Genomic DNA, 51,622 nt, shown 5'->3' with positions numbered 1-51,622 from the left:
ACCCCCCCCCCCCCCCCCCCCCCCCCCCCCCCCGGGTCGGCTTGCGCAGCAAGCCGAAACCCTTCGCGCGCTCGATCCGCGGGCCTTCGCCCGCCGCCTCGCCCTAGCCGCCCAGCCGCCGCTTGCGCATCGCGATCAGCCGCAGCCGCAGCGCGTTCAGCTTGATGAAGCCCTGCGCGTCCTTCTGGTCATAGGCGCCCGCGTCTTCCTCGAAGGTGACATGGCTTTCCGAATACAGCGAATGCTCCGACCAGCGGCCCACAGTCCGCACCGAGCCCTTGTAGAGCTTCAGCCGCACGGTGCCGGTGACATGCTCCTGCGACTTGTCGATCAGCGCCTGCAGCATCTCGCGCTCGGGACTGAACCAGAACCCGTTATAGATCAGTTCGGCATAGCGCGGCATCAGCTCGTCCTTCAGATGCGCCGCGCCGCGGTCCAGCGTGATCTGTTCGATGCCGCGATGGGCCTCAAGCAGGATGGTGCCGCCAGGCGTTTCATAGATGCCGCGCGACTTCATCCCGACGAAACGCCCCTCGACCAGGTCCAGCCGGCCGACGCCATGCCGCCCGCCGATCTCGTTCAGCCGGGTCAGCAGGGCGGCGGGCGACAGCGCCTCGCCGTTGATCGCGACCGCATCGCCGCGCTCGAAGCTCAGCTCGACATATTCCGGCGTATCGGGCGCCTTTTCGGGATCGACGGTGCGCTGATAGACATAGTCGGGCGCCTCGATGGCCGGATCCTCCAGCACCTTGCCCTCGGACGAGGTGTGCAACAGGTTCGCATCGACCGAGAACGGCGCCTCGCCGCGCTTGTCCCTGGCGATCGGGATCTGGTTCTTCTCGGCGAAGTCGATCAGTTTCGTCCGGCTGGTCAGGTCCCATTCGCGCCAGGGCGCGATGACCTTGATCTCGGGGTTCAGCGCATAGGCGCTGAGTTCGAACCGCACCTGGTCGTTGCCCTTGCCGGTCGCGCCATGGGCAACCGCATCCGCCCCGGTCTCCGCCGCGATCTCGATCAGCCGTTTCGAGATCAGCGGCCGCGCGATGGACGTGCCCAGCAGGTAGAGCCCTTCGTAGACCGCGTTCGCCCGGAACATCGGGAAGACGAAGTCGCGCACGAATTCCTCGCGCAGATCCTCGATATAGATGGCGCTGGCGCCCATCATCTCGGCCTTGGCACGGGCCGGTTCCAGTTCCTCGCCCTGGCCCAGGTCGGCGGTAAAGGTCACGACCTCGCAGCCATAGGTCGTCTGCAGCCATTTCAGGATGATCGAGGTGTCGAGGCCGCCGGAATAGGCCAGAACGACTTTCTTGGGCGCGGACATGCGGAGAACTCCGTTGAGGGAAGTTCCGGCGGCGTTTATTGCGTTTCGGTCAAAGGGGCAAGGGCGGCCCGGGGCTTGCATTCGGCCCACCCGTCGCGCCAGAGGAGTGCCATGAGCGATTTCTTCACAAAGGCCCGTGCCGCCGAATCGGCCCTGCGCGAGCTGTTCCCGCCGACGCCCCTGCAAGGCAATGTCCATCTCTCGGAACGCTATGGCGCCGAGATCCTGCTCAAACGCGAGGATCTGACGCCCGTGCGCTCCTACAAGATCCGCGGCGCGTTCAACGCGATGCGCAAGGTCCTGGCCGCCCGGCCCGATCAGCGCGTCTTCGTCTGCGCGAGCGCGGGCAACCATGCCCAGGGCGTCGCCTTTGCCTGCCGCCATTTCGGGGTGCAGGGGGTCGTCTTCATGCCGGTCACCACGCCGCGGCAGAAGATCGACAAGACCCGCACCTTTGGCGGCGAGAATATCGAGATCCGGCTGACCGGCGATTATTTCGACGACACGCTGGCCGCGGCCCAGGCCTGGTGCGCCGAGGCGGGCGGGCATTTCCTTTCGCCCTTCGACGACGAGGACGTGATCGAGGGGCAGGCATCCGTCGCGGTCGAGATCCTCGACGCGCTGGACGGCGCACCCGATCTGGTGATCCTGCCGGTGGGCGGCGGCGGGCTTGCCGCGGGCGTCGTCTCGGCCCTGCGCGAGGTGGCGCCCGGAACGCGCGTGAAATTCGTCGAACCCGCGGGCGGCATGTCGCTGGCGGCGGCGGTGGCCGCCGGGGCGCCGGTGACGCTGCCCCGTGTCGATACCTTCGTCGATGGCGCCGCGGTCGCGCGGATCGGGACAAAGACCTTCGGCGTGCTTGGCGGGATCGACGCGGGCGACGTTCTGGCCGCGCCCGAGGACCGGATCTGCGCCACCATGCTCGAGATGCTGAATGTCGAGGGGATCGTGCTGGAACCCGCCGGTGCGCTGGCCGTCGATGTGCTGCCGGTGCTGGCCGATCAGATCGCGGGCAAGCGGGTGATCTGTGTGACGTCAGGCGGGAATTTCGATTTCGAGCGGCTGCCCGAGGTCAAGGAACGCGCCCAGCGCTACTCGGGCGTGAAGAAGTATTTCATCCTGCGCCTGCCGCAGCGCCCCGGCGCGCTGCGCGATTTTCTCGACCTTCTGGGGCCGGAGGATGACATCGCGCGGTTCGAATATCTCAAGAAATCGGCGCGGAACTTCGGCACGGTGCTGATCGGGATCGAGACATCGCGGGCCGAGAATTTCCCCGCGCTGTTCGCCCGGATGGGCGAGCGGGGCCTCGTGCATCGCGACATCACCGACGATGTGGTGCTGTCGGAATTCCTGATCTAGGCGACCCGCGACCGGGCCTTGCCCGCCGTCATCAGCAGCCCGCGGGATTCGGCATAGCTGTCGAGCAGCGCCGAAAGCTCGACCGCTTCGCCCTGCGCCAGCCGGTGTTCCAGACCCCGGCAGATCGCGCAGAACTCCTTGAGCCCGAGATTCAGCGCCGAGCCGCGCACGAAATGCAGGTCCGAGGGAAGGCAGGCGGGATCCGGCGCGTCGCGCAGCCGGGTCATCACCTCGTCCACCTCTTCAAGGAACAGATCCAGCACTTCGTCAAAGGCATCCTCCCCGACTTCGCTGCGCAGTTCCTCCACCCTGTTCCAGTCGATCATCGCAATCGTCACCTCCGCCACGCCCCCGCCGCGTCTGTCAGACTAGGGGGATGCTGCTTAACGGTGAATGAGCCTCAAGGCGAAAAAAAGGTCGAAAACGATCTTTCACGGCCCGTTAAGCCCCTGTGCCCTACTGCGACCGATGAACAGCACAGAGATGCCCGTGACCATCGCGATCGAACAGCCGCATTTTCCGCAGGAACCGCCCTCGCTGGTGCGGCTGGTCCTGCTGGTCGACGACAGCCGCCTGCAGCGGCGCATCCTGCGCGCCTCGCTGGAACGCTGGGGCTATGCGGTCGAGGAATGCGGCTCGTCCGAAGAGGCGCTGGACATCTGCCGCGAACGGCCGGTCGACCTGATCATCAGCGACTGGATGATGCCCGGCATGAACGGGCCGGAATTCTGCCGTGCCTTTCGCGCCCTGCCGCGCGACAGCTATGGCTATTTCATCCTGCTGACCTCGAAATCCGAGACCGGAGAGATGGTCCATGGCCTCGATGTCGGCGCCGACGAATTCCTCACCAAGCCCGTGAATGCCAACGAGCTTCGGGCGCGAATCGCCTCGGGCGAACGCATCCTGCGCATGGAAAACCAGTTGCGCGAAAGGAACAGATTGCTCAGTGCGACGCTTGGCGAGTTGCGCAGTCTCTATGACGCCGTCGACCGTGACCTGGTCGAGGCGCGCAAGCTGCAACAATCGCTGGTGCGCGACCGCTCGCGCCGCTTCGGCGGATCCGAGGTATCGCTGCTGTTGCGTCCCTGCGGCCATGTCGGCGGCGATCTCGTCGGCTTCTTTCCCGCGGGCGATGGGCAGGTCGGCCTGTTTTCGGTCGATGTCTCGGGCCACGGGATCAGCTCGGCGATGATCACGGCGCGGCTTGCCGGGCTGCTGTCCTCGGCCTCGGCCGAACAGAACATTGCGCTGGAATCCGATGCCGATGGCGCCATCCATGTCCGCCCGCCCGAAGAGGTCGTGGAACATCTGAACCGGCTCTTCCACGAAGAGCTGGAGACAGAGCATTACTTCACCATCCTGTTGGCGGTTGTGTCGCTGGACACCGGGATCATGCGATTCGTTCAGGCCGGCCACCCCTACCCGGCGATCCAGCGGGCCGATGGGCGGGTCGAGTTCATCGGCGCGGGCGGTTTGCCCGTGGGTCTGATCCCGGGCGCGCGCTACGAGGTGGACGAAGCCCGACTTCACCCCGGCGACCGCATCCTCATGGCCTCGGACGGCATCACCGAATGCCCGTCCCCGTCGGGCGATCAACTCGGCGACGAGGGGCTTTGCGCCCTGATGCAGCGCAACGCCGCCATGCGGGGCGAGTCCTTCCTCGAAGTCGTGATGACCGAACTGATCGACTTTGCCGGCAGGCCGGACCTGCCCGACGACATCTCGGCCGTCCTGTTCGAGTTCGGCCAGGCCGAGGCCCCCTAGCGCGCAACCCCCAGAAAGCGCGCCACGAAATGGCGGTCGCCCGCATTGCCCAGCTCCCGCAACGCCGCTTCGGGCGACATCCACAGTGCGCTATGGCCCGGCTCGCGCGGGGCGCCATGGGCGCGGACCGGACGGGCCAGATAGATGGCGCACAGCTTTTCCGCCCAGAGGTCATATTCCGGCATGTAGGTGAACCGCCGGAACGCCCCCAGCCGCCGCGTCACGTCGATCCGCCAGCCGGTTTCCTCGAACACCTCGCGATGCAGCGCCGACAGGGGCGATTCGCCCGGGTCGATGCCGCCGCCGGGCAACTGGTATTCCGGGACCGGCTCCTGCTGATGCGTGACCAGAAGCGAGCCGTCGCGCACCAGCAGGGCATAGGCCCCCGGGCGCAGCCGGTAGCGTTGGTCCGCCTGTATCGCCTCGCCGAATCGACGGATCATGCTCTCCCCCTTTGTGCTTGGGCCGCAGGCTCTATATAACGCCCCCGGGCCATGGCCCAGAACCAGGGAAACGCTCATGTCCATCGGATCGCAGATCGCCTGGGACGATACCGTCCTGCCCTTCCAGCTTGACCGCAGCGATATTCGCGGGCGGGTCGCCCGGCTGGATGGCGTTCTGGATCAGGTTCTGGCGCAACATAACTACCCGCCTGGGATCGAGGCGCTGGTGACCGAGGCCGTCTTGCTGACCGCGATGATCGGCCAGACGATCAAGCTGCGCTGGAAGCTGTCCTTGCAGGTGCGCGGCGACGGCCCGGCCCGGTTGATCGCGACCGATTACTACGCCCCCACCGAGCCCGGCGCCCCGGCCCTGATCCGCGCCTATGCCAGTTTCGACGCCGCGCGGCTGACCCCGGGCGCCGACCCCTTCGGCCTGATCGGGCAGGGCTATTTCGCGATGCTGATCGACCAGGGCCGTGACATGCAGCCCTATCAGGGGATCACGCCGATCGCCGGCGGCTCGCTTGCCTCCTGTGCCGAGACCTATTTTGCCCAGTCCGAACAATTGCCCACCCGGTTCGCGCTGGGCTTCGGCCGGACCCGGCTGCCTGGCCAGCCCGAACGCTGGCGCGCGGGTGGCGTGATGCTGCAACTGATGCCCGCGGCCTCGATCCCCGCCGTGGCCGAAGGTGGCAGCGGCGAGGCGGGGCTGTTGCAGGCGGATGACATCCTCGACGGGGACGAGGCCGAGGCCTGGACCCGGGCCAACCTGCTGCTCGACACGGTCGAGGACATGGAACTGATCGGCCCCGCGGTGCAGCCGACCGAAATGCTGGTGCGGCTGTTCCACGAGGAACGCCCCCGCGTCTTCGACCCGCAGCCGGTGCAGTTCGGCTGCACCTGTTCCGAAGAAAGGGTGCGGCAAAGCCTGTCGATCTATTCGGCCAAGGATATCGGCCACATGACCACCGACGAGGGGATCGTGACCGCCGATTGCCAGTTCTGCGGCGCGCATTACGAACTGGACCCCGCGACCCTGGGGTTCGAGGCGGAACAGGGGCGCGATGCCGGGGAGTGATCCGCTCACGCTGCTGCGGGGGGCGCTGTCCCGGCCGGGCGGTGAAACCTCGGATCACGACCTGAACCCCGATTTCATCATGCCCGAAGGCCGCGTGTTGCGCCCCGCCGCCGTCCTGGTGCCGATCCTGTCCAGCCCGGCGGGGCTGCGGGTGATCCTGACCAAGCGATCTTCCCGGCTGGTGCATCACCCCGGCCAGATCGCCTTTCCCGGCGGCAAGCTCGATGCGGGTGACGATGGCCCCGTCGCCGCCGCGCTGCGGGAATCGCATGAGGAAATCGGCCTGCCCCCCGATCTGGTCGAGGTTCTGGGCATCCTGCCGTCGCATGAAACCGTCACGGGCTTCACCGTGACCCCCGTTCTGGGCCATGTCAGAGACTGTTTCGACCCGATCCCCGAGGCCGGAGAGGTGGACGAGGTGTTCGACGTGCCCTTTGCCGAACTCATGGATCCCGCGCGCTATGTCGTCCAGTCGCGGTTCTGGCGCGGCCAGCGGCGGTATTACTACACAGTGCCCCATGGCCCCTATTACATCTGGGGCGCGACCGCGCGCATCCTGCGGGCGCTGGCCGACCGGGTGGCGCGATGATCCGGGTGCGGGGCGAGTGGTTCTTTGCCGACCATACCCAGTCGGTCTGCCGCATGCTGACCGCCGCGGGCCATCAGGCGCTGTTCGTCGGGGGCTGCGTGCGCAACGCGCTGCTGGGCGTGCCGGTCTCCGATATCGACATCGCCACCGACGCCCGCCCCGACCGGGTGATCGCCCTCGCCGAGGCGGCGGGGCTGAAGCCGGTGCCGACCGGGCTGGATCACGGCACGATCACCGTGGTCGCGGGGCATCTGCCGCATGAGGTCACGACCTTCCGCCGCGACGTGGAAACCTTCGGGCGGCATGCCGTGGTGGCCTTTGCCGATACCGCCGCCGAGGATGCGCATCGCCGCGATTTCACGATGAACGCGCTTTACGCCACGCCCGAGGGCGAGGTGATCGACCCGCTGGGCGGCCTGCCCGACCTGATCGCGCGGCGGGTGCGCTTCATCGACGATGCCGATGCCCGCATCCGCGAGGATTACCTGCGCATCCTGCGCTTCTTCCGGTTCCATGCCTTTTACGGCGATGCCGATGGGGGGCTGGACGCCGACGGGCTCGCAGCCTGTGCCGCGCATGTCGAGGGGCTGTCCCGCCTGTCGCGCGAACGGGTGGGGGCCGAGATCGCCAAGCTGCTCTCTGCGCCCGACCCTTGCCAGAGCGTGGCCGCCATGGCGCAGGCGGGCGTGCTGGCGCAGGTGCTGCCGGGATCCGATCCGGCCTTGCTGCCGGTGCTGGTGCATCACGAGGCGGCGCTGGGCCTGCTGCCCGACCCGATCCGGCGCCTCGTGGCATTGGGCGGCGCGGATCATCCCGAACGGCTGCGCCTGAGCAAGGCCGACGCGCGCAGGCTGGCCCGGCTGCACGAGGCGATGACCGGGACCGACGCTCCCGGCGCGCTGGCCTACCGTCTGGGCGCGGCCGAGGCGCGGGATGCCATGCTGCTGCGCGCCGCCGCGACCGGCACGCCCCCCCCGGCCGACCTGTCCGACCGGATCGCCGAGGGCGCTGCCGCCATTTTCCCCGTCACCGCACGCGATCTGATGCCCGCCTTCACCGGCCCTGCGCTGGGCGCGCAGCTCGACGCGCTGGAAACACGCTGGATCGAGTCGGGGTTCAGCCTGACCCGGGCGGAGCTGCTCGGCCAGCCGAAGGCCGTTTCGGGCCGGAACAGAGACGCATAAGCCACCCAGACCGCGCCATGGTGGCCCTTGGCCCCGCCCCGGTCTATAGTTCAGCGCAAACCCCCGCCAAGGCCATCCCGCCCGTGTTCCGCTTCTTCGAAAACCTGGTCGATCCCTACACGGCCTACCGCCAGACCGACACCCCGCCGCAGCGGCTGGCGCCGTTCCTGTGGGACTACGCCCGGCCCTTCCGCAAGGTCTTTGTCGCCGCCATCGTGCTGGCCATCGTCGTGGCCGCGGTCGAGGTCTGGCTGATCCACGCGATGGGGCAGGTGGTCGATATCCTGTCCTCGGGCACGCCCGAACAGGTCTGGGACGATTACGGTCTGACCCTGATCGTGCTGGCCCTGTTCATCCTGATCCTGCGCCCGGTGCTGCAAGGGCTGGACGTGGCGATCCTCAACAACGCGATCATGCCGAATTTCGGCGCGCTGATCCGCTGGCGGGCGCATGCGCAGGTGCTGCGCCAGTCGGTCGGCTGGTTCGAGAACGATTTCGCCGGCCGCATCGCCAACCGCATCATGCAGACACCCCCAGCGGCGGGCGAGGCGGTGTTCCAGATCTTCGACGCCATCGCCTTTGCCGCGGCCTATACCATCGGCGCGCTGATCCTGCTGGGCCAGGCCGATCCGCGACTGGCGGTGCCGCTGCTGATCTGGCTTGTGTTCTATGCCGCCCTGGTGCGCTGGACGATGAAGCGGGTCGGCCCCGCGTCCAAGGCCGCGTCGGACGCGCGCAGCGCGGTGACGGGTCGCGTGGTCGATGCCTATACCAACATCCATGCGGTCAAGCTGTTCGCCCATCACGACCGCGAGCTTGCCTATGCCAAAGAGGCGATCGACCGCTCGCGCGAGACCTTTGCCGCCGAGATGCGCATCTTCACCAAGATGGACATCGCGCTGACCGCGCTGAACGGCTTTCTCATCGTGGGCGTGGTGGGCTGGGCGATCCTGTTGTGGATGCAAGGCACGGCCAGCGTGGGCGTGGTCGCGGCGGCCACCGCGCTGACCTTGCGGCTGAACGCGATGACCGGCTGGATCATGTGGGCGGTGTCGAGCTTCTTCCGCTCGCTCGGCGTCGTGGCCGAGGGGATGGAGACCATTGCCCAGCCGATCACCCTGACCGATGCGAAGGACGCGACGCCGCTGACCCTGCGCGAGGGACGGATCGAGTTCCAGTCCCTGACCCACCATTACGGGCGCGGCTTCGGGGGGCTGGACCGGGTCGACCTGACGATCCGCCCGGGCGAAAAGGTCGGCCTGATTGGCCGGTCGGGGGCGGGCAAGTCGACGCTGGTGAAGCTTCTGCTGCGGTTCTACGAGGCCGAGGGCGGGCGCATCCTGATCGACGGGCAGGACATCGCGCAGGTCACGCAGGAATCCCTGCGCCGCCAGATCGGTATGGTCAGCCAGGACGCCAGCCTGATGCACCGCTCGGTCCGCGACAACATCCTTTACGGCCGCCCCGAGGCCAGCGAGGCCGAGATGATCGAGGCGGCAGGCCGGGCCGAAGCGCATGAGTTCATCCTTGATCTGCGCGATCCCGAGGGGCGCGCGGGCTATGACGCCCAGGTGGGCGAGCGGGGCGTGAAACTGTCTGGCGGGCAACGCCAGCGCGTGGCGCTCGCCCGCGTGATCCTCAAGGACGCGCCGATCCTCGTGCTGGACGAGGCGACATCGGCCCTTGATTCCGAGGTCGAGGCGGCGATCCAGGACACGCTTTACAACGTGATGGAGGGCAAGACCGTGATCGCCATCGCGCACAGGCTCTCGACCATCGCGCATATGGACCGGATCGTGGTGCTGGATGCGGGCCGCATCGTCGAACAGGGCAGCCATGCCGAATTGCTGGCGCAGAACGGCCTTTACGCACGGTTCTGGGCCCGCCAGTCGGGCGGTTTCATCGGCACCGAGGCGGCGGAATGAGCCTGGTGATCGACCGGCTGTCCCTGCGCGGCGAAGGGGTCACCTCCGATGGCCTGACCGTCGCGCTGGCGCTGCCCGGCGAACTGGTCGAGGGCGACGCCGCCGAGGGCCGCATCGCCCGGCCGCGCATCCTGACGCCGGTGGCCGACCGCGTGCGCCCGCCCTGTCCGCATTTCGCCAATTGCGGCGGCTGCGCGCTGCAACATGCCAGCGACGATTTCGTGGCCGCGTGGAAGACCGGCGTGGTCGAAACCGCTCTGGCAGGGCAGGGGCTGGCCGCGCCGCTGGACCCGATCCATACTTCGCCCCCCGCCAGCCGCCGCCGCGCCGTTCTGGCCGGGCGGCGCACGAAAAAGGGCGTTCTGGTCGGCTTTCACGGGCGAGCCAGCGATCAGATCGTCGCGATCCCCGATTGTCGGCTCCTGCATCCCGACCTGATGGCCGCCCTGCCCGGATGCGAGGCGCTGGTGGCGCTGGGTGCCTCGCGCAGCGGCGAGGTCACGCTGACGCTGACCCGGTCCGAGGATGGGGTGGATCTGGCCGTCACGGGCGTCAAACCGGCTGCCGCCGCCGGGCTGGCCGCGCTTGCCGAACGCCATGACCTGGCCCGGCTGACCTGGAATGGCGAGGTGATCGCCACCCGCCGCCCGCCGCGCCAGCGGATGGGCCGCGCCCATGTCGTGCCGCCGCCCGGGGCCTTTCTTCAGGCGACCGAGGACGGACAGGCGGCGCTGACCCAGGCCGTGCGCGCGGCCCTTGCGGGCGCGCAGCGGGTCGCCGACCTGTTCGCGGGTTGCGGCACCTTTGCCCTGCCGCTGGCCGAGGCGGCCGAGGTTCACGCGGTCGAGGGCGACGCCGCGATGCTGGCCGCGCTCGACCGGGGCTGGCGCGAGGCGCCGGGGCTGAAACGGGTCACGCATGAGGCGCGCGACCTGTTCCGCCGTCCGCTGCGCCCGGACGAACTGGCCCGCTTCGACGGGGCCGTGATCGACCCGCCGCGCGCGGGCGCCGAGGCGCAGGTGGACCAGATCGCCGCCTCAGGTCTTGCGCGGCTTGCCTATGTCTCGTGCAATCCCGTGACCTTTGCCCGCGACGCCAGAAGGCTGGACTCCGAGGGATTCCGCCTTGGCGGCGTGCAGGTGGTCGATCAGTTCCGCTGGTCCTCCCATGTGGAACTTGTCGCGACATTCACGCGGGGCCATATCGCCAGTCAACGCGGCTTTCCGATTCGGGTGGAGCAATGAGGGACAAACTGGCCCGGGCGCTGGAGTTGCCCGTCACACGCAACGCCATCATGGGCGTGATCCTGTTCAACGCCGTGCTGCTGGGGATGGAAACCTCGGACGAGATCATGGCCGAGGCGGGACCGCTGATCCTGATGCTGGACAAGCTGTGCCTTGCGATCTTCGTGGCCGAGATCGCGGCCAAGCTGGTGGCCTATCGGCTGTCCTTCTTCCGCTCGGGCTGGAACATCTTCGATTTCGCCATTGTCGGCATCTCTCTGGTGCCCGGCGCGCAGACGCTCAGCGTGCTGCGGGCGCTGCGCATCCTGCGTCTGCTGCGCGTGATTTCGGTCGCGCCGCGCCTGCGCCGGGTGGTCGAGGGGTTCATCACCGCGCTGCCGGGCATGGGCTCGGTCTTCCTGCTGATGGGGATGATCTTCTATATCGGCGCGGTCATGGCGACCAAGCTGTTCGGGGATGCCTTCCCCGACTGGTTCGGCACGCTGGGCCTTTCGGCCTATTCGCTGTTCCAGGTGATGACGCTGGAAAGCTGGTCGATGGGCATCGTCCGCCCGGTGATGGAGGTCTATCCCTATGCCTGGGCGTTCTTCGTGCCCTTCATCATGGTCACGACCTTCGCGGTGGTGAACCTGCTGGTGGGCCTCATCGTCAACTCGATGCAGGACGCCCACCACGAAGAGGACGTGCAGCGCACCGATGCCTACCGCGACGAGGTACTGTCGCGGCTGGCCGCGATCGAGGCCCGGCTTTCGGGGCCCGAAGCAGGGCCAGAGGCGCGTTTGCAGGATGAATCCGCACGAAAAATCGCGTATGATCGCCCCTAGGCAAGAAACCGGAACGAGCGGACAAGGCGGGAATGATCGGACGACGTGCTTTCATGGCGGCGGGAGCGTGTCTTGCGCTGTCCGCCTGCGGATCGAAATTCAGAACCTATAACGGGCCCGAGGTCACGCGTGTCGTGGTTCTCAAGGACAAGCGGCGGATGTATCTGCTGCACCACGACAAGGTCCTCAAGGGCTACGATGTCGGCCTTGGCTTCCAGCCCAGCGGGCACAAGCTGCACGAGGGCGACGGGCGCACGCCCGAGGGGCGCTACCTGATCGACCGGCGCAACCCGAACAGCAATTTCCATCTGTCGGTGGGCATATCCTACCCGAACGAGCGCGATGTCGACGTGGCGCGCAGCCTCGGCCTCAGCCCGGGCGGCGACATCTTCATTCATGGCCGGGCGGGCAAGCACAAGGGCAAGCGCCGCGACTGGACCGAAGGCTGCATCGCGGTCTCGGATCGCGAGATCGAGGAGGTCTATGCCATGGTGCGCGACGGCACCGTGATCGACATACTGCCCTGAGGCGGCGCGGATCGGGCTGCGCCTAGAAGGCCGAAGCGACCTGATCCGCCCGCGATCCGGTGATCAGCGACCACCAGATCTTGCCGTTCGGCTCCTGGTAATAGGCAAAGCCCATATCGGTCAGCCGCGGCATCAGCAGCGTCTCGCGCTTCTCGGGATCCTCCAGCCAGGCGGCCAGGATTTCCAGCTCGGTCTCGTAGGTCTCGGCGATCAGCTCGGCGCCGACACTGCCCTGGTAGCCCACACGGTTCACCCGGTCCAGCGTCGAGGAACCGTCCGAGCCGAAGGTCCAGGGCCGGTTCTGCACCGCCATGTCGCGGGCATGGGTGGCGGCGGCGGCGTTCAGACGCGAATCGAGTTCCAGCGGCCGCACGCCGCGCGCCTCGCGCACGGCGTTCACGGCGTCCAGCATCCGGTACTGGATGCGGGCCCGGTCCGCCTGCGAGATGCGGTAGACCTGCGGCAGGGGCTTGCCGTCCGGGCCAAGCCGGACGGGTTCGGTGGGGGTGCACGCCGTAACGGCAAGAACGATCGCAAGGGCCGGGACCAGAACTTTCATCGGGACATCCTAACACGCTTCGGGCGATGTCTAGCGGCTCCGCGCCGCCGGTTCAAATCCCCAGAGGTCTGACAGGTGTTTGAATTGCGGCGATGCGCGGTCAAGCGTATATATTCGTGCAAAGTGGAACCCTTCCAAGCCTGGAGTGAAAGTTGAACAGCAAGGTCCCGTCTTTCCCGTGTCGCGTGACGCGCAGGCGATTCGTCGGCGGTTCGGCTGCGCTCCTTGGCGGACTGGCCGCGCCCGCCGTCCTTGGGCAGACCGTCGAGATGGAGCAGTCGATCGCCCAGGGAGCGCGGCGCAACACCGCGATGTTCCGGGCGCTGGACTGGCAGCCCTATTTCTCCGACCTGCGCAACGGGGCCATCCTGGTCGATATCTCGTCGCGCGCCCTGCATTACTGGTCCGAGGACCGCGCGGTCTACAAGGTCTACCCGACCTCGGTGCCGATGTCCGAGGATCTGACCCGCCGCGGGCGCACCTCGGTCATCCGCAAGGTCGAAGGCCCGGACTGGCGACCCACCCCCTCGATGAAGAAGCGCAATCCCGAATGGCCGGACTATGTTCCCCCGGGACCGGACAATCCGCTGGGCACGCATGCGCTGCACCTGAGCTGGACCTATTACCGGATCCACGGCACCCATGACACCCGCAAGATCGGGCGGCGGTCATCGAACGGATGCGTCGGCCTCTATAACGAGCATATCGCCGAACTGTTCGATCTGGCCAAGGTGGGCACGCAGGTGTTGCTTATTTGACGACAATTTACGGGACCGCCGGGCAGGGCGCTCAGCATTGTTGAAAACCGCGCTGGTCGCGGATTAGACAGGAAGCACATGCCTTCGATGCATGCGACAGGCGGAACCATCCGTCTCGAGCTGTTATTTGGGAGTAGAAAGATGAAGAAGATCGCCCTTGCCACGGCCCTTTCGGTCGCCGCGACCGCCGGTTTCGCCGGCAGCTACTCGGAGCCGGTGATGGAACCCGAAATCATTGTCCAGGACACCTCGTCCTCGGCCGGTGGTGTCATCGTTCCGATCCTGGCCCTGATCCTGTTCGCGGCCGTTATCGCCGACTGATCGCGGCAATACCGTGAAAAGAAAGAAGGCGGTGGGTTTCCCACCGCCTTCTTTCGTTTTCCCATTCGCCCAAGGGCGCAGCGTCAGCCCAGCCAGCCGCACAGATGGGCCCGGATCACGTCGCACAACGCCTCGATGTGCTGATCGTCGTCGTTGAGGCAGGGGATATAGGTGAACTCCTCGCCGCCCGCCTCCTCGAAGCTTTCCCGGATCTCCTCGTTGATTTCTTCCAGCGTCTCGATGCAGTCGGCCGAGAAGGCCGGTGCAATCACCGCGATCCGCTTCTTGCCGCGCTCGGCCAGCCGGGCGACCTCTTCGACGGTATAGGGTTGCAGCCATTCCTCGGGGCCGAATCGGGACTGGAACGTGGTGGTGATCCGGTCATCCGCCCAGCCCAGCCGCTCCTTCAACAGGCGCGTCGTCTTGAGGCACTGGCAATGATAGGGGTCGCCCTCGGTCAGATAGCGCGTCGGCACCCCGTGATAGGAACAGACCAGCACGTCCGGCTTGTGTTCCAGCGCAGCATAGCCCCGCTCGACCGAGGCGGCCAGCGCGTCGATATAGGCAGGTCTGTCGAAATAGGCGGGCACGGTGCGCACCTGCGGCTGCCATTTCTCGTCCATCAGCGCACGGAAGAAATGATCGTTCGCGGTGGCCGACGTGGCGCCCGAATATTGCGGGTAAAGCGGGAAGAACAGGATCTTGCGGCAGCCCTTGTCGACCATCTCGCGCACCTTGGATCTGGTCGAGGGGCTGCCATAGCGCATGCAGAAATCCACCACGACCTCGCTGCCGAAACTGGCCTCCAGCGCCTCGCGCACCTTCTGGGTCTGCGATTTGGTGATGGTCATCAGGGGGCTTTCGCCCGCCTCGTGATTCCAGATCGACTTGTAGGCTTCGCCCGACGAGAACGGCCGCTTGGTCAGCACCACGAGTTGCAGGATCGGCTGCCAGATCCAGGGCGAATAGTCGATCACCCGCTTGTCCGACAGGAACTCGTTCAGATAGCGCCGCATCGACCAGTAGTCGTAATTGTCCGGCGTGCCGAGATTGGCCAGCAGGATCCCCACCTTTTCGGCCGGGATCTTCGGGTGGTCGGCGGGGGCGTGGGCTGGGCGCTGGGCTGTCGCAGAGGACAGACCATCCTTGCTCCCACCTTGCTTGGAGTCGAACATCGCGTCTTTTCCGGGATCTCTGTCGGGCGTCAAACTGGAATACCTCAAGCACATAAACGCATTCTGACCGGGGTCAATCCGCCCCCTGGCCGTTTCCATCGCCAAGCATCCGCTCGGTCGTGCCCAACGCCTCGGCCAGCCTTGTGCGGGCCGAACCCGGGCGCAGGGGTTTGGGTTGCGTGTCAGCGGGCGCCCACCCTGCAAGGTAGATCAATTCGGCGGTTGCGGCGATGCGGCCATCCGGCCCGGCATGTGCCTCGGCATAGCGCCGGGCGGCCTCGGCGAACAGCGCGCGCGGCGCTGTCCGGCGGTGCCGCGCGGCCAGCGCATTGGTCTCGCCCATCGCTCGCAACTCGCGCATCAGGTGGAACGGGGACTGGTAACTCACCGTATGCAGGGCAGAATCGGCCACGGGCAGCGCGAATCCCGCGCGTTGCAGCAACCCGCCCAGATCGCGAATCTCGCCCATCGGCAGCACCCGGGGCGACAGCCCGCCGGTCAGTGCCACCTCGGCCTCGGCCAGCGCCGCGCGCAACTCGTGCAGGCTGCGCCCGCCGAACAGCACGGCGAGGAACAGCCCGTCAGGCCGCAGCGCGCGGCGGCATTGCACCAGTTGTCCGACGGGATCGTTCGCCCAGTGCAGGCAGAGCGCATGGATCACAAGATCGTGTGCGCCGGGCGCCAGAGCCAGCGTCTCGTCATCCTCGACAAGCGCCGCGCCGGGAAAGCCGCGTTGCCACGGCTCGGGAAAACCGGTGACGACGGCAGGCGACGTAAAGGTTCTGTTAACCTCGATGAGCCTTTCCTGAATCTCGTCGGCTGCGAGTGCGTGCAGGAAAAGTTCGGGCGCGCGGCGGGCGCGGGCACGGTGGCGCCTCAGCGCCGCACGGTCGGTCAGGTCGGGTGGGCTCCGCATCGGGTCTCCGCCAATCGAAGGGCCTATGTAGGGGCGGGGCCGGATGTTTCAAAGCGCATTGCGACTGATCTATCCCCCGCGCTGCGTTTCCTGCGGCGAGATGGTGGAACGCGATTTCGCCCTCTGCATGACCTGCTGGGGCCAGATGGATTTCATCGCCGGGCTGGTCTGCGATTGCTGCGGCACGCCGCTGCCGGGCGAAGATGGCGGCACGCCCGAATATTGCGACGACTGCCTGGCCCGGCCGCGGCCCTGGTCGCGGGGCCGCGCGGCGTTGCTTTACCGCGACAAGGCGCGCAAGCTGGTGCTGTCCTTCAAGCATGGCGACCGGACGGAACTGGCGCGCCCCGCGGCCGAATGGATGCTGCGTGCGGGCCGGGCGATCCTGACGCCCGGGATGGTGGTCGCGCCGGTGCCGCTGCATCGCTGGCGGCTTTTGCGGCGGCGCTACAACCAGGCCGCGCTGTTGTCGCAAGCATTGGCCGAGGGCGCGAGTCTCGCGCATATTCCCGACCTGCTGATCCGCCGTCGCAAGACCCGGGTGCAGGACGGCATGGGGGCCGAGCAACGCTTCGCCAACCTCGCGGGCGCCATCGCCGTGCATCCCCGCCATCGCGAGCGGCTGCGCGATCGCACCGTGCTGCTGGTCGATGACGTCATGACCTCGGGCGCCACGCTGTCGGTGGCGGCCGAGGCCTGTCTTGCCGCCGGTGCCAAGGAGGTGCGCATCCTGGTTCTGGCCCGCGTTGCGAAAGCGTCATGAACGCCTATAGTACCCGCCAGGCAAGGGAAAACGGACCATGAGATCGGTTGAAATCTACACATCGCCGCTTTGCGGCTATTGCCACGCCGCCAAGCGGCTGTTGCAGCAGAAGGGCGTCAGCTATTCGGAAATCGACGTGGGCGCGCAGCCCGCGCTGCGCCAGCAGATGATGGCCCGCGCCCATGGTCGCCACACGGTGCCGCAGATCTTCATCGGCGAGACCCATGTCGGCGGCTGCGACGAGCTTTACGCGCTGGACCGGGCGGGCAAGCTCGATCCCTTGCTGGCGGGGTGACGGCGATGCGGGTGGCCCTGATCCAGATGACATCGGGCGATGTGCCCGAGGCCAACATCGCCCCGGCCTGCGAGATGGTGCGCCAGGCGGCGGCGGGCGGCGCGCAATTCGTGCTGACGCCCGAGGTGACCAACTGCCTGTCGTCCAGCCGGGCGCAGCAGGAAAGCGTCCTGAGCCATGAAGAGGACGACCCGATGCTGTCGGCCCTGCGGCAAGAGGCGGTCAATGCCCGCATCTGGCTGCTGATCGGCTCGCTGGGTCTGAAGACGCATGACCCCGACGGACGCTTCGCCAACCGCTCCTTCCTGATCGCCCCGGACGGGTCCATCGCCGCGAAATACGACAAGATCCACATGTTCGACGTGCAGATCACCGAAACCGAAAGCTACCGCGAATCGGAAGGCTACCGCCCCGGCGACCGCGCGGTGGTGGCGCCGACTCCCTTCGGCAGGATCGGTCTGTCGATCTGCTACGACCTGCGCTTTCCCCATCTCTACCGCGCGCTGGCCCAGGGTGGGGCCGAGATCCTGACCATTCCGGCCGCCTTCTCGCCGGTGACGGGGGCGGCGCATTGGGAAACGCTGCTGCGCGCCCGCGCGATCGAGACCGGATGTTATGTGCTGGCGCCCGCGCAATGCGGGCTGCACCCCGCGACCGAGGGCCGCCCGCGCCGCACCCATGGCCATTCGCTGGCCGTGGCTCCCTGGGGCGAGGTGCTGGCCGATGGCGGCACGGCGCCCGGCATCACCTATGTCCAGATCGACCGGCAGGAGGTGGCGCGCGCCCGGGCCCGCGTGCCCTCGATCACCCATGACCGGCCCTTCGCCCCGCCCTCGTGACCGAGATCGGCGACAGCCTGGCCGTGACGATCTTCAGCGAGATCTTCATGGCCGACCAGCTGGCGCGCAACCGGATCGCGCGGGCGCTGCCCAAGGGGATGGAACTCAGCCATTTCTCGGTCCTGAACCACCTGGCCCGGATCAACGAGGAACGCAGCCCCGCCCAGCTTGCCGCGACCTTCCATGTCACGCGGGGCGCGATGACCAACACGCTGAACCGGCTGGACTGGGCGGGGCATGTCCATATCCGCCCCGACTGGGACGACGCGCGGCGCAAGATGGTCTCGATCAGCCCCTCGGGCCGGGCCGCGCGCGATGTCGCGATCCAGGCCATGACCCCGGTCCTGGCCGAGGCCGTGGCCGATATCGGCGAGGACCGGCTGCGCGCCGCGCTGCCCGTCCTGCGCATGCTGCGGCAAAAGCTGGAAGGCCCGCGCTAGGCAGGCTTCACCGAGGCCGTGACGTAGTTCACCGACAGATCCCGGCTCGACAGCGACCAGCCCCAGGCGATCGGGTTGAACACGAAGCCGGTGCGGTCCACCGGCCTCAGACCGGCCTGTTCCAGCAAGCGGCACAACTCGTCCGGCGTGATGAACTTGGACCATTCATGCGTGCCCTTGGGCAGCCAGCGCATGACATATTCCGCCCCGACGATCGCCATCGCAAAGCTTTTCGGATTGCGGTTGATCGTCGAACACAGATGCAGCCCGCCCGGTTTCAACAGCTTCCGGCAGGCGGTCAGATAGGCCAGCGGGTCGGACACATGCTCGACCACTTCCATGTTCAGAACCACGTCGAACTGTTCGCCCGCCTCGGCCAGCGCCTCGGCGGTGGTGTGGCGATAGTCGATCTCCAGCCCCGATTGTTCGGCATGGATGCGCGCGACGGGAATGTTGCGCGCCGCCGCATCCGCGCCCACCACGGTTGCCCCCAGCCGCGCCATCGGCTCGGACAACAGCCCGCCGCCGCAGCCGATATCCAGCAGGCGCAGCCCCCTGAACGGCATCTCGGCCGAAAGGTCACGGTCGAATTCCGCCGCGATCTGGCGGGTGATATAGTCCAGCCGACAGGGGTTGAGCATGTGCAGCGGCTTGAACTTGCCATTCGGATCCCACCATTCGGCGGCCATCGCCTCGAATTTCGCGACTTCCGTGGGGTCGACGGTCGTTTCGGCTCCTTGCATCGCGGGCTCCGTTCCTGTCTTCTGTATCAATGCCCTTGGGGCGTGTGGCTTTCGCGTTATATAGGCGGCGCATGGACAAATCGGCAGGCCAAAAGCGCGCATCGCAACTTCTTTACCCGCCGGTCGATCCGTTCGACCAGCGCATGCTGGACGTGGGCGACGGCCACCGTCTTTATGTCGAGCAATGCGGCCATCCCGACGGCATCCCCGTCGTCGTCCTGCATGGCGGCCCCGGCGGCGGGTGCAGCCCCGCGATGCGGCGCTATTTCGATCCCGAGGAATTCCGCATCGTCCTGTTCGATCAGCGCGGCTGCGGCCGCTCGCGGCCCCATGCCAGCGTGTCGGCCAACACCACCTGGCACCTGGTTCGGGACATCGAGGCGATCCGCACCGCGCTGGGCATCGAGCGCTGGGTGCTGTTCGGCGGAAGCTGGGGCGCCACGCTCGCGCTGATCTATGCCCAGACCCATCCCGACCGCGTGGCCTATCTGGCGCTGCGCGGGGTGTTCCTGATGACCCAGGCAGAGCTCGACTGGTTCTATGGCGGCGGCGCGGGGCAGTTCTGGCCAGATCTCTGGGCGCGTTTCGCCGAGATGATCCCCCAGGACGAGCGCGGCGACATGATCGGGGCCTATCACCGGCGACTGTTCTCGGGCGACCTGATGATGGAGACGCGCTTTGCCCGCGCCTGGGCATCCTGGGAAAACGCGCTGGCCTCGATCGACCACGAAGGCCCGCTGGGCGAGGCGCCGGCCGATTACGCCCGCGCCTTTGCCCGGCTCGAGAATCACTATTTCCGCAATCGCGGCTTTCTGGACCGGGACGGGCAGCTTCTGCAGGACATCCCCCTGATCGCGCATATCCCCGCAACCATCGTGCAGGGCCGTTACGACATGGTCTGCCCGCCCGCCGCCGCCTGGCGGCTTGCCGAACGCTGGGGCCGGGCGGATCTGCGGATGGTGCCGCTGGCCGGACATGCCCTGTCCGAACCCGGGATCAGTGCCGAACTGGTGCGCACCATGCGCGGCGTCCAGCGGCAAGCGGCGGCCTTGGGGCTGTGAGCATCAACATCCGCTTCTGGGATCGGCTCGCACGCCGCTACGCGCGCATGCCCCTGCGCGATCCCGAAACCTATGAGCGCAAGCTGGCGATGACCCGCGCCCATCTTGCCCCCGGCGCGCGCGTGTTCGAGATCGGCTGCGGCACCGGCACGACCGCGCTGAAACACGCCCCCCATGCGGGCCATGTCACCGCCATCGACTGTTCCGCCAACATGATCGGGATCGCGCGCGACAAGGCCGCGGCCGAAGGAATCGCCAATGTCACCTTCGAGGTGGCCAGCCTCGAGGACATGCCCGACACGCCCGGCGCCTGGGACATGGTGATGGCGCATAACGTGCTGCACCTCTTGCCCGACCGCCCCGGCGCGCTGGTACGCATCCACCGCATGCTGAAACCCGGCGGCGCGTTCGTCTCCTCCACCGCCTGCGCCGCGCGCGCGCCCTGGGCATTCCGCGCCATCGTCCGGACCGGCCACGCGCTGCGCCTGCTGCCGCTGTTCAACTTCCTGACCGAGGACGGGCTGAAGGCCGAGATCCGCGCCGCCGGGTTCGAGATCGTCGAGGAACTGCTTCCCCCCGGCGGGCGGTCCGCGCTGTTCCTGATCGCGCGCAAGCAGACCTGACCCCTCGGGGACACAATCTCCTTGCACAAACGCCCCGTTCCGCCTATATCGCCCTCAACAACGGCGGTTCGGCCTCCACACCCGATCCTCCACCGGTGAGTTTCGCACGGGCCGTTGGCCCGTTTTTTTGTGTCTGGAACTGCCATGTCCGACCTTATCGCCAAGACGGCCATTGACCGGCGCCTTGCCGGAATCCTGACCCCCGTGATCGAGGGGCTGGGGTTCGAGCTGGTGCGCATCCGGTTGATGGGCGGCAATACCAAGACGCTGCAGATCATGGCCGAACGCCCCGAAGGCGGCATCGAGGTGGACGAATGCGCCCGGATCTCGACCGCGGTCTCGGCCGTTCTGGATGTCGAGGACCCGCTCGAGGACGCCTATACGCTGGAGGTGTCCAGCCCCGGCATCGACCGCCCCTTGACCCGGCTCAAGGATTTCGCGGTCTGGGAAGGCCATGAGGCAAAGATCGAGACGACCGAGATGATCGACGGCCGCCGCCGCTTCAAGGGCGTGCTGGCCGGTGTCGAGAATGACGAGGTGCTGATCGAGATCGACGGGCCGGACGGGCAGCCGGTGACCATCGGGCTGGAGTATGACTGGCTGTCGGACGCCAAGCTTGTGCTGACCGACGAGCTGATCCGCGAGATGCTGCGCGCCCGTAAGGCCGCCGGCATCATCGACGAGGACGATTTTGACGAGATCGAGACGGACGAGGGTTCCGTCCCGCAGGAGGACTGAGACATGGCGATTACCTCTGCCAACCAGCTTGAACTGCTTCAGACCGCCGAGGCGGTGGCGCGGGAAAAGATGATCGACCCCGATCTGGTGGTGCAGGCGATGGAAGAATCCCTCGCCCGGGCCGCCAAGTCGCGCTACGGCTCGGAAATGGACATCCGCGTGTCCATCGACCGCAAGACGGGTCGGGCGAGTTTCACCCGCGTGCGCACCGTGGTCGAGGATGACGCGCTGGAGAACTACCAGGCCGAACTGACCGTCGCGCAGGCCAAACAGTATCTCGACGATCCCAAGGTGGGCGATACCGTCGTGGAAGAGGTGCCGCCCGTCGAGATGGGCCGGATCGCCGCGCAAAGCGCCAAGCAGGTGATCCTGCAGAAGGTCCGCGAGGCCGAGCGCGACCGCCAGTTCGAGGAATTCAAGGACCGCGTCGGCACGATCATCAACGGCCAGGTCAAGCGCGAGGAATACGGCAACGTCATCGTCGATATCGGCCGGGGCGAGGGCATCCTGCGCAGGAATGAAAAGATCGGCCGCGAAAGCTATCGCCCGAACGACCGCATCCGCTGCTTCATCAAGGATGTCCGCCGTGAAACCCGTGGCCCGCAGGTCTTCCTGTCCCGCACCGCGCCCGAGTTCATGGCCGAACTCTTCAAGATGGAAGTGCCGGAAATCTACGACGGCATCATCGAGATCAAGGCCGTGGCCCGCGACCCGGGCAGCCGCGCCAAGATTGCCGTGATTTCCTATGACAACTCGATCGACCCCGTCGGCGCCTGCGTCGGCATGCGCGGCAGCCGCGTTCAGGCCGTCGTGAACGAGCTTCAGGGCGAGAAGATCGACATCATCCCCTGGAACGAGGATCAAGCCACCTTCCTCGTGAACGCGCTGCAACCCGCCGAGGTCAGCAAGGTCGTCATCGACGAGGAGGCCGGCAAGATCGAGGTCGTGGTCCCCGACGAGCAGCTATCGCTGGCCATCGGTCGGCGCGGCCAGAACGTGCGACTGGCCAGCCAGCTGACCGGGCTCGACATCGACATCATGACCGAGGCCGAGGAAAGCCAGCGCCGCCAGGCCGAGTTCGAGGAGCGCACGCGGCTCTTCATGGACACGCTCGATCTGGACGAGTTCTTCGCCCAGCTCCTGGTCTCGGAAGGCTTCACCAATCTCGAAGAGGTGGCCTATGTCGATCTCGACGAGCTTCTGGTGATCGAGGGCGTGGACGAGGACACCGCCGGAGAGCTTCAGGCCCGCGCCCGCGACCATCTCGAAGAGCAGAATCGCAAGGCGTTGGAACATGCCCGTGAACTGGGCGTCGAGGACAGCCTGGTTGAATTCGAGGGCCTGACGCCCCAGATGCTCGAAGCACTGGCCGAGGACGGCATCAAGACGCTTGAGGACTTCGCCACCTGCGCCGACTGGGAACTGGCCGGCGGCTGGACCACGGTCGATGGCCAGCGGGTCAAGGACGAAGGCATCCTCGAGAAGTTCGACATGTCGCTGGAAGAGGCGCAGACCCTGGTGATGACCGCGCGGGTCCTGCTGGGCTGGGTCGATCCGACCGAGCTCGAGGACGACGCCGGGGACGAGACCGACGCCGAAGAGGGCGAAGAGGAGGCCGGAGCCTGATCCGGGGCTCCGGGAGGCCGACATGGGCCGAGCAGGCGCGCGAAAACCTGACGGCGAGCCGGAGCGGCGCTGCATCGCCACCGGCGAGGTGCAGCCGAAGGCGGGGCTGATCCGCTTCGTCGTCGGCCCCGACGACCAGATCGTGCCCGACCTTGCGGCCAAGCTGCCCGGCCGGGGCATCTGGGTCGCGGCGGATCGCGACGCGCTGGAGCTGGCGGTCCGCAAGCGGCTGTTCGCGCGGGCGGCGAAACGCCAGGTCACCCTGCCCGAGGGGCTGGTCGATCTGGTCGAGGCCGGGCTGTTGCGCCGCGTGGTCGAGGGGCTGTCGCTGGCGCGCAAGGCCGGGCAGGCGGTGGTCGGGTATGAAAAGGTCAAGGGCTGGCTCGACAGCGGCCAGGCCGCCGTCCTGGTTCAGGCCAGCGACGGGTCGGAACGGGGCAAGACCAAGCTCAGGCCCCCGCAGCGCGAGGGCGCCTATATCGACTGTCTGACGGCCGGGGAAATCGGTTTGGCTTTCGGCCGCGAACATGTGATACATGGCGCGCTTGCGGCTGGCGGACTCATGGAACGTGTAGTAGAGGATGCCGCCAAGCTTTCGGGCATCCGCAAGAAGATCGGGGGCGAGGCCCCCGGAAAGGGTTGAAGGCCTTATGGACGACACTGACGGCAAGAAGACACTGGGACTGCGCGGCGCCTCGCGGCCCGGCCAGGTGAAGCAGAGCTTCAGCCATGGCCGGACGAAGAATGTGGTCGTCGAGACGAAGCGCAAGCGCGTCGTCGTGCCAAAGCCCGGTGCCACGAAATCCGGGGCCACGACCTCTGGCGTTGCGGGCAGCGACCCGGCAAAGCGCCCGGCCGGGATTTCCGATGCCGAGATGGAACGTCGTCTGAAGGCCCTTCAGGCGGCCAAGGCCCGCGAGGTCGAGGAAGCCGCCCAGCGCGCGGCCGACGAGCGCCAGCGCGAGGAAGAGCGCCAGCGCCGCCGCGACGAGGCCGAGGCCAAGGAACGCGAACAGCGCGAGATCGAGGAAGCCGCCCGCCGCAAGGCCGAGGAAGAGCAGGAGCAGGAGCGCCGCCGCAAGGAGGCGGATCAGAAGCCTGCCGCCGCAGCGCCCGCGGCCAAGCCCGCCGCCCCCGCCGCCCAGCCCGAGTCGGCCAAGACCGCGCCGCCGCGCAAGGTCGACCGCGAACGCGAGCGCAGCGACGATCGGCAGACCCGCACCAAGGCCAAGGATGACAGCCGCCGCGCCGGCAAGCTGACGCTGACCCAGGCGCTGGACGGCGGCGAAGGCGGTCGCCAGCGCTCGCTCGCCGCGATGAAGCGCAAGCAGGAGCGGATGCGCCAGAAGGCGATGGGCCGCGGCGATACGCGCGAAAAGGTCGTGCGCGAAGTCCAGTTGCCCGAACAGATCGTGGTCTCGGAGCTTGCCAACCGCATGGCCGAGCGCGTGGCCGACGTGGTCAAGGCGCTGATGCAGAACGGCATGATGGTCACCCAGAACCAGGTCATCGACGCCGACACCGCGGAACTCATCATCGAGGAATTCGGCCATCGCGTGCAGCGGGTGTCGGATGCCGATGTCGAGGACGTGATCGCCACCGTCGAGGACCAGGCCGAGGATCTCGAGCCGCGCCCGCCGGTCATCACCATCATGGGCCATGTCGACCACGGCAAGACCTCGCTGCTGGACGCGATCCGCGACGCCAAGGTCGTCGCGGGCGAGGCTGGCGGCATCACCCAGCATATCGGCGCCTACCAGGTGAAGACCGATGGCGGCACCACGCTGACCTTCCTCGACACGCCCGGCCACGCGGCCTTCACCTCGATGCGGGCCCGCGGCGCGCAGGTGACGGATATCGTCGTGCTCGTGGTCGCCGCCGACGACGCGGTGATGCCGCAGACCGTCGAGGCGATCAACCACGCCAAGGCCGCCAAGGTGCCGATGATCGTGGCGATCAACAAGATCGACAAGCCCTCGGCCAACCCGATCAAGGTGCGCACCGACCTGTTGCAGCACGAGGTGGTGGTCGAGCAGATGTCGGGCGAGGTCCAGGATGTCGAGGTCTCGGCGATCACCGGCCAGGGGCTTGACGAATTGCTGGAAGCCATCGCGCTCCAGGCCGAGATCCTCGAACTCAAGGCAAACCCGAGCCGCGCTGCCGAAGGCGCCGTGATCGAGGCGCAGCTCGACGTGGGCCGCGGCCCGGTCGCGACCGTGCTGGTCCAGAAGGGCACCCTGCGGAAGGGCGACATCTTCGTCGTGGGCGAGCAATGGGGCAAGGTCCGCGCGCTGATCAACGACAAGGGCGAACGCGTCGAGGAGGCCGGTCCCTCGGTTCCGGTCGAGGTGCTGGGCCTGAACGGCACGCCCGAGGCGGGCGATGTGCTGAACGTGGTCGAGACCGAGGCGCAGGCCCGCGAGATCGCCGAATACCGCGAAGCCAAGTCCAAGGAGAAGCGCGCCGCCGCCGGGGCCGCCACGACGCTGGAACAGCTCATGGCCAAGGCCAAGGAGGACCAGAACGTCGCCGAGCTGCCGATCCTGGTCAAGGCCGACGTGCAGGGCTCGGCCGAGGCCATCGTCCAGGCGATGGAGAAGATCGGCAATGACGAGGTGCGCGTGCGCGTGCTGCATGCCGGTGTCGGCGCCATCACCGAGAGCGATGTGGGCCTTGCCGAGGCGTCCGGCGCCCCGATCATGGGCTTCAACGTGCGTGCCAACGCCCCCGCCCGCAGCGCCGCCAACCAGAAGGGCGTCGAGATCCGCTATTACAGCGTGATCTACGACCTCGTGGACGATGTGAAGGCGGCGGCCTCGGGCCTGCTGTCGGCCGAGATCCGCGAGACCTTCATCGGCTACGCCCAGATCCGCGAGGTCTTCAAGGTCTCGAATGTCGGCAAGGTTGCGGGCTGTCTGGTCACCGAGGGCGTGGCGCGGCGTTCCGCCGGGGTGCGCCTGCTGCGCGACAACGTGGTGGTCCACGAAGGCACGCTGAAGACGCTCAAGCGCTTCAAGGACGAGGTCGCAGAGGTCCAGTCGGGCCAGGAATGCGGCATGGCCTTCGAGAATTACGACGACATCCGCCAGGGCGACATCATCGAGATCTTCGAGCGTCAGGAGATCGAGCGCAAGCTCGCCTGATCCCGCCGCCAGAGCGAACCACCCGGGGGGGCGTCCATCATCGGGCGCCCCTTTTCGTCATCGCTTCCGGTCGGGATGCCGCTGCCTCAGGCGGCCTTGTTGACCGGCTTGCCCGTGAACAGCCGGTCGCCAACCTTCACCACGATCCTGCCATCGGGCCGCCGCGCGACAAAGGCGCCTTGCACCGAAACGCAGGAACCAAGCAGGATCGTCCGGATCATTTCTTATCATCCTCAGGTTGCGACGTTTCGTTTGTAACCGCTGTGTAAAATTTTTCGGAATTTTATTTCGCCGCACCGCGTGCGCATGCGCGGAAAATTGCCGACCCGGACCCGCCCTGTCCCGCGGCGGCCCGCTAAAGCCAATCCCGAAGCACGGGGATCAGCGGCAGATCGGCGGGCGGCATCGGATAGCTGCGCAGATCCTTCGCGCGCACCCAGGCCAGCGCCTGACCCTCCTGCCCATGGGGCTGGCCTTCCCATTTGCGGCAGGCGAACAGCGGCATCAGCAGGTGGAAATCCTCGTAGCTGTGGCTGGCGAAACTCAGCGGCGCAAGGCAGCTGGCCCATGTGTCGATGCCCAGCTCTTCCTTCAGCTCGCGCATCAGCGCCGCCTCGGGAGTCTCGCCCGGCTCGACCTTGCCGCCGGGAAACTCCCACAGGCCCGCCATCGACTTGCCCTCGGGCCGCTGCGCCAGCAGCACTCGGCCGTCCGAATCGACCAGTGCGACGGCCGCGACAAGAACGACCTTCACGACCGGTAATCGGCGTTGATGTCGATATAGCGATGCGTCAGGTCACAGGTCCAGACCGTCGCCGCCCCGCTGCCAAGGCCCAGATCCACCCCGATCGCAAGTTCCGCGTGCCGCATATAGGCCGCGCCCGCCTCCTCGGCATAGCCCTCGGCGACCAGGCCCTTCTCCGCCACCAGGATATCGCCGAACCGGATCGCCAGCAGGTCGCGGTCGGCCTTCGCCCCCGACTTGCCCACCGCCATCACGATCCGGCCCCAGTTCGGATCCTCGCCCGCGATCGCCGTCTTGACCAGCGGCGAATTGGCAATCGCCATCGCCACCTTCCTGGCATCCGCCGTGTTCGCCGCGCCGGTCACCGTGATCTCGACGAACTTGGTCGCCCCTTCGCCATCGCGCACCACCTGTTGCGCCAGATCCAGCATCACGCCGCGCAGCGCCTCCTGAAAGGCGCGGGCGGGCGCGCTGCGCAGATCGGTGATCTCGGGCGCCCTGGACTTGCCCGTGGCCGCCAGCAGCAGCGTGTCGGAGGTCGAGGTATCGCCATCGACCGTGATGCAGTTGAAGGTCTCGTCGGTCAGCCGGGCCAGCATCCGCTGCAGGGGCGCCTGTGCGATCTTCGCATCGGTGAAGATATAGACCAGCATCGTCGCCATGTCGGGCGCGATCATCCCCGATCCCTTGGCGATGCCCGCGATCCTGACCTCCTGCCCGTCGATCTCGACCGTCGCGATGGCCCCCTTGGGGAAGGTGTCGGTCGTCATGATCGCCCGCGCCGCCTGGCCCAGACCCTCGGGCGACAGCCGCGCGGCCAGATCCTCCAGCACGGCGGTGATCCGTTCATGTGGCAGCGGCTCGCCGATCACGCCCGTCGAACTGGTGAAGACCCGCCCCTCGGGCACGCCTGCGGCCTGCGCCACGCCCGCCGCGATCGCCTGCACCGCCTCGACCCCCCGCGCGCCGGTAAAGGCGTTCGAGTTGCCCGAATTCACCAGGATCGCCGCCCCCTGCCGCGGCCCGGGCGTGGCGCCGATCTTGGCCTCGCAATCCAGAACCGGCGCGGACCGCGTCGCCGAGCGGGTGAAGACCCCGGCCACCGTCGTCCCCGGCGCAAGCCGGGCCAGCATCACATCGAGCCGCCCCTTGTAGCGCACCCCCGCCTCGGCGGCGGCGAACTCGGCGCCCGCGATCACCGGCAGGACGGGAAAGCCACCCGCTGGGGCCAGCGGCGAAACGGACGCGGCGCGCGCACCCGGCGCTCCCGCGCCCGCCGCCACCAGTTCCTGCCGCAGCCGCTTCAGTTCGCGCTTCAGCGGCTTGACCTTGGCCTTGGTGATCTTCTTCTCGATCTTCTTCTTCGACTTGGCCATCGCCGTCCCTCGTCTGCGTGCCGGATCAGTTGTCCAGAAGTTCGCGGTTCTTCAGCACCGCGGGGTCGATCTCGATCTCGGCGCGGGTGATCTCGGCCTCGGCGGCATAGCGTTCCAGCGCCGCCTCCATCGCATCGCGCTGGATCTGCTGGACGATGCTCTCGCGCACCTCGTCCAGCGCCGGGGCATCCTTCAGCCGGCTTTCATGCAGCTTGACCAGATGCCAGCCGAATTGCGTCTCGAACGGACCGGCGACCGTTCCGGGTTCCATCGCGACCACCACATCCTCGAAGGATTGCACCATCATGCCCTTGGTGAACCAGCCAAGTTCGCCGCCCATCTGCCCCGAACTGTCGATCGAGGTCTCCTTGGCCAGCTCGGCGAAATCGGCGCCGTCCTGCACCTGGGCCATGGCCGCCTGCGCCTCTTCCTCGGTCTCGACCAGGATATGCGCGGCGCGGTATTCCGGCGTGGGCTCGGCGCCGGCAAAGGCGGCCTCATAGGCGGCCTGAATCGCCTCCTCGGTCGCCGCTTCCTCGGCCGCGCGGCCCAGCGCCTCGCCCGCAAGGAAGGACCGCCGCTCGTTCTCCAGCGCCAGCCGCGCGCCCAGCGACAGCGCGCCGCCGGTCTGCTCGGCCACCGCGGTTTGGCGGATCAACTGGTCCAGGATCGCCTGATACAGCGTGTCGTCGGGCAGCGCCTGGTATTCCGGCGGCAACTGCGCGCGCATGACGATCATGTGCCCAAGCGTGATCTCGGTCGCGCCCACGCGGGCCACGACGGTTCCGGGGCCGATCTCCTCGGCCGCCGCAGGAAGGGCCAGCCCGGCAACGAGGGCAAGCGCAAGCAGCGGTTTCGCAGGTCTGGACATGGGCAACTCCTTTCGTGCCGCGCGCTTGGCGACGTTGACTCCAATCTGGCGGCCCCTTACATCGCGGGTGGTCCTTGGGGCCGCTCCTCAGTCTGAGGCCACTTCTATTGCCGCATCGACAGGCGGGCAAGGCGTCCGTCGAACAACATCCCTTGAGACAGCCGCCGCGGAGAGCACATGCTGGGCATCGGAACAGTCACCCGTAAGGTCTTTGGCACCAGGAACGACCGGATGGTCAAGAAGGTGCGCCCGCTGGTGACCCGCATCAACGAGCTGGAGCCCGAGTTCCAGGCGCTGACCGACGAGGGGATCAAGGACAAGACCCGCGAGTTCATGCGCCGCTGCGCCGAGGGCGAGGAACTCGACGACCTGCTGCCCGAGGCCTTTGCCAATTGCCGCGAGGCCGCGCGCCGCGCGCTGGGCCTGCGCGCCTTCGACGTGCAGCTTGTCGGCGGCATCTTCCTGCATCGCGGCAACATCGCCGAGATGAAGACCGGCGAGGGCAAGACGCTGGTCGCGACCTTCCCCGCCTATCTGAACGCGCTGACCGGCAAGGGCGTGCATATCGTCACCGTCAACGACTACCTCGCCAAGCGCGACGCCGAATGGATGAGCAAGGTCTACGCCCATCTCGGCATGACGACCGGCGTGGTCTATCCTTGGCAGCCCGATGACGAGAAGCGCGCCGCCTACCGCGCCGACATCACCTATGGCACGAACAACGAGCTTGGCTTCGACTACCTGCGCGACAACATGAAGGCCGAGCTCAAGGACATGTCCCAGCGCGGCCACCATTTCGCGATCGTGGACGAGGTCGACTCGATCCTGATCGACGAGGCGCGCACGCCGCTCATCATCTCGGGGCCCAGCCAGGACCGCTCGGAACTTTACGTCGCGATGGACAAGGTCGTGCCCGACCTGACCGAAGAGCATTACAAGATCGACGAGAAGACCCGGATCGTCACCTTCACCGAAGAGGGCAACGAGTTCATGGAGCAGCGCCTGCACCAGGTTGGCCTCCTGCCCGAGGGCCAGTCGCTCTACGATCCCGAAAGCACGACCATCGTCCACCACGCGACCCAGGCGCTCAAGGCGCACAAGCTGTTCCTCAAGGACAAGGATTACATCGTCCGCGACGGCGAGGTGATGCTGATCGACGAGTTCACCGGCCGCATGATGCGCGGCCGCCGCCTGTCCGAGGGGCTGCACCAGGCCATCGAGGCCAAGGAAGGCGCCAAGATCCAGCCCGAGAACGTGACGCTGGCCTCGGTCACCTTCCAGAACTATTTCCGCCTCTATGACAAGCTGGCGGGCATGACCGGCACCGCGGCCACCGAGGCCGAGGAGTTCATGCAGATCTACGGCCTTGGCGTGGTCGAGATCCCGACCAACCGCCCCATCGCCCGCCAGGACGAACATGACGCCGTCTACCGCACCGCGCGCGAGAAGTTCGAGGCCATCGTCGCCTCGATCAAGGAGGCGCATGAAAAGGGCCAGCCGGTTCTGGTCGGCACCACCTCGATCGAGAAATCCGAGAAGCTGTCGGAACTGCTGAAAAAGGACAAGGTCCCCCACAACGTCCTGAACGCCCGCCACCACGAACAGGAGGCCCAGATCGTCGCCGATGCGGGCCGCTTCGGCGCGGTGACCATCGCCACCAACATGGCCGGGCGCGGCACCGACATCCAGCTTGGCGGCAATGTCGAGATGAAGGTGATGGAGGCGCTGAACGCCGATCCCGAGGCGCATCCCGACGAGATCCGCGCCCGGATCGAGGCCGAACATGCCGACGAGAAGAAGAAGGTGCTCGACGCCGGCGGGCTGTTCGTCCTCGGCACCGAACGCCACGAATCGCGCCGCATCGACAACCAGTTGCGCGGCCGGTCGGGCCGTCAGGGCGATCCGGGGCGGTCGGCCTTCTTCCTCTCGCTCGAAGACGACCTGATGCGCATCTTCGGCTCGGACCGTCTGGACAAGGTGCTGTCCACGCTGGGCATGAAGGAAGGCGAGGCCATCGTTCACCCCTGGGTGAACAAGTCGCTGGAAAAGGCCCAGGCCAAGGTCGAGGGCCGCAACTTCGACATCCGCAAGCAATTGCTCAAGTTCGACGACGTGATGAACGAGCAGCGCAAGGTCATCTTCGGCCAGCGGCTGGAAATCATGGAAGCCGCCGACCTGTCCGAGATCGTGCAGGACATGCGCCACCAGGTGATCGACGATCTGGTCGAAACCTTCATGCCGCCGAAATCCTATGCCGATCAGTGGGATATCGACGGTCTGAACGAGGCGCTGGCCGAGCAGTTGAGCCTTGACGCGCCGGTCGCCGCCTGGGCCGACGAAGAGGGCGTGGACGATGCCGAGATCCGCGAGCGGTTGTGCGACGCCGCCGACGAGGCGATGGCGGTCAAGGCCGCGCAGTTCGGCCCCGAGGTCATGCGCAACATCGAAAAGCAGATCCTGCTCCAGACCATCGACACCAAATGGCGCGAACACCTGCTGACGCTGGAACATCTGCGCTCGGTCGTGGGCTTCCGCGGCTATGCCCAGCGCGATCCGCTGAACGAATACAAGACCGAGTCGTTCGCCCTGTTCGAGTCGATGCTGAACGCGCTGCGCGAGGATGTCAGCCGCAAGCTGGGCCAGATCCGGCCGCTGACCGAAGAAGAGCGCGGCGCGATGATGCGCCAGCTTGCCGAGCAGCAGCAGCAACTGGCCCAGGCCGCCGAGGGGGCAAGCGCCGAACATGCCGCCGCCCCCGGCGCGGCCCCGCCGTCCCCCGAGGGCGCGGCCGAGGGCTTCGACGAGGCCCGGCCCGAAACCTGGGGCCGCCCGGGGCGCAACGATGCCTGCCCCTGCGGTTCGGGGCGCAAGTTCAAGCATTGCCATGGCCAGCTTGTCTGAGCGGTTCCCGACAGGCGAGGATCCGGTGTTGAAAAATCGTCCTCCAAACCGGAAACTCGCCGCCAACTGAGGCGGTCAGGGCCTTCTTGCCATGCGCTTGTTCCGATGCGCGGCGCTGGCCGCCGCGCTGCTCTCCCTTCTCGTCGCCCCCGCCCGGGCGCAGGACGTCACGCTCAGTTCGCGTGACGGATCGGTCGAGATCAGCGGCGCGCTGATCGGCTTCGACGGCGAATTCTACCGCGTCGACACGATCTATGGCCCGCTCACCCTCGACGGGCAGGGCGTCATCTGCACCGGCCCCGGCTGCCCCGGGATCGAGGCCCATGTCGCACGCTTCCGCCTGTCCGGCACGCCCGTCCTCGGCGAGGTGCTGATGCCCGCCCTGATCGAGACCTATGCCGACCAGCGTGGCCTGTCCGTCACCCGCGACCGTGACGGCCCGCATATGCGCTTCGTTCTCAGCGACCGCGCCGCCGGTCATCCCGTGGCCGAGATCGACCTGACCCTTGTCAGCACCGAAGAGGGCTTCGCCGACCTGCTGGCAGAGACCGCCGATATCGTCATGGCCGACCGCGAACCGCGCCCCGACGAAATCCGGCGGCTGCGCGAGGCGGGCTTCGGTGACCTTTCCGATCCCGCCCGCCGCCGGGTGGTGGCGCTGGACGCCATCGTGCCCGTGGTCGCCCCCGGCCATCCGGTGCAGGCGCTGTCCATCGACGCGGTGATCGGTCTTGCGACCGGGCAGATCGCCGACTGGTCGGCGCTGGGCGGCCCGGAGGCGCCTGTGACGGTGCACCTGCTCGACCGGCAGGACGGGTTGCAACAGGCGATTGCCCTGCGGCTGCTCGATGGCGCATCACCTACCCCCGCCGCGCGCCGCCACAAGGGCGCCGCCGCGCTGTCGGCCGCGGTCGCCGCCGATCCGCTGGGCGTCGGACTGACCCGCGTCTCGGCGCTGGGCGACGCGCAGCAGGTGCCGCTGACCGGCGGCTGCGGCCTGCGCCTGGTTGCAAACCGCCAATCGGTCAAGACAGAGGATTACCCCCTCGTCGCGCCGCTGTTCCTCTATGCCTCCGCCCGCCGACAACAGCTCTTCGCCCGCGAGTTTCTCGACTGGCTCGACACGGCCCCCGCGCAACTGGTGATCCGGCGCGCGGGCTTCGTCGACCAGTTGCGCGACACCATCCCCTTCGGCCGCCAGGGCGACCGGCTGGGCCAGGCCATCGCCCAGGCCGGGCCCGAGGTGCCGCTGTCCGAATTGCAGCGCCTTGTCGGGACGCTGGCCGGGGCGCAACGGCTGACCACCACCTTCCGCTTCCGCGAGGGCGGCTCGGCGGAGCTGGACGCGCAATCCTTCGGCAATATCGGCGCGCTGGCCCGCGCGCTGGAGGCCGGGCTGTTCGACGGGCGCACCCTGATCTTTGCAGGATTCACCGATGGCGACGGACCGGCCGAGGCCAATCTGGGCATCGCGCGGCTCCGGGCCGAGGCGGTGCATGATGCGGTGCGGGCGGTGGCGACCGCGGCCGACCTGTCGCGCGTGGCGCTCAGGGTCGAGGCGTTCGGCGAAGCCCTGCCCATCGCCTGCGACCACAGCGCCTGGGGCGGGTTCATCAACCGCCGGGTCGAGGTCTGGCTGCGCTGAGGCTAGATATAGCCCTCGGCGCGCAGGCTGATCTCGCGCGCCTTGCCGACGATGATGTGATCGTGCAGCACGATCCCCAGCGCGGTGCAGCCCGCCGCGATCTGCCCGGTCATCGCGATGTCCGACTCCGACGGCGTCGGGTCGCCCGAGGGGTGGTTATGCACCAGGATCAGCGCCGAGGCGTTCAGCTCCAGCGCCCGCTTGACGACTTCGCGGGGATAGACCGGCACATGATCGACCGTGCCGCGCGCCTGTTCCTCGTCGGCGATCAGAATGTTCTTGCGGTCCAGGAACAGCACGCGGAACTGTTCGGTCTGGCGATGCGCCATCGAGGTGCGGCAATAATCCAGCAGGACATCCCAGCTTGAAATCACCTGCCGGTGCATGATCCTGGCGCGCGCCAGCCGATGCGCCGCCGCCTCGACCAGCTTAAGCTCGACCAGCACCGCCTCGCCCACGCCGATCACCTCGCGCAGCCGGGCGGTGGGCGCCGACAGCACGCCGTTGAAATCGCCGAACCGCTCCAGCAACGCGCGGGCCAGCGGCTTGACGTCCTGGCGCGGGATGGCGCGGAACAGCAGCATCTCCAGCAATTCGTAATCCGGCATCGCATCCGCACCCCCCTCCATGAAGCGGGTGCGCAACCGCTGGCGGTGGTCGCGCAGGTAGGAGGGCGGCCGGTCGGCCTGCGACAGCGGCACCGGCCGCGCCTCGGCAAAGAGCGGCAGCGGCGGTTCCGAGAAACTGTTGGGGTCACGCGGGCGAGTCATGCCCCGAGCCTAGGGAAATCATGCTGAACGAAGGATTAACGCCGCAGCAGAATCCGCGGCCTCAGCCCTTCATCCCGTCCCAGAAACTCTTGACCTTGCGAAAGAAGGACGACCCCTCGGGGTTGTTCTCCTCGCTCAACTCCTCGAACTCGCGCAGCAATTCCTTTTGCCGGGTGGTCAGGTTGACCGGCGTCTCGACCGCAAGCTCGATCAGCAGATCGCCCTGCCCGCCGCCGCGCAGCCCCGGCATCCCCTTGCCGCGCAGGCGCATCTGCTTGCCCGACTGGCTGCCCTCGGGCACCTTCACGCGCGAGCGCCCGCCGTCGATCGTGGGCACCTCGATCTCGCCGCCCAGGGCTGCCGTCGCCATCGAGACCGGCACCCGGCAGAACAGCGTCATGCCGTCACGCTCGAACAGCGGGTGATCGGCCACCTCGATGAAGATGTACAGATCCCCCGGCGGCCCGCCGCGCAATCCCGCCTCGCCCTCTCCGGCCAGCCGGATCCGCGTGCCGGTCTCGACGCCGGCCGGGATGTTGACCGACAGCGCGCGCTCGCGTTCCACCCGGCCCGCCCCGCCGCAGGACTTGCAGGGGTTCTTGATGATCTGGCCCATCCCGCCGCAGGTCGGGCAGGTGCGTTCGACGGTAAAGAATCCCTGCTGGGCGCGCACCTTGCCCATGCCCGAACAGGTCGGGCAGGTCGCGGGCTCGGCGCCGCCCACGGCGCCCGTGCCGCTGCAGGCGTCGCAGCCGACAGAGCCGGGCACGGTGATCTTCTTCTGCAAGCCGCGAAAGGCGTCTTCCAGCGTGATCCGCAGGTTGTAGCGCAGGTCCGAACCGCGCGTGGCGCGCTGCCGCCCGCCACCGCCCATGAAATCGCCGAACAGGTCGTCGAACACGTTCGAGAAGGCCGAGGCGAAATCGCCCCCGCCGAATCCCGGGCCCCCGCGCGGCCCGCCCATGCCCCCCTCGAAGGCGGCGTGGCCGAAGCGGTCATAGGCGGCCTTCTTGTCGGGATCCTTCAGCGTCTCGTAGGCCTCGTTGACTTCCTTGAACTGGGCCTCGGCCTTGGGATTGTCCGCGTTGCGGTCGGGATGCAGTTCCTTGGCCTTCGTGCGGTAGGCCTTCTTGATCTCGTCGGCCGAGGCGCCGCGGGCGATGCCCAGGACCTCGTAGAAATCGCGCTTTGCCATCGGCTATTCCCCTGTCCGGAATGCGCGGGGCCGGCCCGGTTTCCCGGACCGGCCACCTGGGTTCCGGTCGTTTCCTACGAGCGCTTCCTGTCGTCGTCGAGATCCTCGAACTCGGCATCGACGATCCCTTCGTCCGGGCCCTCGTCCGCGCCGCGGGGCGCATCGTCGGTCTCCTGCTGCTGGGCCTTGTAGATCGCCTCGCCCAGCCGCATCGCCGCCTCGGACACGTTCTGGATACCGCCCCGGATCTTGCCGGCATCGTCGGTTTCCAGCGTGTCGCGCAGCGCCGCGACGGCCAGCTCGATCGCCTCGACGGTCGAGGGATCGACCTTGTCGCCATGCTCCTCGATCGACTTCTCGGTCGAGTGGATCAGGCTTTCGGCCTGGTTCCGGGTCTCGACCAGTTCGCGGCGTGCCTTGTCGGCCTCTGCATTGGATTCGGCATCGCGCACCATCTGCTCGATCTCGTCATCGGACAGACCGCCCGAGGCCTGGATCGTGATCTTCTGCTCCTTGCCGGTGCCCTTGTCCTTGGCGCTGACCGACACGATGCCGTTGGCGTCGATGTCGAAGGTCACCTCGATCTGCGGCATGCCGCGCGGTGCGGGCGGGATGTCCTCCAGGTTGAACTGGCCCAGCATCTTGTTGTCGGCCGCCATCTCGCGCTCGCCCTGGAACACCCGGATCGTCACGGCGTTCTGGTTGTCCTCGGCGGTCGAGAAGATCTGCGATTTCTTGGTCGGGATGGTCGTGTTGCGGTCGATCAGCCGGGTGAACACGCCGCCCAGCGTCTCGATGCCCAGCGACAGCGGCGTGACGTCCAGCAGCACCACGTCCTTGACGTCGCCCTGCAGCACACCCGCCTGGATCGCGGCGCCCATCGCCACCACCTCGTCGGGGTTCACGCCCTTGTGCGGCTCCTTGCCGAAGAACTTGGTGACTTCCTCGATCACCCGCGGCATCCGCGTCATGCCGCCGACCAGCACCACCTCGTCGATATCCGAGGTCGACAGGCCCGCATCCTTCAGCGCCGCCTGGCAGGGCTTGATCGAGTTCTTGATGAGGTCCGCCACCAGGCTTTCCAGCTTGGCGCGGGTCAGCTTCATCACCAGGTGCAGCGGCGTGCCGCTGTTCTTGTCCATCGAGATGAAGGGCTGGTTGATCTCGGTCTGCGAGGCCGAGGACAGCTCGATCTTGGCCTTCTCGGCGGCTTCCTTCAGCCGTTGCAGCGCCATCTTGTCCTTGCTCAGGTCGACGCCGTGTTCCTTCTTGAACTCTTCGGCCAGGTAGGCAACGATCCGCATGTCGAAGTCTTCGCCGCCGAGGAACGTGTCCCCGTTGGTCGATTTCACCTCGAACAGCCCGTCGTCGATTTCCAGGATCGTGATGTCGAAGGTGCCGCCGCCCAGGTCATAGACCGCGATGGTGCGGGTTTCCTTCTTGTCCAGCCCATAGGCCAGCGCGGCCGCGGTCGGCTCGTTGATGATGCGCAGAACCTCAAGCCCGGCGATCTTGCCCGCGTCCTTGGTCGCCTGGCGCTGGGCGTCGTTGAAATAGGCCGGAACGGTGATGACGGCCTGCGTCACCGTCTCGCCCAGATAGCTTTCGGCGGTTTCCTTCATCTTCTGCAGGATGAAGGCCGAGATCTGGCTGGGGCTGTATTTCTCGCCACGCACCTGAACCCAGGCATCGCCATTGCCGCCATCGACGATGCTGTAGGGGACGTGCTTGCGGTCCTTCTCGACTTCCGCATCGTCGGCCCGCCGCCCGATCAGGCGCTTGACGGCAAAGATCGTGTTCTCGGGGTTGGTGACGGCCTGCCGCTTGGCGGGCTGGCCCACAAGACGTTCGGATTCGGTGAAGGCGACGATCGAGGGGGTCGTGCGCGCGCCCTCGGCATTCTCGATCACCCGGGGTTGCGAGCCGTCCATGATGGCGACGCAGGAATTGGTGGTCCCAAGGTCGATCCCGATGACTTTGGCCATGTCTGTTACCTCTTCTTCGGCGATGTTGTGGAGGTCAGGCCCTGAAAAGGCCCCTGTCCTCCGATCCCAGAATTCCGGTCGGGGGGTGGTCCCCGATCCTTGTCTCGGGCGTATATAAGGAGGGGTCCAGACCCCTGCAAGCGCGGCCCATGACAGAAATGTGAGTGTGGTGAACGATGTCCGAAACGCCCGAGGGCGCCTGCCCGACCCCCGGTCTGGTGGTGCGCGGGGTCCAGATCTTTCCCGGCTGGCTGGACGCCGAGGCCCAGCGCGCGATGGTCGCGGAGCTGCGCGCCGTGGTCGCCGCCGCGCCGCTCTTCCAGCCCGAAACCCGCTGGGGCCGCAAGATGAGCGTGCGCATGACCTCGGCCGGGCGCTTCGGCTGGGTCTCTGACCGGCGCGGCTATCGCTATGCGCCCTGCCATCCCTCTGGGCTGCCCTGGCCGCCGATCCCGGCCTCGGTGCTGGCGGTCTGGGACGCGGTGACCGGCCTCGACCGCCGCCCCGATTGCTGCCTCGTGAACTTCTACGGCGAGGGCACGAAAATGGGCATGCACCAGGACCGCGACGAGGCCGATTTCCGCTGGCCGGTCCTGTCGATCTCGCTGGGCGACGCGGCGCGGTTCCGCATCGGCCACCTGACCCGCGGCGGCGATACCGAAAGCCTGTGGCTCAATTCGGGCGACGTTCTGGTGATGGGCGGCGCGGCGCGGCTGGTCCATCACGGCATCGACCGGCTGCGCCCCGGCTCCTCCGGCCTGCTGGCCGGGGGCGGGCGGATCAACCTCACGCTGCGGGTGGTGGACTGACGACGGTCAGACCCGCTCCAGCGCCAGCGCGATCCCCTGCCCGCCGCCGATGCACATCGTCACCAGCGCCCGCCGCCCGCCGGTCCGCGCCAGCTCGTGCAGCGCCTTGACCGTGATGATCGCGCCCGTCGCCCCCACCGGATGACCCAGCGCGATCGCGCCGCCATTGGGGTTCACCCGCTCGGGGTCCAGCCCCAGCGCCCGGTTGACCGCAATCGCCTGCGCGGCAAAGGCCTCGTTGCTTTCGACCACGTCGAAATCGCCCACACCCAGCCCCGTCCTGGCCAGCAACGCCTCGACCGCGGGCACCGGCCCGATCCCCATCACCCGCGGCGCCACGCCCGCATGGGCATAGCCGATCAGCCGCGCCATCGGCTCCAGCCCCGCCGCCTCTGCCGCGTCCTCGCGCGCCAGCACCAGCGCCGCGGCGCCGTCATTGATCCCGCTCGCATTGCCCGCCGTTACCGTGCCATCCTTCTGGAAGGCGGGCCGCAGCGCCGCCAGCGCCTCCGGCGTCGTCGCCTTGGGATGCTCGTCCACCGCAAAGGCCCGCGTCTCGCGCCGCACCGCCACCTCGACCGGCACGATCTCGGCGGCAAAGCGGCCCTCGGCGATCGCCCGCGCCGCGCGGCTCTGGCTTTCCAGCGCGAAAGCGTCCTGATCGGCGCGGCTGATGCCATGTTCGGCGGCCACGTTCTCGGCGGTCACACCCATATGGCCGGTCCCGAACGGGCAGGTCAGCGCGCCCAGCATCATGTCGGCCGCCGACGTATCGCCCATCTTCTGGCCCCAGCGCGCCGCGGGCAGGATATGCGGCGCCCGGCTCATGCTTTCGGCCCCGCCCGCCAGCCCGAATTCGGCATCCCCCAGCATCAGTGCCTGCGCGACCGAGACGACGGCCTGCGCCCCCGACCCGCACAGCCGGTTGACGTTCATCGCGGGCACGGTCTCGGGAATCCCCGCCTCCATCGCGGCGATGCGCGACAGGTACAGGTCGCGCGGCTCGGTGTTCAGGATATGGCCAAAGGCGACATGGCCGATGCGCGCCCCCTCGACACCCGCCCGTTCCAGCGCCGCGCGCGCGGCGATGGCGCCCAGCGTCGCGGGCGGCAGGCCCGCAAGACTGCCGCCGAATGTGCCGATGGCGGTGCGCGCGCCGCTCAGGATGACGATGCCGGTCATGTGTTCCTCCTCCTCCGCCGGACCCGCCCCTTGATAGCGCGGCCCGCCCCCGTCCATAGCATGACGTCGCGTCGATCCCCCGCCGAAAAAACCGGTTGCAGTGGCCCGCCGGGTGGCAGAGGTTAACGCCCGGGTGGCGGCCAGCGAAGCAGACCGTCAAGGGAGAGTGCCATGACCCATGTCCCCGCAGGTGCCCGCGGCACGGGCGTCCGTGACCTGCCCGCGCGCCGGGGCGGCACCGCCGCGCGCGCCGTCCCGCCGGGAGCCGCGTGATGGCCCATGCCTATGCGCCCTTTCCCTATGTCGCCCCGCCCGGGCTGAACGCGCCCGAACCGCGCCACAAGGTCGTCATCATCGGCGCGGGGCCGGTCGGTCTGGTGCTGGCGCTGGATCTGGCCCGTCGCGGGACGCCATCGGTGCTGCTCGAGGCCGGGGACGCGGTCGCGACCGGCTCGCGCGCCATGGGCTGGTCCCGGCGCAGCCTCGAGATCTTCGACCGTCTGGGCATCGCCGACAAGGTGCTGGAAAAGGGCGTGCCATGGAGCGTCGGCCGCGTCTGCCACGGCGATGACGAGATCTTCAGCTTCGATCTGGCCGAGGATCCCGGCGACCGGATGCCGCCCTTCCTCAACCTCCAGCAATATCATGTCGAGCATTTCCTGACCGACCGCGCGCTGGCCGACCCGCTGATCGACCTGCGGTTCCGCAACCGCGTCACCGGGATCGACCCGGACGCGGACGGGGTGCAGGTCACGATCCGCACGCCGGATGGCAGCTACATGCTCGCGGCGGATTATGCGATCGCCTGCGACGGGGCGCGCTCGACTGTCCGGGCGATGCTCGATCTCGATTTCGAGGGCGAGCTGTTCGAGGAACGCTTCCTCATCGCCGATGTCGAGATGGAGGGCGACCTGCCTTCCGAACGCTGGTTCTGGTTCGAGCCGGGCTTCCATGACGGCCAGTCCGCGCTGCTGCACCGGCAGGCCGACAACATCTACCGCATCGACCTGCAACTCGGCCCCCATGCCGACCCGAAGGACGAGAGCAGGCCCGAAAGGGTGATCCCCCGCATCGAACAGGTGATCGGCCCCGATTTCGATCTCGACTGGGTCAGCGTCTACAGCTTCCAGTGCCGCCGCCTGGGCGAATTCGTCCATGGACGGGTGATCTTCGCCGGCGACAGCGCCCATCTGATCCCGCCCTTCGGCGCGCGCGGGGCCAATGGCGGGTTGCAGGATGCCGACAATCTGGGCTGGAAGCTGGCCGCCGTGCTGGACGGCCGCGCGCCCCCCAGCCTGATCGACAGCTACAACCGCGAACGGGTGCAGGCCGCGGACGAGAACATCCGCCAATCCAGCCGCGCCACCCGCTTCATGGGCCCGGCCAACGGGGTCGAACGGCTGTTCCGCGACCAGATCCTGGCCCTCGCGCGCAAGGCGCCCTTTGCCCGCGACTGGGTCAATTCCGGCCGCCTCTCGACGCCCTGCATCTATGCCACCACCGGCCCCGACGACCCGCGCCTGCCCGCGATCTCGCGCCCCGGCGCGGTCGCCCCCGATGCGCCGCAGGGCGCGGGCTGGCTGCTGGCGGCGCTGGGCCGCGACGCGATGCTGCTGGCGATCAATTGCGACGCCCCCGCCGTTGCGGACCTGCCGGTTCTGCCTGTCGAGGTGAACCCGGCGGTGGTCGCGCGCTATCTGGGCCGGGCCGGGCGCGCGCTCTATCTGGTGCGGCCCGACCAGGTCATCGCCGCCCGCTGGGTCGAGGCCGACGCGCGCCAGATCGCAAAGGCCCTCGCCGCGCTGTGGGAGGGACGCGCGTGAGCCTGATCGACACCCCCAATATCGACGATCCCGACGATTTCCTGGCCGAGCTTCTGGCCGCCCATCGCGGCCTGACCGAGGCGCAAAGCCACGCGCTGAACGCCCAGCTCCTGCTGATCCTTGCCAATCATGTCGGTGATCCGGCCGTGCTGCGCGCCGCGCTGGCGCTTGCCCGCCAACGCTGAACCCTAGCGCCGGTTGCCCATCCGGTCATTGGTCTCCTGCACGATGCTGAACATCCGTGCCGACAATTGCACGCCGGTCCGCATCTCGCCCAGGATCACCGTGGTCGCCTGGCCCGTGTCGTCGGTGATGACCCATTGGCGCAGTTCCACCGGGTTGCCGGTAAAGACCAGCGCGATGGTGCCGTATTCGGGATGCTCGGGATCCTGCGCGATCACCCGTGTCATGGTCGCATCGCCGTCATGGCCCACCACCATCCGCGCCCGCGACAGATCCACGTTGCGTTCCAGGATGATGTTCAGCGGCGTGCGGCGCAGCGGATATTGCTCGGGCGGCTGGTTCGACTTGGTGTCGAAGATCGCCACCTGCCCGCCGCCCGCGATCACCAGCCCGCCATTGGGCGGATCGTATTCGAACCGCGCCCTGCCGGGCCGCTGAAGCAGCATCCGCCCGGTCGAGATCGACCCGTCCGCGTTCACCTGCGTGAACTCGGCCCGCGCGGTCGAGAAGCTGTTGAGATAGGCCGAGATCGCCGACAGCGGCAGCTTGTCGGCAAGTCCGGGGGCGGCGGTGGCCGCCCAGAGGGCAAGGCCAAGGGCAAGGCGTCTGATCATGGCGGCAATCTAGTCGCTCGCACGCGCCTTTGCATCAGCCAATCCGTCACGAAACGGCGATGGGCAGGTGCCCCGCCCGCGCCGCCGGTCAGCCCTGTTCGGGCACCAGGATCTCGCGCTTGCCGACATGGTTGGCCGGGCTGACCACGCCTTGTTCCTCCATCTGCTCGACCAGCCGGGCGGCCTTGTTGTAGCCGATGGCCAGCTTGCGCTGGATGTAGGAGGTCGAGCATTTGCGATCCTTCAGCACGATCGCCACCGCCTGATCGTACAGCGCGTCGTCGCCATCGGTATTCCCGCCCAGGCCCAGCACCAGGTCGATATCGCCCTCGCGGTCCTCGTCCGGCCCCTCGACCACGCTGCCGACATAATCGGGCGGCCCGAAGCCCTTCAGATAGGTGACGATCTCCTCGACTTCCTCATCCGAGACGAACGGCCCGTGGACGCGGGAAATCCGACCCCCGCCCGCCATGTAAAGCATGTCGCCCATGCCCAGAAGCTGTTCCGCCCCCTGTTCGCCCAGGATCGTGCGGCTGTCGATCTTGCCGGTCACCTGGAACGAGATCCGGGTCGGGAAGTTCGCCTTGATCGTGCCGGTGATGACATCGACCGAGGGCCGCTGCGTCGCCATGATGAGGTGGATCCCCGAGGCCCGCGCCATCTGCGCCAGCCGCTGGATGCAGGCCTCGATCTCCTTGCCCGCCACCATCATCAGGTCGGCCATCTCGTCGACGATCACCACGATATAGGGCAGCGTCTCGGGCTGGAACTCGTCGGTCTCGAACACCGGCTCGCCGGTCTCGTCGTCGAACCCGGTCTGGACCGTGCGCTTGAACATCTCGCCCCGGTCCAGCGCATCGCGCACCCGCCCGTTATAGCCCTCGATGTTGCGCACGCCCATCTTGGACATCTTGCGATAGCGTTCCTCCATCTCGCCCACGACCCATTTCAGCGCGACGACGGCCTTCTTGGGGTCGGTGACGACCGGCGACAGAAGGTGCGGGATGCCGTCATAGACCGACAGTTCCAGCATCTTGGGGTCGATCATGATCAACCGGCATTCCTCGGGCGTCAGCTTGTAGAGCAGCGACAGGATCATCGTGTTGATCGCCACCGACTTGCCCGACCCGGTGGTGCCCGCGATCAGCAGGTGGGGCATCTTGGCCAGGTTCGCCACCACCGCCTCGCCGCCGATATCCTTGCCCAGCGCCAGCGGCAGCCGCATCGCGCTGTCGCCGAAGGCGCGCGAGGACAGGATCTCGCGCAACACCACCTTCTCGCGATTGACATTGGGCAGTTCGATCCCGATCACGCTGCGCCCCGGCACGGTCGAGACCCGCGCCGACAGCGCCGACATGCTGCGCGCGATGTCGTCCGACAGCCCGATCACCCGGCTGGCCTTCAGCCCCGGCGCGGGCTCCAGCTCGTACATGGTGACCACGGGGCCGGGCCGGACCGACACGATCTCGCCCTTGACGCCGTAATCGTCCAGCACGTTTTCCAGCATCCGCGCGTTTTCCTCCAGCGCCTCGTCCGACAGGACATGGCGCTGGATCGAATCGGGGCTGGCCAGCAGCGACAGCGGCGGATGTTCATAGCCGCTGTCGGGCTCGCTGAAGGGCAGCGCCGGTTGCGCCTCTTCCATCGCCCGGCGCGAGGGGGGCACCGGCTTGCTGACGGGATGCTGCACGACCCGGCGGGGTTCCTCGTCGAACTCGGGCAGGGGCAAGTCCGCGGCCCGCGCGCTCAGCGGCGGCTCGACCGGCAGGACGTCCGGCGTGCCCGCCCGATCGCGCCGCACGGGCGGCTCCGCGCGAAAGGCCGGGCGGCCCGACTGGCGGGCGCGGTTGCGGATCACGTCGGCGATGCGTTCCCTGATGCGGTCCTCGGAAATCGGCCCGATCCCGTCCACGCTGTCGGGCAGGTCGCGCTCGACCAGCTCCATCTCGGGCTCCGCCACCCGCCGCCCCAGCACCGGCACCCGCGCCATCAGCCCGCCGATGACACCGCTCCGGGCCGGTTCGTCCGCTGGCGCCCGGCTCGCCACCAGCGGCTCGGCCCGCTGGGCGCGCACGGGCTCGGTCCCGGCGCGGCGGGTCTGCACGTTCTCGCCCAGCCGCAGCCCGGCACTCAGCGCGCCGCGCGCGGATTTCCCGGCCATCCGGCGCAGCCCTTCATAGCTCAGGATCAGGCCGAACAGCAGGAACCGGCCAAAATTGCGCAACTCGTCCCGGTCCACGCCCAGCACGAACAGCCCCATGCCGATGGCCGCCATCCAGACCAGTGCTGCGACGACGCGCAGCCCCGCCACCGTATCCACCGGCGCCACGCCCAGGATCGCGCCCAGCACCGTATCGCCGAACAGCCCCCCCATGCCGAAGGCGTGGGTCCAGCTTGCGGGCGGCACATGGGTCGAGGCATAGACCGCCGCCAGCGCCACCGCGACCGGGGCAAAGATCAGCCGCGACAGCGCGCGGTCCTCGCCCCAATGGCCCGCCAGCCGCAGCCCCCAGACCGCCGGGATGACCACCAGCCCCCAGGATCCCCAGCCGATGACGATATGCAGCGGCGAGGCGATCGAGGCGCCGAACCGGCCCAGCATGTTCTCGGCCGGGGCATCGGTCGCCGACAGCCAGCTCGGGTCGTCAGGGACGTAAGAGCCCAGGATCGCCGCCATCACCAGCGCCGCCCCGATCAGCGTAAAGCCCAGCAATTCCTTGCCGCGCCGCTCGATGGCGGCCTGGACGTTGGAATCGAGAAGCGGTTCGCGCCGTTTCATCTGATACGAAGCCATACCCTAACCGTCCTTACCCGTAGAGGCAGTCACGCAGCCGCATCAGCCCGTGCCGCATTTCTTGTTCTGGGGCGACCATCGCGACCCGGACATAGCCCGCTCCCGGATTGTCGCCGTTCACCGCGCGCGACAGATACGCGCCGGGCAGCACCCGCACCCCCGTCCCGCGCCACAGCGTCAGCGCCGCCGCCTCGCCATCGGCGACCGGCAGCCACAGGAAGAACCCGCCTTGGGGCGGGCGATAGCCCGGCACCGTCCCGAGGATCTCGTCGGCGATGGCATATTTGCGCCGGTATTGCGCAAGGCTGTCGGCCACATGCGCCTCGTCCGCCCAGGCCCGTTCCGCCACCCGTTGCAGGGGCAGGGGCAGGGGTGCGCCGGCATAGGACCGCAGCCGCTTGATATGGCCCAGGCTCTCGGCGCCGCCCGCGCAGAATCCCGACCGCAGCCCCGGCAGGTTCGAGCGTTTCGACAGCGAATGAAACACCAGCACCCGTTCGGGATCGGCGCCGATCTCGCGCGCCACCTCCAGCGCGCCGGGGGGCGGGCTGTCGCGGTAGATCTCGGAATAGCATTCATCGGCGAAGATGCGGAAATCGTGCTTTTCGGCCAGCCGGATCAGATCCGCCCAGTAGTCCCGATCCGCCACCGCGCCCTGCGGATTCGCGGGCGAGCACAGATAGGCAATCGCCACCCGGTCCAGCAATTCGCCCGGCAGCGCGGCGTAATCGGGCAGGAACCCGGTCGCGGCCGTGGCGGGCACATAGACCGGCTCGGCCCCCACCGCCAGCGCGGCCACCGCATAGACCTGGTAGAACGGGTTCGGCGTCAGGATCGCGGGCCGCTGGCCGCGTTTCTGCTCGGGGCAGAGCGCCAGCGCCGCGTTGAACAGCCCCTCGCGCGTGCCGTTCAGCGTGCTGATCTGGGTTGCCGGATCGACGCGCACCCCATAGCGCCGCGCCAGCCAGTCCGAGATCGCGCCCAGCAATTCCGGCGTGCCCTCGTTCGGAGGGTATTTGCCGAACTCCGCGGCATGGGTGGCGATCACCTCCGTCACCCAGTCGGGAAAGGCATGCTGCGGCTCGCCGATGGTCATGTGCAGGGGCGCGCCGCCGGGGGCGTGGTCGTCCAGCAGACGCCTCAGCCTCGGAAACGCGTAATCTGGCAGGTTCGAAAACCGCTCGGGAAAGGTCATGGACCCCTGTCTGCCTGTGCTGCCTCGGATCGGGGCATCTGACGCACCCCGTTTCGCATCAGGATATCGGCTGGATTGTCCCCGGTCCAGAAAAGCCCCCCGCCCCTGCGGCTTGCGGGGCAATGTTGTGGCATTTAGGCCAGCGCCGCCTCGGCCGCCGCCCCCAGCCGCAACAGCCGTTCCTCCGACATCGGCGGCCCCATCAGCGAGATCCCGGTCGAGGGGATGCCGGTCGGCAGCGTCAGCACCGCCAGCCCCATCAGGTTGCCGATCCGGGTGTTGCGCAGCGTCATCAGGTTCTCGGCCACGAAGAAGTCCGGATCGGCCATCAGCGCCGCCACCTTCGGCGGCAGGATCGGGCAGGTCGGCACCAGCACCGCGTCGAATCCGGCGGTCGCGGCGGCATAGGCGGCGCGCAGCCGGTCCAGCTTCTGCCAGGCGGCGACATAATCGGCACCCGAATACTCGCGCCCGCCGCGGAACCGGTTCAGGATCGCGGGATACATCCGCTCGGGCGCCGCCTCGATGCTCGCCCCCCAGGTGCCATAGGCTTCGGTCGCGAACAGCACGCCGGACAGCGCCAGCGCCTCGGCGATCCCGGGCACCGCGCCCCGGCTGATCGTGGCCCCTGCCTGCGCCAGCCGGTCCACCGCCTGCTCGAACCCCGCAAGGGGGCCGTCGCGGATATCGTCGAAGGCCACGGTCTCCAGCACCATCAGCCGCGCCCCCGCCAGCGTCGCGCCGCGCAGATCCGCGGGCCTGCCCCCCTCCAGCGCCGCCAGCAGCAGTGCGGCATCCTCGACATTGCGCGTCAGCGGCCCCACCGTGTCGAATCGCGGGCAAAGCGGCACGACACCCGCCAGCGACACCCGCGGCGCCCCGGTCTTCAGCCCGACCAGATCGTTCCAGACCGCCGGCACCCGGACCGAGCCGCCGGTATCCGACCCGATCGCCGCCGCCGCCAGCCCGAACGCGACCGAGGCCGCCGCCCCCGAGGACGACCCCCCCGGCGCGGCGCCTGCATCATGCACATTGGGCGGCGTCGCGGTCACCGGGTTCAGCCCCAGCCCCGAAAAGGCCAGTTCCGTCATATGCGTCTTGCCCAGACAGACCAGCCCCGCGGCGCCTGCATTGGCCAGCACCTCGGCATCGCGCCCCGGCACGCGGCCCGCCAGCAGGGCCGATCCCGCCTCGGTCGCCACGCCCGCCGTATCGAACAGGTCCTTCCACGAGATCGGCACCCCGTCCAGCGGCCCCAGCCGATGCCCGGTCCGCGCCCGGTCCCGCGCGGCCTGCGCCTCGGCCTGTGCGCGCGCCCCGGTGGTCCGGGCATAGATCCGCCCCGCCTCGGGATGCGCCGCGATGGCCTCCAGACAGGCGTCGGTCAGGTCCACCGGGTCGATCCGGCCCGCACCGATCCCGCGCCCCAGATCGCCCGCGCTCATCCCCCGCCAGTCGCCCGTCATCGCCCGCCTCCCTGACCCGATGGAGAAAGGCTAGCGGGCGCCGTGCTTATGGACAATCCCGCGCGCGCCGCCATATTGCGGGACATGGAACGCAACTCCGACATCCTGATCGTGGGCGGCGGGCTGAACGGCCCCGCGCTGGCCCTTGCACTGGCCCAGGGCGGGCTCTCCGTCACCGTGATCGACGCCCTGCCCGAGGCCGCCCGGGCCGAGGATCGTTTCGACGGCCGCGCCTATGCGCTGGCGCTGGCCTCGACCCGGCTGCTGCGCGCCATCGGGATCTGGGACAAGCTGCACAACCGCAGCCAGCCGATCCTTGAAATCGTCGCCTCCGACGGCCGCGCGGGCGAGGGGCCGGCGCCCTTCTTCCTCGATTTCCACCATGGCGAGATCGAGGAAGGTCCGATGGGCTACATGCTCGAAGACCGCTACCTGCGCGGCGCCTTCCTTGACGCGATGGAAGCCGATCCGCGGATCACGACGCTTTCCGGCGAGACCGTGATCGCCCAGGCCCCCGACGCGACCGGCGTCACCGTGACGCTGGCCTCGGGCCGCACGCTGCGCGGGCTTGTCCTGGTCGGCTGCGACGGGCGGCGGTCGGGCACCGCGGAACGGGCAGGGATCCGGCGCACCGGCTGGGATTACGGCCAGACCGCGCTGGTCTGCGCCATCGCGCATGAGCACCCCCATAACGGCGCCGCGCATCAGTTCTTCATGCCGCCGGGGCCCTTGGCGATCCTGCCTTTGCCCGGCAACCGCTGCTCGATTGTCTGGAGCGAGACCCATGCCAATGCCGCCGCGATCCAGGCGTTGGACGATGCGGGCTATCTGGCGGCGCTGCGTCCGCGCTTCGGCGATTTCCTGGGCCAGATCGCGCTGGAAGGCGACCGCTTCGCCTATCCGCTGAACCTGACGCTGGCCAATGCCTTCGTCGCGCCGCGCATCGCGCTCTTGGGCGATGCCGCGCATGGCGTGCATCCGATCGCGGGGCAGGGGCTGAACCTCGGCCTGCGCGATGTGGGCGCGCTGGCGCAGGTGCTGGTCGAGGCGAAACGGCGCGGCGAAGATATCGGCGCCATCGACGTGCTGGAGCGCTATCAGACCTGGCGACGCTTCGACACGGTGCTGATGGCGGCCGGGACGGATGCGGTCAACAAGCTGTTTTCCAACGACAACCCGATCCTGCGGCTGGGCCGCGATCTTGGCATGGGCGCGGTCAACGCACTGCCCGCCCTGCGCCGCCGCTTCATCCGCGAGGCCGCAGGTCTGACCGGCGACCTGCCGCGGTTGATGACCGGGCGCCCGCTCTAGGCCGCCCGGCTCAGGCGCAGAAGACCCGGTGCGGGTGCAACTCGCCCGCCTTGTAGATCCCGACCGCGACCGCCTGCCCATCGAGCGAGGCCCACGCCTCGTCGCCATATTCCGCTTCGGATGTCAGCACGATGCCGGGATTGCCGTTGCGCAGCCGCGCCGCCCCCTCGGCGGTGGTGCGCAATTCGGGCAACTCGGCCAGGCCGTCCTCCAGCGGGCGCAGATGTTCGTCCAGCGCAGGGGTCTTCGCCAGCGCCTCGATCTGCTCCATGCTGATCCCGTCCTCGGCCTCGAACGGCCCCGACCAGACCCGCCGCAACTCGGTCACATGGCCCTGGCAGCCCAGGATCTGCCCCAGATCGCGCGCGACCGACCGCACATAGCCGCCCTTGCCGCAGATCATTTCCAGCAAGGCATGATCGGCATCGGGCCGCTCGACCATGTCCAGGCTTTCGACGTAAAGCGGCCGGGGCGCGATCTCGACCGCCTCGCCAGCCCGGGCCAGCGCATAGGCCCGCTCGCCGTCGATCTTCACGGCCGAGAATTGCGGCGGCACCTGCGCGATATCGCCGACGAATCCGGTCAGCGCCTTGCGGATCTCGTCATCCGTGGGCCGCAGATCCGAGGTCGCGATCACCTCGCCCTCGGCATCGTCGGTATTGGTCGCGATCCCGAACCGCACGGTGAAGCGATAGGCCTTCAGCGCATCGGTGATATAGGGCACGGTCTTGGTCGCCTCGCCCAGCGCCACCGCCAGAACGCCGGTCGCGGCAGGGTCCAGCGTGCCCGCATGGCCCGCCTTCCTGGCACCGAACGCCCAGCGCACCTTGTTCACCACCGCGTTCGATGTGATCCCGGCGGGCTTGTCCACCACCAGCCAGCCCGAAATGTCGCGTCCCTTGCGGCTGCGTCCCACGCCCGTCGCTCCCGAAATGTTGCAAGACCCGCCTGCTAGCGAAGCCCGCGCGCGGCGTCAACGCGGTGCATCAGCGGGGCGCATCCACGACCGCACCGATGATCGGCCCCATCGGCAGCCCGATATCCGCCCGCCCCAGATCCGGCGCGTAAAGCCGCGAGATCTTGCCATCCAGATACAGCGCCTGCGGCGTGCCCAGCACATCGCGAAACAGCCGCCCGAATTCATGGAACGTCACCGGCCGGTCCGAGATCGCGAAAACCGCCCGCCCCTCCTGCGTGACGCCGACGCCGTTCCTCACGAAGCGCGAGTCGCTGTCGACCAGGAACCGCGGATGCAGCTTGCCCCCGATCACCAGCATCGGCCCCGATTGCGTGGCAAAGCGGCAGTCGGGCGGATCGGCCAGATAGGCGCGCGTCTCGATCACCTGCGCAACGCCATCGCTCAGGCAAAGGACACCGTTCGGCAGCATCCCGAAATTCCCCGGCCCCGCGCTGGCCACCGCGGGCGCAAGTTCCTCGCCATCCTCGACATACAGGCCCACGGGCGTCCGGTCGGGGTGATACATCCCCCCGTTCATCGCGAATCCCAGCGTCCTGCCCTCGGCCGCCAGCATCCGCTCGACCCGCACGAAACTGCCCAGCACCGCGCCATCCGGCCCCAGCCGGAACAGCCGCAACTCGGTCTCGGCCGGATCGACGGCGCAGACGACATAGCCGCGGCCTTCATGGGCGATGCGCTCGCAGAAGGCCTGCGCCACGCCCGGCAGCATCAGCGCCACAAGGATCGCGGCCGCCCTAAGCCTCATCGGGATCGGGGGTGGCGGTATCGCGGCGCACATCCTCCTGCGCCAGCAGCCGCCGCGTCTCGTCCATCCGGTCAAAGGTCTCGTCCAGCGCGAACCGGATCTCGGGGGCGAATTTCAGGTCCAGCTTGCGCGACACCATGCGCCGCAACTCGCCCCGGTTGCGCCGCAGCGCCGCCAGCGCCGCCTCGGCCCCGCGCCCGCCCAGGGGCAGCACGAAGGCGGTGGCGACCTTCAGATCGGGCGAGGTGCGCACCTCGCCCACCGTGATCGACATGGCGTTCAGTTCGGGATCATGCACGTCGCCGCGCGCCAGAACCTCGGACAGCGTGCGGCGGATCAGTTCGCCGACGCGAAGCTGCCGTTGCGAAGGGGCGGAGGAACGTGCCATGCGCCCGATCTAGGCGATGCGGGGCGCTTTGCCAAGCGGGCGCGAAGCGGCTAAACCGGCGCAAAGGCGCATGGAGGGCGAAATGGCGGACCTGCCGGGCATCGTGATCATGGGCGCATCGGGCCGGATGGGCCAGATGCTGATCCACACCGTTCTGCAAAGCGAGAAGGCCCGACTCGTCGGCTGCGTCGAGCGCTCCGGCCATCCCTGGATCGGCCGCGACATCGGCGAGGCGATGGGCGGCCCGCATCTGGGCCTTGCCGTCACCGACGACGCCATCGGCACGATCGCCCAGGCCCGGGCCGTGATCGACTTCACCACGCCCGAGGCGACGGTCGCCACCGCGACCCTGACCGCCCAGGCCCGCGCCGTGCATGTGATCGG

Annotated in this window: 50 protein-coding genes (1 of these 50 only partly in view); 28 read left to right on the top strand and 22 right to left on the bottom strand. The window is 68.0% G+C overall.

Annotated features, from left to right (window positions below; all coding sequences use genetic code 11):
* Positions 1 to 103: 103 nt before the first annotated feature.
* The gene (locus tag NHN26_RS00705; protein WP_253087613.1) at positions 104 to 1,324 is read right to left on the bottom strand and encodes an argininosuccinate synthase; all 1,221 of its coding nucleotides are present in this window, start codon (positions 1,322 to 1,324) and stop codon (positions 104 to 106) included.
* Positions 1,325 to 1,435: 111 nt separating this feature from the next.
* Between NHN26_RS00705 and ilvA the strand changes: the two genes are divergently transcribed.
* Positions 1,436 to 2,683 carry a threonine ammonia-lyase IlvA gene (gene ilvA / locus NHN26_RS00700; protein ID WP_253087612.1) on the top strand — a complete coding sequence of 416 codons (1,248 nt, stop codon included), beginning with the start codon at positions 1,436 to 1,438 and terminating at the stop codon, positions 2,681 to 2,683.
* On the opposite strand, the gene NHN26_RS00695 is transcribed toward ilvA, so the two are convergent.
* On the bottom strand, positions 2,680 to 3,009 hold the full coding sequence (locus NHN26_RS00695; protein WP_253087611.1) for an Hpt domain-containing protein: 330 nt from the start codon (positions 3,007 to 3,009) through the stop codon (positions 2,680 to 2,682). The two genes, ilvA and NHN26_RS00695, sit on opposite strands and share 4 nt — an antisense overlap.
* 142 nt (positions 3,010 to 3,151) lie before the next feature.
* On the opposite strand from NHN26_RS00695, the gene NHN26_RS00690 reads away from it, so the two are divergent.
* Positions 3,152 to 4,447 carry a PP2C family protein-serine/threonine phosphatase gene (locus tag NHN26_RS00690; protein ID WP_253087610.1) on the top strand — a complete coding sequence of 432 codons (1,296 nt, stop codon included), beginning with the start codon at positions 3,152 to 3,154 and terminating at the stop codon, positions 4,445 to 4,447.
* On the opposite strand, the gene NHN26_RS00685 is transcribed toward NHN26_RS00690, so the two are convergent.
* On the bottom strand, positions 4,444 to 4,890 hold the full coding sequence (locus NHN26_RS00685) for an NUDIX hydrolase (protein WP_253087609.1): 447 nt from the start codon (positions 4,888 to 4,890) through the stop codon (positions 4,444 to 4,446). The two genes, NHN26_RS00690 and NHN26_RS00685, sit on opposite strands and share 4 nt — an antisense overlap.
* A gap of 76 nt (positions 4,891 to 4,966) precedes the next feature.
* Between NHN26_RS00685 and hslO the strand changes: the two genes are divergently transcribed.
* From hslO to NHN26_RS00650, 7 genes are all read left to right on the top strand, one after another.
* Entirely contained in the window at positions 4,967 to 5,968 is a 1,002-nt protein-coding gene (gene hslO / locus NHN26_RS00680; protein ID WP_253087608.1) for an Hsp33 family molecular chaperone HslO, read from the top strand.
* Positions 5,955 to 6,557 (top strand): CoA pyrophosphatase, encoded by a 603-nt coding sequence (locus tag NHN26_RS00675; protein ID WP_253087607.1) that lies wholly within the window; start codon positions 5,955 to 5,957, stop codon positions 6,555 to 6,557. Before hslO ends, NHN26_RS00675 begins: the two co-directional genes overlap by 14 nt.
* Positions 6,557 to 7,741, top strand: coding sequence for a CCA tRNA nucleotidyltransferase (locus NHN26_RS00670; RefSeq protein WP_253087949.1), 1,185 nt, complete (start codon positions 6,557 to 6,559; stop codon positions 7,739 to 7,741). Before NHN26_RS00675 ends, NHN26_RS00670 begins: the two co-directional genes overlap by 1 nt.
* A gap of 83 nt (positions 7,742 to 7,824) precedes the next feature.
* Positions 7,825 to 9,666 (top strand): ABC transporter ATP-binding protein, encoded by a 1,842-nt coding sequence (locus tag NHN26_RS00665; protein ID WP_253087606.1) that lies wholly within the window; start codon positions 7,825 to 7,827, stop codon positions 9,664 to 9,666.
* Positions 9,663 to 10,910, top strand: coding sequence for a class I SAM-dependent RNA methyltransferase (locus NHN26_RS00660; protein WP_253087605.1), 1,248 nt, complete (start codon positions 9,663 to 9,665; stop codon positions 10,908 to 10,910). Before NHN26_RS00665 ends, NHN26_RS00660 begins: the two co-directional genes overlap by 4 nt.
* Positions 10,907 to 11,734, top strand: coding sequence for an ion transporter (locus NHN26_RS00655; protein WP_253087604.1), 828 nt, complete (start codon positions 10,907 to 10,909; stop codon positions 11,732 to 11,734). The genes NHN26_RS00660 and NHN26_RS00655 overlap by 4 nt, the downstream gene beginning before the upstream one ends.
* A 32-nt stretch (positions 11,735 to 11,766) precedes the next feature.
* Positions 11,767 to 12,261: a L,D-transpeptidase family protein gene (locus NHN26_RS00650; protein WP_253087603.1), complete on the top strand. Its 495-nt coding sequence runs from the start codon at positions 11,767 to 11,769 to the stop codon at positions 12,259 to 12,261.
* 22 nt (positions 12,262 to 12,283) lie between these two features.
* On the opposite strand, the gene dalA is transcribed toward NHN26_RS00650, so the two are convergent.
* A complete protein-coding gene (gene dalA, locus NHN26_RS00645) occupies positions 12,284 to 12,820 on the bottom strand; it encodes a divisome-associated lipoprotein DalA (protein WP_253087602.1) in 537 nt (178 codons plus the stop codon).
* Positions 12,821 to 13,089: 269 nt separating this feature from the next.
* Between dalA and NHN26_RS00640 the strand changes: the two genes are divergently transcribed.
* Together NHN26_RS00640 and NHN26_RS00635 are read left to right on the top strand one after the other, a co-directional pair.
* Positions 13,090 to 13,578 (top strand): L,D-transpeptidase, encoded by a 489-nt coding sequence (locus NHN26_RS00640; protein ID WP_290442762.1) that lies wholly within the window; start codon positions 13,090 to 13,092, stop codon positions 13,576 to 13,578.
* Between the two features lie 141 nt (positions 13,579 to 13,719).
* On the top strand, positions 13,720 to 13,899 hold the full coding sequence (locus tag NHN26_RS00635; protein WP_253087600.1) for a hypothetical protein: 180 nt from the start codon (positions 13,720 to 13,722) through the stop codon (positions 13,897 to 13,899).
* A gap of 83 nt (positions 13,900 to 13,982) precedes the next feature.
* Here the strand turns inward: NHN26_RS00635 and hemH are convergent, their stop codons facing one another.
* Both hemH and NHN26_RS00625 read right to left on the bottom strand, forming a co-directional pair.
* On the bottom strand, positions 13,983 to 15,074 hold the full coding sequence (hemH, locus tag NHN26_RS00630; RefSeq protein ID WP_253087599.1) for a ferrochelatase: 1,092 nt from the start codon (positions 15,072 to 15,074) through the stop codon (positions 13,983 to 13,985).
* Positions 15,075 to 15,147: 73 nt separating this feature from the next.
* Positions 15,148 to 15,990, bottom strand: a complete 843-nt coding sequence (locus NHN26_RS00625; protein WP_253087598.1) for a methyltransferase domain-containing protein — start codon at positions 15,988 to 15,990, stop codon at positions 15,148 to 15,150.
* Between the two features lie 43 nt (positions 15,991 to 16,033).
* On the opposite strand from NHN26_RS00625, the gene NHN26_RS00620 reads away from it, so the two are divergent.
* The 4 genes from NHN26_RS00620 to NHN26_RS00605 are packed head-to-tail and all read left to right on the top strand — an operon-like array spanning position 16,034 to position 18,327.
* The gene (locus NHN26_RS00620) at positions 16,034 to 16,753 is read left to right on the top strand and encodes a ComF family protein (RefSeq protein WP_253087597.1); all 720 of its coding nucleotides are present in this window, start codon (positions 16,034 to 16,036) and stop codon (positions 16,751 to 16,753) included.
* A gap of 37 nt (positions 16,754 to 16,790) precedes the next feature.
* Entirely contained in the window at positions 16,791 to 17,048 is a 258-nt protein-coding gene (gene grxC / locus NHN26_RS00615; protein WP_253087596.1) for a glutaredoxin 3, read from the top strand.
* Between the two features lie 5 nt (positions 17,049 to 17,053).
* The gene (locus NHN26_RS00610) at positions 17,054 to 17,887 is read left to right on the top strand and encodes a carbon-nitrogen hydrolase family protein (RefSeq protein WP_253087595.1); all 834 of its coding nucleotides are present in this window, start codon (positions 17,054 to 17,056) and stop codon (positions 17,885 to 17,887) included.
* Entirely contained in the window at positions 17,884 to 18,327 is a 444-nt protein-coding gene (locus tag NHN26_RS00605) for a MarR family winged helix-turn-helix transcriptional regulator (RefSeq protein ID WP_165899235.1), read from the top strand. The genes NHN26_RS00610 and NHN26_RS00605 overlap by 4 nt, the downstream gene beginning before the upstream one ends.
* On the opposite strand, the gene ubiG is transcribed toward NHN26_RS00605, so the two are convergent.
* Positions 18,324 to 19,070, bottom strand: coding sequence for a bifunctional 2-polyprenyl-6-hydroxyphenol methylase/3-demethylubiquinol 3-O-methyltransferase UbiG (gene ubiG, locus NHN26_RS00600; protein WP_253087594.1), 747 nt, complete (start codon positions 19,068 to 19,070; stop codon positions 18,324 to 18,326). The genes NHN26_RS00605 and ubiG overlap by 4 nt on opposite strands.
* A gap of 71 nt (positions 19,071 to 19,141) precedes the next feature.
* On the opposite strand from ubiG, the gene pip reads away from it, so the two are divergent.
* The 6 genes from pip (at position 19,142) to infB (ending at position 26,261) form a co-directional block, all read left to right on the top strand.
* Positions 19,142 to 20,131: a prolyl aminopeptidase gene (pip, locus tag NHN26_RS00595; RefSeq protein ID WP_253087593.1), complete on the top strand. Its 990-nt coding sequence runs from the start codon at positions 19,142 to 19,144 to the stop codon at positions 20,129 to 20,131.
* Entirely contained in the window at positions 20,128 to 20,754 is a 627-nt protein-coding gene (locus tag NHN26_RS00590) for a class I SAM-dependent methyltransferase (protein WP_253087592.1), read from the top strand. Before pip ends, NHN26_RS00590 begins: the two co-directional genes overlap by 4 nt.
* Before the next feature lie 144 nt (positions 20,755 to 20,898).
* Entirely contained in the window at positions 20,899 to 21,492 is a 594-nt protein-coding gene (rimP, locus tag NHN26_RS00585; RefSeq protein ID WP_253087591.1) for a ribosome maturation factor RimP, read from the top strand.
* 3 nt (positions 21,493 to 21,495) lie between these two features.
* The gene (gene nusA / locus NHN26_RS00580) at positions 21,496 to 23,118 is read left to right on the top strand and encodes a transcription termination factor NusA (RefSeq protein WP_253087590.1); all 1,623 of its coding nucleotides are present in this window, start codon (positions 21,496 to 21,498) and stop codon (positions 23,116 to 23,118) included.
* Positions 23,119 to 23,140: 22 nt separating this feature from the next.
* Positions 23,141 to 23,761, top strand: a complete 621-nt coding sequence (locus tag NHN26_RS00575; RefSeq protein WP_253087589.1) for an RNA-binding protein — start codon at positions 23,141 to 23,143, stop codon at positions 23,759 to 23,761.
* A gap of 7 nt (positions 23,762 to 23,768) precedes the next feature.
* Positions 23,769 to 26,261, top strand: a complete 2,493-nt coding sequence (gene infB / locus NHN26_RS00570; RefSeq protein WP_253087588.1) for a translation initiation factor IF-2 — start codon at positions 23,769 to 23,771, stop codon at positions 26,259 to 26,261.
* An 86-nt stretch (positions 26,262 to 26,347) separates the two neighbouring features.
* Here the strand turns inward: infB and NHN26_RS17455 are convergent, their stop codons facing one another.
* The 4 genes from NHN26_RS17455 to NHN26_RS00555 form a co-directional block, all read right to left on the bottom strand.
* Positions 26,348 to 26,482, bottom strand: coding sequence for a hypothetical protein (locus NHN26_RS17455; RefSeq protein WP_290442739.1), 135 nt, complete (start codon positions 26,480 to 26,482; stop codon positions 26,348 to 26,350).
* Between the two features lie 134 nt (positions 26,483 to 26,616).
* Positions 26,617 to 27,015: an 8-oxo-dGTP diphosphatase MutT gene (gene mutT / locus NHN26_RS00565; RefSeq protein ID WP_132695795.1), complete on the bottom strand. Its 399-nt coding sequence runs from the start codon at positions 27,013 to 27,015 to the stop codon at positions 26,617 to 26,619.
* The gene (argJ, locus tag NHN26_RS00560) at positions 27,012 to 28,361 is read right to left on the bottom strand and encodes a bifunctional glutamate N-acetyltransferase/amino-acid acetyltransferase ArgJ (RefSeq protein WP_435594165.1); all 1,350 of its coding nucleotides are present in this window, start codon (positions 28,359 to 28,361) and stop codon (positions 27,012 to 27,014) included. The genes mutT and argJ overlap by 4 nt, the downstream gene beginning before the upstream one ends.
* Before the next feature lie 46 nt (positions 28,362 to 28,407).
* Positions 28,408 to 29,253, bottom strand: coding sequence for a peptidylprolyl isomerase (locus NHN26_RS00555; protein WP_253087586.1), 846 nt, complete (start codon positions 29,251 to 29,253; stop codon positions 28,408 to 28,410).
* A gap of 177 nt (positions 29,254 to 29,430) precedes the next feature.
* Between NHN26_RS00555 and secA the strand changes: the two genes are divergently transcribed.
* Both secA and NHN26_RS00545 read left to right on the top strand, forming a co-directional pair.
* Complete coding sequence (gene secA, locus NHN26_RS00550) at positions 29,431 to 32,154, top strand: preprotein translocase subunit SecA (protein ID WP_253087585.1); 2,724 nt, start codon at positions 29,431 to 29,433, stop codon at positions 32,152 to 32,154.
* 91 nt (positions 32,155 to 32,245) lie between these two features.
* A complete protein-coding gene (locus tag NHN26_RS00545; protein ID WP_253087584.1) occupies positions 32,246 to 33,799 on the top strand; it encodes a phosphate ABC transporter substrate-binding/OmpA family protein in 1,554 nt (517 codons plus the stop codon).
* A gap of 2 nt (positions 33,800 to 33,801) precedes the next feature.
* Here NHN26_RS00545 and radC read toward each other — a convergent pair whose 3' ends face one another.
* The 3 genes from radC to dnaK all read right to left on the bottom strand — a co-directional run bounded on the left by radC (position 33,802) and on the right by dnaK (position 37,749).
* A complete protein-coding gene (radC, locus tag NHN26_RS00540) occupies positions 33,802 to 34,569 on the bottom strand; it encodes a RadC family protein (RefSeq protein WP_253087583.1) in 768 nt (255 codons plus the stop codon).
* A 61-nt stretch (positions 34,570 to 34,630) separates the two neighbouring features.
* Positions 34,631 to 35,764 carry a molecular chaperone DnaJ gene (dnaJ, locus tag NHN26_RS00535; protein ID WP_253087582.1) on the bottom strand — a complete coding sequence of 378 codons (1,134 nt, stop codon included), beginning with the start codon at positions 35,762 to 35,764 and terminating at the stop codon, positions 34,631 to 34,633.
* A gap of 74 nt (positions 35,765 to 35,838) precedes the next feature.
* Complete coding sequence (dnaK, locus tag NHN26_RS00530) at positions 35,839 to 37,749, bottom strand: molecular chaperone DnaK (RefSeq protein ID WP_253087581.1); 1,911 nt, start codon at positions 37,747 to 37,749, stop codon at positions 35,839 to 35,841.
* A gap of 176 nt (positions 37,750 to 37,925) precedes the next feature.
* On the opposite strand from dnaK, the gene NHN26_RS00525 reads away from it, so the two are divergent.
* The gene (locus NHN26_RS00525; protein ID WP_253087580.1) at positions 37,926 to 38,558 is read left to right on the top strand and encodes an alpha-ketoglutarate-dependent dioxygenase AlkB family protein; all 633 of its coding nucleotides are present in this window, start codon (positions 37,926 to 37,928) and stop codon (positions 38,556 to 38,558) included.
* Positions 38,559 to 38,564: 6 nt separating this feature from the next.
* On the opposite strand, the gene NHN26_RS00520 is transcribed toward NHN26_RS00525, so the two are convergent.
* Positions 38,565 to 39,740, bottom strand: a complete 1,176-nt coding sequence (locus NHN26_RS00520; RefSeq protein WP_253087579.1) for an acetyl-CoA C-acyltransferase family protein — start codon at positions 39,738 to 39,740, stop codon at positions 38,565 to 38,567.
* Positions 39,741 to 40,012: 272 nt separating this feature from the next.
* Between NHN26_RS00520 and NHN26_RS00515 the strand changes: the two genes are divergently transcribed.
* Positions 40,013 to 41,563: an FAD-dependent oxidoreductase gene (locus NHN26_RS00515; RefSeq protein ID WP_253087578.1), complete on the top strand. Its 1,551-nt coding sequence runs from the start codon at positions 40,013 to 40,015 to the stop codon at positions 41,561 to 41,563.
* Complete coding sequence (locus NHN26_RS00510) at positions 41,560 to 41,748, top strand: DUF2783 domain-containing protein (RefSeq protein ID WP_132695806.1); 189 nt, start codon at positions 41,560 to 41,562, stop codon at positions 41,746 to 41,748. The genes NHN26_RS00515 and NHN26_RS00510 overlap by 4 nt, the downstream gene beginning before the upstream one ends.
* 3 nt (positions 41,749 to 41,751) lie before the next feature.
* On the opposite strand, the gene NHN26_RS00505 is transcribed toward NHN26_RS00510, so the two are convergent.
* The 4 genes from NHN26_RS00505 to NHN26_RS00490 form a co-directional block, all read right to left on the bottom strand.
* Positions 41,752 to 42,360, bottom strand: coding sequence for a LolA family protein (locus tag NHN26_RS00505; RefSeq protein ID WP_253087577.1), 609 nt, complete (start codon positions 42,358 to 42,360; stop codon positions 41,752 to 41,754).
* A gap of 88 nt (positions 42,361 to 42,448) precedes the next feature.
* Complete coding sequence (locus NHN26_RS00500; RefSeq protein WP_253087576.1) at positions 42,449 to 45,154, bottom strand: DNA translocase FtsK; 2,706 nt, start codon at positions 45,152 to 45,154, stop codon at positions 42,449 to 42,451.
* Between the two features lie 13 nt (positions 45,155 to 45,167).
* Positions 45,168 to 46,349, bottom strand: a complete 1,182-nt coding sequence (locus tag NHN26_RS00495) for an aminotransferase class I/II-fold pyridoxal phosphate-dependent enzyme (RefSeq protein WP_253087575.1) — start codon at positions 46,347 to 46,349, stop codon at positions 45,168 to 45,170.
* A gap of 134 nt (positions 46,350 to 46,483) precedes the next feature.
* On the bottom strand, positions 46,484 to 47,815 hold the full coding sequence (locus NHN26_RS00490; RefSeq protein WP_253087574.1) for an amidase: 1,332 nt from the start codon (positions 47,813 to 47,815) through the stop codon (positions 46,484 to 46,486).
* Between the two features lie 84 nt (positions 47,816 to 47,899).
* Here NHN26_RS00490 and NHN26_RS00485 point away from each other — a divergent pair, with 84 nt between their 5' ends.
* Positions 47,900 to 49,126 (top strand): FAD-dependent monooxygenase, encoded by a 1,227-nt coding sequence (locus NHN26_RS00485; RefSeq protein ID WP_253087573.1) that lies wholly within the window; start codon positions 47,900 to 47,902, stop codon positions 49,124 to 49,126.
* A 10-nt stretch (positions 49,127 to 49,136) separates the two neighbouring features.
* Here the strand turns inward: NHN26_RS00485 and truB are convergent, their stop codons facing one another.
* The 3 genes from truB to rbfA all read right to left on the bottom strand — a co-directional run bounded on the left by truB (position 49,137) and on the right by rbfA (position 51,238).
* The gene (truB, locus tag NHN26_RS00480; protein WP_253087572.1) at positions 49,137 to 50,042 is read right to left on the bottom strand and encodes a tRNA pseudouridine(55) synthase TruB; all 906 of its coding nucleotides are present in this window, start codon (positions 50,040 to 50,042) and stop codon (positions 49,137 to 49,139) included.
* A gap of 70 nt (positions 50,043 to 50,112) precedes the next feature.
* Positions 50,113 to 50,850, bottom strand: a complete 738-nt coding sequence (locus NHN26_RS00475) for a phosphodiester glycosidase family protein (protein ID WP_253087571.1) — start codon at positions 50,848 to 50,850, stop codon at positions 50,113 to 50,115.
* Complete coding sequence (rbfA, locus tag NHN26_RS00470) at positions 50,840 to 51,238, bottom strand: 30S ribosome-binding factor RbfA (protein WP_253087570.1); 399 nt, start codon at positions 51,236 to 51,238, stop codon at positions 50,840 to 50,842. Before rbfA ends, NHN26_RS00475 begins: the two co-directional genes overlap by 11 nt.
* An 82-nt stretch (positions 51,239 to 51,320) precedes the next feature.
* Here rbfA and dapB point away from each other — a divergent pair, with 82 nt between their 5' ends.
* Positions 51,321 to 51,622 carry the beginning of a 4-hydroxy-tetrahydrodipicolinate reductase gene (dapB, locus tag NHN26_RS00465; protein WP_253087569.1) on the top strand. The gene runs 508 nt beyond the window's last position, so 302 of the gene's 810 nt are visible here — the first part of the coding sequence; its start codon is at positions 51,321 to 51,323; its stop codon lies off the right edge, out of view.

The organism is Rhodovulum tesquicola, assembly GCF_024128855.1.
Taxonomy (GTDB): domain Bacteria; phylum Pseudomonadota; class Alphaproteobacteria; order Rhodobacterales; family Rhodobacteraceae; genus Rhodovulum; species Rhodovulum tesquicola.
This window is presented reverse-complemented; position numbering and strand designations above follow the sequence as displayed.

Bases quoted from the DNA above. Each gene is read 5' to 3' on its own strand.
- NHN26_RS00705 (WP_253087613.1), bottom strand. From the start codon at position 1,324: ATGTCCGCGCCCAAGAAAGTCGTTCTGGCCTATTCCGGCGGCCTCGAC.
- ilvA (WP_253087612.1), top strand. From the start codon at position 1,436: ATGAGCGATTTCTTCACAAAGGCCCGTGCCGCCGAATCGGCCCTGCGC.
- NHN26_RS00695 (WP_253087611.1), bottom strand. From the start codon at position 3,009: ATGATCGACTGGAACAGGGTGGAGGAACTGCGCAGCGAAGTCGGGGAG.
- NHN26_RS00690 (WP_253087610.1), top strand. From the start codon at position 3,152: ATGAACAGCACAGAGATGCCCGTGACCATCGCGATCGAACAGCCGCAT.
- NHN26_RS00685 (WP_253087609.1), bottom strand. From the start codon at position 4,890: ATGATCCGTCGATTCGGCGAGGCGATACAGGCGGACCAACGCTACCGG.
- hslO (WP_253087608.1), top strand. From the start codon at position 4,967: ATGTCCATCGGATCGCAGATCGCCTGGGACGATACCGTCCTGCCCTTC.
- NHN26_RS00675 (WP_253087607.1), top strand. From the start codon at position 5,955: ATGCCGGGGAGTGATCCGCTCACGCTGCTGCGGGGGGCGCTGTCCCGG.
- NHN26_RS00660 (WP_253087605.1), top strand. From the start codon at position 9,663: ATGAGCCTGGTGATCGACCGGCTGTCCCTGCGCGGCGAAGGGGTCACC.
- NHN26_RS00655 (WP_253087604.1), top strand. From the start codon at position 10,907: ATGAGGGACAAACTGGCCCGGGCGCTGGAGTTGCCCGTCACACGCAAC.
- NHN26_RS00650 (WP_253087603.1), top strand. From the start codon at position 11,767: ATGATCGGACGACGTGCTTTCATGGCGGCGGGAGCGTGTCTTGCGCTG.
- dalA (WP_253087602.1), bottom strand. From the start codon at position 12,820: ATGAAAGTTCTGGTCCCGGCCCTTGCGATCGTTCTTGCCGTTACGGCG.
- NHN26_RS00640 (WP_290442762.1), top strand. From the start codon at position 13,090: ATGGAGCAGTCGATCGCCCAGGGAGCGCGGCGCAACACCGCGATGTTC.
- NHN26_RS00635 (WP_253087600.1), top strand. From the start codon at position 13,720: ATGAAGAAGATCGCCCTTGCCACGGCCCTTTCGGTCGCCGCGACCGCC.
- hemH (WP_253087599.1), bottom strand. From the start codon at position 15,074: ATGTTCGACTCCAAGCAAGGTGGGAGCAAGGATGGTCTGTCCTCTGCG.
- NHN26_RS00625 (WP_253087598.1), bottom strand. From the start codon at position 15,990: ATGCGGAGCCCACCCGACCTGACCGACCGTGCGGCGCTGAGGCGCCAC.
- NHN26_RS00620 (WP_253087597.1), top strand. From the start codon at position 16,034: ATGTTTCAAAGCGCATTGCGACTGATCTATCCCCCGCGCTGCGTTTCC.
- grxC (WP_253087596.1), top strand. From the start codon at position 16,791: ATGAGATCGGTTGAAATCTACACATCGCCGCTTTGCGGCTATTGCCAC.
- NHN26_RS00610 (WP_253087595.1), top strand. From the start codon at position 17,054: ATGCGGGTGGCCCTGATCCAGATGACATCGGGCGATGTGCCCGAGGCC.
- ubiG (WP_253087594.1), bottom strand. From the start codon at position 19,070: ATGCAAGGAGCCGAAACGACCGTCGACCCCACGGAAGTCGCGAAATTC.
- pip (WP_253087593.1), top strand. From the start codon at position 19,142: ATGGACAAATCGGCAGGCCAAAAGCGCGCATCGCAACTTCTTTACCCG.
- rimP (WP_253087591.1), top strand. From the start codon at position 20,899: ATGTCCGACCTTATCGCCAAGACGGCCATTGACCGGCGCCTTGCCGGA.
- nusA (WP_253087590.1), top strand. From the start codon at position 21,496: ATGGCGATTACCTCTGCCAACCAGCTTGAACTGCTTCAGACCGCCGAG.
- NHN26_RS00575 (WP_253087589.1), top strand. From the start codon at position 23,141: ATGGGCCGAGCAGGCGCGCGAAAACCTGACGGCGAGCCGGAGCGGCGC.
- infB (WP_253087588.1), top strand. From the start codon at position 23,769: ATGGACGACACTGACGGCAAGAAGACACTGGGACTGCGCGGCGCCTCG.
- NHN26_RS17455 (WP_290442739.1), bottom strand. From the start codon at position 26,482: ATGATCCGGACGATCCTGCTTGGTTCCTGCGTTTCGGTGCAAGGCGCC.
- NHN26_RS00555 (WP_253087586.1), bottom strand. From the start codon at position 29,253: ATGTCCAGACCTGCGAAACCGCTGCTTGCGCTTGCCCTCGTTGCCGGG.
- secA (WP_253087585.1), top strand. From the start codon at position 29,431: ATGCTGGGCATCGGAACAGTCACCCGTAAGGTCTTTGGCACCAGGAAC.
- NHN26_RS00545 (WP_253087584.1), top strand. From the start codon at position 32,246: ATGCGCTTGTTCCGATGCGCGGCGCTGGCCGCCGCGCTGCTCTCCCTT.
- radC (WP_253087583.1), bottom strand. From the start codon at position 34,569: ATGACTCGCCCGCGTGACCCCAACAGTTTCTCGGAACCGCCGCTGCCG.
- dnaJ (WP_253087582.1), bottom strand. From the start codon at position 35,764: ATGGCAAAGCGCGATTTCTACGAGGTCCTGGGCATCGCCCGCGGCGCC.
- dnaK (WP_253087581.1), bottom strand. From the start codon at position 37,749: ATGGCCAAAGTCATCGGGATCGACCTTGGGACCACCAATTCCTGCGTC.
- NHN26_RS00525 (WP_253087580.1), top strand. From the start codon at position 37,926: ATGTCCGAAACGCCCGAGGGCGCCTGCCCGACCCCCGGTCTGGTGGTG.
- NHN26_RS00520 (WP_253087579.1), bottom strand. From the start codon at position 39,740: ATGACCGGCATCGTCATCCTGAGCGGCGCGCGCACCGCCATCGGCACA.
- NHN26_RS00515 (WP_253087578.1), top strand. From the start codon at position 40,013: ATGGCCCATGCCTATGCGCCCTTTCCCTATGTCGCCCCGCCCGGGCTG.
- NHN26_RS00505 (WP_253087577.1), bottom strand. From the start codon at position 42,360: ATGATCAGACGCCTTGCCCTTGGCCTTGCCCTCTGGGCGGCCACCGCC.
- NHN26_RS00500 (WP_253087576.1), bottom strand. From the start codon at position 45,154: ATGGCTTCGTATCAGATGAAACGGCGCGAACCGCTTCTCGATTCCAAC.
- NHN26_RS00495 (WP_253087575.1), bottom strand. From the start codon at position 46,349: ATGACCTTTCCCGAGCGGTTTTCGAACCTGCCAGATTACGCGTTTCCG.
- NHN26_RS00490 (WP_253087574.1), bottom strand. From the start codon at position 47,815: ATGACGGGCGACTGGCGGGGGATGAGCGCGGGCGATCTGGGGCGCGGG.
- NHN26_RS00485 (WP_253087573.1), top strand. From the start codon at position 47,900: ATGGAACGCAACTCCGACATCCTGATCGTGGGCGGCGGGCTGAACGGC.
- NHN26_RS00475 (WP_253087571.1), bottom strand. From the start codon at position 50,850: ATGAGGCTTAGGGCGGCCGCGATCCTTGTGGCGCTGATGCTGCCGGGC.
- rbfA (WP_253087570.1), bottom strand. From the start codon at position 51,238: ATGGCACGTTCCTCCGCCCCTTCGCAACGGCAGCTTCGCGTCGGCGAA.